General features: G+C 70.6%; 51 protein-coding genes, 1 rRNA gene and 2 pseudogenes (1 of these 54 running past the window's edge). 35 read left to right on the forward strand and 19 right to left on the reverse strand.

What is annotated here, in order from left to right; translation table 11 throughout:
• Window positions 1–160 precede the first annotated feature (160 nt).
• From rrf to ACFC1X_RS08075, 9 genes are all read left to right on the forward strand, one after another.
• Window positions 161–277: ribosomal RNA gene (gene rrf, locus ACFC1X_RS08035) — 5S ribosomal RNA — on the forward strand.
• A 63-nt stretch (window positions 278–340) separates the two neighbouring features.
• A complete protein-coding gene (locus tag ACFC1X_RS08040; protein ID WP_376349816.1) occupies window positions 341–988 on the forward strand; it encodes an HAD family hydrolase in 648 nt (215 codons plus the stop codon).
• A 78-nt stretch (window positions 989–1,066) separates the two neighbouring features.
• A complete protein-coding gene (locus ACFC1X_RS08045) occupies window positions 1,067–2,302 on the forward strand; it encodes an MFS transporter (RefSeq protein ID WP_376349818.1) in 1,236 nt (411 codons plus the stop codon).
• Entirely contained in the window at window positions 2,253–3,425 is a 1,173-nt protein-coding gene (locus ACFC1X_RS08050) for an acetoin utilization protein AcuC (RefSeq protein ID WP_376349820.1), read from the forward strand. The genes ACFC1X_RS08045 and ACFC1X_RS08050 overlap by 50 nt, the downstream gene beginning before the upstream one ends.
• Window positions 3,426–3,642: 217 nt before the next feature.
• A complete protein-coding gene (locus ACFC1X_RS08055; RefSeq protein WP_376349822.1) occupies window positions 3,643–4,458 on the forward strand; it encodes a phosphatase in 816 nt (271 codons plus the stop codon).
• 129 nt (window positions 4,459–4,587) lie between these two features.
• Window positions 4,588–4,800, forward strand: a complete 213-nt coding sequence (locus ACFC1X_RS08060) for a helix-turn-helix domain-containing protein (protein ID WP_004984898.1) — start codon at window positions 4,588–4,590, stop codon at window positions 4,798–4,800.
• Between the two features lie 108 nt (window positions 4,801–4,908).
• Window positions 4,909–5,007, forward strand: a complete 99-nt coding sequence (locus ACFC1X_RS08065) for a 30S ribosomal protein bS22 (protein ID WP_003948845.1) — start codon at window positions 4,909–4,911, stop codon at window positions 5,005–5,007.
• A gap of 221 nt (window positions 5,008–5,228) precedes the next feature.
• Window positions 5,229–6,290, forward strand: a complete 1,062-nt coding sequence (locus ACFC1X_RS08070) for an NAD-dependent epimerase/dehydratase family protein (protein WP_376349824.1) — start codon at window positions 5,229–5,231, stop codon at window positions 6,288–6,290.
• Between the two features lie 14 nt (window positions 6,291–6,304).
• Entirely contained in the window at window positions 6,305–7,369 is a 1,065-nt protein-coding gene (locus ACFC1X_RS08075; protein ID WP_376349825.1) for a lysophospholipid acyltransferase family protein, read from the forward strand.
• A 45-nt stretch (window positions 7,370–7,414) separates the two neighbouring features.
• On the opposite strand, the gene ACFC1X_RS08080 is transcribed toward ACFC1X_RS08075, so the two are convergent.
• The 3 genes from ACFC1X_RS08080 to ACFC1X_RS08090 form a co-directional block, all read right to left on the reverse strand.
• A complete protein-coding gene (locus ACFC1X_RS08080; protein WP_376349827.1) occupies window positions 7,415–8,662 on the reverse strand; it encodes a DUF5667 domain-containing protein in 1,248 nt (415 codons plus the stop codon).
• A gap of 226 nt (window positions 8,663–8,888) precedes the next feature.
• Complete coding sequence (locus ACFC1X_RS08085; protein WP_376349828.1) at window positions 8,889–9,692, reverse strand: ECF subfamily RNA polymerase sigma factor, BldN family; 804 nt, start codon at window positions 9,690–9,692, stop codon at window positions 8,889–8,891.
• Window positions 9,693–10,004: 312 nt separating this feature from the next.
• Window positions 10,005–10,934, reverse strand: coding sequence for an HAD family hydrolase (locus ACFC1X_RS08090; protein WP_376349829.1), 930 nt, complete (start codon window positions 10,932–10,934; stop codon window positions 10,005–10,007).
• Between the two features lie 96 nt (window positions 10,935–11,030).
• Between ACFC1X_RS08090 and ACFC1X_RS08095 the strand changes: the two genes are divergently transcribed.
• From ACFC1X_RS08095 to ACFC1X_RS08140, 10 genes are all read left to right on the forward strand, one after another.
• On the forward strand, window positions 11,031–11,381 hold the full coding sequence (locus tag ACFC1X_RS08095; protein WP_361353525.1) for a glutaredoxin family protein: 351 nt from the start codon (window positions 11,031–11,033) through the stop codon (window positions 11,379–11,381).
• A gap of 274 nt (window positions 11,382–11,655) precedes the next feature.
• Entirely contained in the window at window positions 11,656–12,420 is a 765-nt protein-coding gene (locus ACFC1X_RS08100; RefSeq protein ID WP_376349831.1) for a redox-sensing transcriptional repressor Rex, read from the forward strand.
• Window positions 12,417–14,129, forward strand: a complete 1,713-nt coding sequence (locus ACFC1X_RS08105; protein ID WP_376349832.1) for a glutamyl-tRNA reductase — start codon at window positions 12,417–12,419, stop codon at window positions 14,127–14,129. Before ACFC1X_RS08100 ends, ACFC1X_RS08105 begins: the two co-directional genes overlap by 4 nt.
• On the forward strand, window positions 14,126–15,085 hold the full coding sequence (gene hemC, locus ACFC1X_RS08110; protein WP_161329798.1) for a hydroxymethylbilane synthase: 960 nt from the start codon (window positions 14,126–14,128) through the stop codon (window positions 15,083–15,085). The genes ACFC1X_RS08105 and hemC overlap by 4 nt, the downstream gene beginning before the upstream one ends.
• Window positions 15,082–16,779: a uroporphyrinogen-III synthase gene (locus ACFC1X_RS08115; RefSeq protein ID WP_376349835.1), complete on the forward strand. Its 1,698-nt coding sequence runs from the start codon at window positions 15,082–15,084 to the stop codon at window positions 16,777–16,779. Before hemC ends, ACFC1X_RS08115 begins: the two co-directional genes overlap by 4 nt.
• A gap of 432 nt (window positions 16,780–17,211) precedes the next feature.
• A complete protein-coding gene (locus ACFC1X_RS08120; RefSeq protein WP_376349836.1) occupies window positions 17,212–17,889 on the forward strand; it encodes a hypothetical protein in 678 nt (225 codons plus the stop codon).
• Window positions 17,890–17,950: 61 nt separating this feature from the next.
• The gene (locus tag ACFC1X_RS08125) at window positions 17,951–20,083 is read left to right on the forward strand and encodes an N-6 DNA methylase (protein WP_376349838.1); all 2,133 of its coding nucleotides are present in this window, start codon (window positions 17,951–17,953) and stop codon (window positions 20,081–20,083) included.
• A gap of 94 nt (window positions 20,084–20,177) precedes the next feature.
• A complete protein-coding gene (locus ACFC1X_RS08130; protein ID WP_376349840.1) occupies window positions 20,178–21,791 on the forward strand; it encodes a type I restriction-modification system subunit M in 1,614 nt (537 codons plus the stop codon).
• The gene (locus tag ACFC1X_RS08135) at window positions 21,791–23,056 is read left to right on the forward strand and encodes a restriction endonuclease subunit S (RefSeq protein WP_376349842.1); all 1,266 of its coding nucleotides are present in this window, start codon (window positions 21,791–21,793) and stop codon (window positions 23,054–23,056) included. The genes ACFC1X_RS08130 and ACFC1X_RS08135 overlap by 1 nt, the downstream gene beginning before the upstream one ends.
• Window positions 23,053–26,286, forward strand: a complete 3,234-nt coding sequence (locus ACFC1X_RS08140) for a type I restriction endonuclease subunit R (RefSeq protein ID WP_376349843.1) — start codon at window positions 23,053–23,055, stop codon at window positions 26,284–26,286. The genes ACFC1X_RS08135 and ACFC1X_RS08140 overlap by 4 nt, the downstream gene beginning before the upstream one ends.
• Before the next feature lie 56 nt (window positions 26,287–26,342).
• Here ACFC1X_RS08140 and ACFC1X_RS08145 read toward each other — a convergent pair whose 3' ends face one another.
• Window positions 26,343–26,552: a DUF397 domain-containing protein gene (locus ACFC1X_RS08145; RefSeq protein WP_376349845.1), complete on the reverse strand. Its 210-nt coding sequence runs from the start codon at window positions 26,550–26,552 to the stop codon at window positions 26,343–26,345.
• Window positions 26,549–27,382: a helix-turn-helix transcriptional regulator gene (locus tag ACFC1X_RS08150; RefSeq protein WP_376349846.1), complete on the reverse strand. Its 834-nt coding sequence runs from the start codon at window positions 27,380–27,382 to the stop codon at window positions 26,549–26,551. The genes ACFC1X_RS08145 and ACFC1X_RS08150 overlap by 4 nt, the downstream gene beginning before the upstream one ends.
• 162 nt (window positions 27,383–27,544) lie before the next feature.
• Here ACFC1X_RS08150 and ACFC1X_RS08155 point away from each other — a divergent pair, with 162 nt between their 5' ends.
• The 3 genes from ACFC1X_RS08155 (at window position 27,545) to ACFC1X_RS08165 (ending at window position 30,029) form a co-directional block, all read left to right on the forward strand.
• The gene (locus ACFC1X_RS08155) at window positions 27,545–27,964 is read left to right on the forward strand and encodes an ATP-binding protein (RefSeq protein ID WP_376349847.1); all 420 of its coding nucleotides are present in this window, start codon (window positions 27,545–27,547) and stop codon (window positions 27,962–27,964) included.
• A 34-nt stretch (window positions 27,965–27,998) separates the two neighbouring features.
• Window positions 27,999–28,691 carry a methyltransferase domain-containing protein gene (locus tag ACFC1X_RS08160; protein WP_376349849.1) on the forward strand — a complete coding sequence of 231 codons (693 nt, stop codon included), beginning with the start codon at window positions 27,999–28,001 and terminating at the stop codon, window positions 28,689–28,691.
• 333 nt (window positions 28,692–29,024) lie between these two features.
• Window positions 29,025–30,029 carry a helix-turn-helix domain-containing protein gene (locus ACFC1X_RS08165; RefSeq protein WP_376349850.1) on the forward strand — a complete coding sequence of 335 codons (1,005 nt, stop codon included), beginning with the start codon at window positions 29,025–29,027 and terminating at the stop codon, window positions 30,027–30,029.
• Window positions 30,030–30,148: 119 nt separating this feature from the next.
• Here ACFC1X_RS08165 and ACFC1X_RS08170 read toward each other — a convergent pair whose 3' ends face one another.
• Both ACFC1X_RS08170 and ACFC1X_RS08175 read right to left on the reverse strand, forming a co-directional pair.
• On the reverse strand, window positions 30,149–30,574 hold the full coding sequence (locus tag ACFC1X_RS08170; protein WP_376349851.1) for a hypothetical protein: 426 nt from the start codon (window positions 30,572–30,574) through the stop codon (window positions 30,149–30,151).
• A gap of 78 nt (window positions 30,575–30,652) precedes the next feature.
• On the reverse strand, window positions 30,653–31,327 hold the full coding sequence (locus ACFC1X_RS08175; RefSeq protein ID WP_376349853.1) for a TetR/AcrR family transcriptional regulator: 675 nt from the start codon (window positions 31,325–31,327) through the stop codon (window positions 30,653–30,655).
• Window positions 31,328–31,442: 115 nt separating this feature from the next.
• On the opposite strand from ACFC1X_RS08175, the gene ACFC1X_RS08180 reads away from it, so the two are divergent.
• Window positions 31,443–32,435 (forward strand): NAD(P)-dependent alcohol dehydrogenase, encoded by a 993-nt coding sequence (locus tag ACFC1X_RS08180; RefSeq protein WP_376349855.1) that lies wholly within the window; start codon window positions 31,443–31,445, stop codon window positions 32,433–32,435.
• A gap of 225 nt (window positions 32,436–32,660) precedes the next feature.
• Window positions 32,661–33,512: a nitroreductase/quinone reductase family protein gene (locus ACFC1X_RS08185; protein ID WP_376349856.1), complete on the forward strand. Its 852-nt coding sequence runs from the start codon at window positions 32,661–32,663 to the stop codon at window positions 33,510–33,512.
• Here the strand turns inward: ACFC1X_RS08185 and ACFC1X_RS08190 are convergent.
• Both ACFC1X_RS08190 and ACFC1X_RS08195 read right to left on the reverse strand, forming a co-directional pair.
• The gene (locus ACFC1X_RS08190; RefSeq protein WP_376349858.1) at window positions 33,509–33,919 is read right to left on the reverse strand and encodes an SRPBCC family protein; all 411 of its coding nucleotides are present in this window, start codon (window positions 33,917–33,919) and stop codon (window positions 33,509–33,511) included. The genes ACFC1X_RS08185 and ACFC1X_RS08190 overlap by 4 nt on opposite strands.
• 81 nt (window positions 33,920–34,000) lie before the next feature.
• Window positions 34,001–34,458 (reverse strand): annotated as a pseudogene (locus ACFC1X_RS08195) (MarR family winged helix-turn-helix transcriptional regulator).
• 110 nt (window positions 34,459–34,568) lie between these two features.
• On the opposite strand from ACFC1X_RS08195, the gene hemB reads away from it, so the two are divergent.
• Window positions 34,569–35,561, forward strand: coding sequence for a porphobilinogen synthase (hemB, locus tag ACFC1X_RS08200; protein WP_376349860.1), 993 nt, complete (start codon window positions 34,569–34,571; stop codon window positions 35,559–35,561).
• 49 nt (window positions 35,562–35,610) lie between these two features.
• Here hemB and ACFC1X_RS08205 read toward each other — a convergent pair whose 3' ends face one another.
• Window positions 35,611–36,294, reverse strand: a complete 684-nt coding sequence (locus ACFC1X_RS08205; protein ID WP_376349862.1) for a DUF4232 domain-containing protein — start codon at window positions 36,292–36,294, stop codon at window positions 35,611–35,613.
• Window positions 36,295–36,504: 210 nt separating this feature from the next.
• On the opposite strand from ACFC1X_RS08205, the gene ACFC1X_RS08210 reads away from it, so the two are divergent.
• The 4 genes and pseudogenes from ACFC1X_RS08210 (at window position 36,505) to ACFC1X_RS08225 (ending at window position 41,256) form a co-directional block, all read left to right on the forward strand.
• Complete coding sequence (locus tag ACFC1X_RS08210; protein ID WP_376349863.1) at window positions 36,505–37,818, forward strand: helix-turn-helix domain-containing protein; 1,314 nt, start codon at window positions 36,505–36,507, stop codon at window positions 37,816–37,818.
• Between the two features lie 208 nt (window positions 37,819–38,026).
• Window positions 38,027–39,223, forward strand: a pseudogene (locus ACFC1X_RS08215) (PLP-dependent aminotransferase family protein); the annotation flags it as partial.
• A 92-nt stretch (window positions 39,224–39,315) separates the two neighbouring features.
• Window positions 39,316–40,155, forward strand: a complete 840-nt coding sequence (locus tag ACFC1X_RS08220; protein ID WP_376349865.1) for an arylamine N-acetyltransferase — start codon at window positions 39,316–39,318, stop codon at window positions 40,153–40,155.
• A 135-nt stretch (window positions 40,156–40,290) separates the two neighbouring features.
• Window positions 40,291–41,256 (forward strand): hypothetical protein, encoded by a 966-nt coding sequence (locus ACFC1X_RS08225; RefSeq protein ID WP_376349866.1) that lies wholly within the window; start codon window positions 40,291–40,293, stop codon window positions 41,254–41,256.
• Window positions 41,257–41,263: 7 nt separating this feature from the next.
• On the opposite strand, the gene argS is transcribed toward ACFC1X_RS08225, so the two are convergent.
• Window positions 41,264–43,018, reverse strand: a complete 1,755-nt coding sequence (gene argS, locus ACFC1X_RS08230; RefSeq protein ID WP_376349868.1) for an arginine--tRNA ligase — start codon at window positions 43,016–43,018, stop codon at window positions 41,264–41,266.
• Window positions 43,019–43,267: 249 nt separating this feature from the next.
• Here argS and lysS point away from each other — a divergent pair, with 249 nt between their 5' ends.
• On the forward strand, window positions 43,268–45,010 hold the full coding sequence (lysS, locus tag ACFC1X_RS08235; protein ID WP_376349869.1) for a lysine--tRNA ligase: 1,743 nt from the start codon (window positions 43,268–43,270) through the stop codon (window positions 45,008–45,010).
• Window positions 45,011–45,044: 34 nt separating this feature from the next.
• On the opposite strand, the gene ACFC1X_RS08240 is transcribed toward lysS, so the two are convergent.
• The 4 genes from ACFC1X_RS08240 to ACFC1X_RS08255 form a co-directional block, all read right to left on the reverse strand.
• Window positions 45,045–45,428, reverse strand: coding sequence for a hypothetical protein (locus ACFC1X_RS08240; RefSeq protein WP_376349871.1), 384 nt, complete (start codon window positions 45,426–45,428; stop codon window positions 45,045–45,047).
• A gap of 41 nt (window positions 45,429–45,469) precedes the next feature.
• Window positions 45,470–46,783: a DUF2637 domain-containing protein gene (locus tag ACFC1X_RS08245; RefSeq protein ID WP_376349872.1), complete on the reverse strand. Its 1,314-nt coding sequence runs from the start codon at window positions 46,781–46,783 to the stop codon at window positions 45,470–45,472.
• A 103-nt stretch (window positions 46,784–46,886) separates the two neighbouring features.
• On the reverse strand, window positions 46,887–47,762 hold the full coding sequence (locus ACFC1X_RS08250; protein WP_376349874.1) for a DUF3558 family protein: 876 nt from the start codon (window positions 47,760–47,762) through the stop codon (window positions 46,887–46,889).
• A gap of 117 nt (window positions 47,763–47,879) precedes the next feature.
• Entirely contained in the window at window positions 47,880–48,746 is an 867-nt protein-coding gene (locus ACFC1X_RS08255; RefSeq protein WP_376349875.1) for a DUF3558 domain-containing protein, read from the reverse strand.
• A gap of 224 nt (window positions 48,747–48,970) precedes the next feature.
• Here ACFC1X_RS08255 and ACFC1X_RS08260 point away from each other — a divergent pair, with 224 nt between their 5' ends.
• Window positions 48,971–50,164, forward strand: coding sequence for an RtcB family protein (locus ACFC1X_RS08260; RefSeq protein WP_376349877.1), 1,194 nt, complete (start codon window positions 48,971–48,973; stop codon window positions 50,162–50,164).
• Window positions 50,165–50,210: 46 nt separating this feature from the next.
• On the opposite strand, the gene ACFC1X_RS08265 is transcribed toward ACFC1X_RS08260, so the two are convergent.
• The 4 genes from ACFC1X_RS08265 to ACFC1X_RS08280 form a co-directional block, all read right to left on the reverse strand.
• Entirely contained in the window at window positions 50,211–51,038 is an 828-nt protein-coding gene (locus ACFC1X_RS08265; RefSeq protein ID WP_376349879.1) for an LAGLIDADG family homing endonuclease, read from the reverse strand.
• Window positions 51,039–51,195: 157 nt separating this feature from the next.
• Window positions 51,196–51,975 (reverse strand): SDR family NAD(P)-dependent oxidoreductase, encoded by a 780-nt coding sequence (locus ACFC1X_RS08270; RefSeq protein ID WP_376349881.1) that lies wholly within the window; start codon window positions 51,973–51,975, stop codon window positions 51,196–51,198.
• Between the two features lie 43 nt (window positions 51,976–52,018).
• Window positions 52,019–52,357: a YnfA family protein gene (locus ACFC1X_RS08275; protein WP_376349883.1), complete on the reverse strand. Its 339-nt coding sequence runs from the start codon at window positions 52,355–52,357 to the stop codon at window positions 52,019–52,021.
• A 5-nt stretch (window positions 52,358–52,362) separates the two neighbouring features.
• Window positions 52,363–53,217 carry a DUF6597 domain-containing transcriptional factor gene (locus tag ACFC1X_RS08280; protein ID WP_376349885.1) on the reverse strand — a complete coding sequence of 285 codons (855 nt, stop codon included), beginning with the start codon at window positions 53,215–53,217 and terminating at the stop codon, window positions 52,363–52,365.
• Window positions 53,218–53,296: 79 nt separating this feature from the next.
• Between ACFC1X_RS08280 and ACFC1X_RS08285 the strand changes: the two genes are divergently transcribed.
• The 4 genes from ACFC1X_RS08285 to ACFC1X_RS08300 form a co-directional block, all read left to right on the forward strand.
• A complete protein-coding gene (locus ACFC1X_RS08285; RefSeq protein WP_376349887.1) occupies window positions 53,297–53,887 on the forward strand; it encodes a TIGR03086 family metal-binding protein in 591 nt (196 codons plus the stop codon).
• Between the two features lie 105 nt (window positions 53,888–53,992).
• Window positions 53,993–55,120 carry an LLM class flavin-dependent oxidoreductase gene (locus ACFC1X_RS08290; RefSeq protein ID WP_376349889.1) on the forward strand — a complete coding sequence of 376 codons (1,128 nt, stop codon included), beginning with the start codon at window positions 53,993–53,995 and terminating at the stop codon, window positions 55,118–55,120.
• On the forward strand, window positions 55,117–55,728 hold the full coding sequence (locus ACFC1X_RS08295; RefSeq protein WP_376349891.1) for an FMN reductase: 612 nt from the start codon (window positions 55,117–55,119) through the stop codon (window positions 55,726–55,728). The genes ACFC1X_RS08290 and ACFC1X_RS08295 overlap by 4 nt, the downstream gene beginning before the upstream one ends.
• Window positions 55,729–55,789: 61 nt before the next feature.
• Window positions 55,790–56,369: the 5' portion of a response regulator transcription factor gene (locus ACFC1X_RS08300; RefSeq protein ID WP_376349892.1), read on the forward strand. It continues 194 nt past the right edge of the window; only the first 580 of its 774 coding nucleotides appear in the window; the start codon lies at window positions 55,790–55,792; its stop codon lies beyond the right edge, outside the window.

A 56,369-nucleotide genomic window follows, 5' to 3' on the forward strand; every position in this document is an offset into this window, starting at 1 on the left:
GTTGATAGGCCGGATCTGGAAGCACCGCAAGGTGTGGAGGTGACCGGTACTAATAGGCCGAGGGCTTGTCCTCAGTTGCTCGCGTCCACTGTGTTGGTTCTGAAACCACGAACAACCCGCTCCCGGTCACAGGGGCGGCTGGTTGTCTGTTTCATAGTGTTTCGGTGGTCATAGCGTAGGGGAAACGCCCGGTTACATTCCGAACCCGGAAGCTAAGCCTTACAGCGCCGATGGTACTGCAGGGGGGACCCTGTGGGAGAGTAGGACGCCGCCGAACAATCATTGTATGAAAGCCCCGCACGGGGAACGGTGCGGGGCTTTCTGCGTTTAGGGTCTTTCCATGCGCTACGACCTGGTTATCTTCGACAACGACGGCGTCCTCGTCGACAGTGAGCCGATCTCCAATCGGCTGCTGGCCGGCTATCTGACGGAGCTGGGCCACCCGACGTCGTACGACGACTCCATTCGGGACTACATGGGCTCCGCGATGCACCGGATCCATGAACTCATCTTGGAGCGGACGGGTCGGCGGCTGCCCGGGGACTTCGACGACGTGTTCCACGGGCGGGTCTTCGCCGCCTTCGAGCAGGAGCTGGAGCCCGTGCCCGGGGCCGTCGGAGTGCTGGAGAAGCTTGCCGCGGACGGGGTGGCGTACTGCGTGGCCTCGTCCGGGAGCCATGAGCGGATTCGGGTCGGGCACCGGAAGACCGGGCTGGACCGGTGGTTCGACGACGAGCGGATCTTCAGTTCGCAGGACGTGGGGCGGGGGAAGCCGGCGCCGGATCTGTTCCTGCACGCGGCGGAGCGGATGGGGGTGGCGCCGGAGCGGTGTGTCGTGATCGAGGACAGTCCACTGGGCGTACGCGCCGCCGTCGCCGCCGGGATGGACGTGTACGGGTTCACCGCGATGACCCCGGCCTCGAAGCTGACCGGAGCCGGGCGGCTGTTCGGCGACATGGGGGAGCTGGCCGACCTGCTGGCGGGCTGACATCTTCCGTGAAGCTGAGGGGAATTCATCTTTGGCTGGATCTACCCACGGGTAGGCCGGGGCCCTACGCTCGCCGCCATGACTGATGTGCTGCGGCGCGGTAGGGCTTCGCTCGCGTTCGGTTTCTTCGCCCAGGGCGTCGCCTTCGCCCTGCTGGTGACCCGGATTCCGGCCATTCAGGACCGGTACGGCGTCTCCGACGCGCTGCTGCCGGTGTTCCTCGCCGCGGTGCCGATCCTGGCCGGCGCCGGGAGTGTGGCGACCGAGCGTCTGGTGCGCCGGGTGCGGCCGAGCCGGGTGCTCCGCTGGTCCCAGCCGGTGGTGCTGCTGTCCCTGCTCGGCGTCGGGGCGGGGGACCGGATGGTGGTGCTGGCCGTGGCGCTGGGCGTCTTCGGGCTGGCCGTGGGAGCGCTGGACGCGTCGATGAACATGCTCGGGGTCAGTCTGCAACGGGCGTACGCGCGCAGCATCATGCTCGGGTTCCACGCGGCGTACAGCCTCGGCGGGATTCTCGGGGCCTCGCTGGCGTGGGTGGGGGCGCACTGGGATCTGGCGCTGTGGGTGTCGTATCTGCCGGTCGTCGTCCTGCTGTTGCCGGCCGCGCTGGTGGGGAGCCGGTGGTACGTCGACGGGGATCGGAGTGGAGCGGCGCGGGCGGCTGGGCCGGGCGGGGGCGGTGCGGGGATCGGCTTCAAGCTGCTGCTGCCGCTGTGTCTGGTGATGACGTTCGCGTACATCGGGGACTCGACCGTCTCCAACTGGAGTGCGAAGTACCTCCAGGACGTGCTGGGGAGTTCGGAGCAGCTCGCGACCGTGCCGTACAACGTGTACATGGTGACCACGCTGGTCGGGCGGGCGGTCGGGGACTTCGGGGTGCGGCGGTTCGGGGCCGTGGCGGTGGTGCGGAGCGGGTCGGTCGTCGCGGCGGTGGGGTTCGCGGTGGTGGCGGGGGCGCCGGGGGCCTGGGTGGGGATGCTCGGGTTCACGCTGCTGGGGCTGGGGTTGTGTGTGCTGGTGCCGCAGACGTTCGCCGCGGCGGGGCGGCTCGCCACCGAGAAGTACGGTCCCGGGGCGTCGGACGCGGCGGTGGCGCGGCTCAACGTGTTCAACTACGTCGGCTTCCTGATCGGTTCGCCGTTGGTGGGAGCGCTCGGGGACGCCTGGAGCTACCGCGGGGCGATGCTCGTACCGATGGTGTTGGTGCTGGTGACGGTCGTGTACGCCCGGTCGTTCGAGACTCAACCGGACCGATACGGTGGCGGGCATGAGCGGCCGCGCACAGCTGATGTGGGACGAGGCAGTAACGGGCTATGACTTCGGGCCGGAGCATCCGATGGATCCGGTCCGGCTGGCCCTGACGCGAAGTCTGGTCGGTGCCCTCGGGCTCGACCGGGAGGTGGAGGTCGTCGCGGCGCGGTCGGCCGGCGAGTCAACGCTGCGGCTCGTGCACCGGCAGGACTACATCGACGCGGTGAAGGCGGCGTCGGTGGATCCGGGCGCGGCGGACATGTCGTACGGGCTGGGGACCATCGACGACCCCGCCTTCGCTGGGATGCACGAGGTGTCGGCGCTGATCGCCGGGCAGTCGGTGGGTGCGGCGGAGTCGGTCTGGCGCGGCCAGGTGCTGCACGCGGTGAACTTCGCGGGCGGGCTGCACCACGCGATGCCGGGCGCGGCCTCCGGGTTCTGCGTCTACAACGACGCGGCGCTGGCGATCGCGCGGCTGCTGGAGCTGGGGGCCGAGCGGGTCGCGTACGTCGATGTGGACGTGCACCACGGGGACGGGGTGCAGGCGGCGTTCTGGGAGGACCCGCGCGTTCTGACGGTGTCGCTGCACGAGCATCCGCGGACGCTGTTCCCGCAGACCGGGTGGCCCGAGGAGACGGGCGCGGAGTGCGCCGAGGGGTCGGCGGTGAACATCGCCCTGCCGGCGGGGACGGGGGACGCGGGGTGGGTGCGGGCGTTCCACGCGGTGGTGCCGGAGGTGCTCGCGGACTTCCGGCCGCAGGTGCTGGTGACGCAGCACGGGGCGGACACGCACTTCGAGGATCCGCTGGCGCATCTCGCGGTGTCGCTGGACGCGCAGCGGGCGGTGCAGGTGGCGTGCCACGAGCTGGCGCACGAGTACGCCGGGGGGCGGTGGGTGGCCCTGGGTGGGGGCGGGTACGCCGTGGTGGATGTGGTGCCTCGGTCGTGGGCGCATCTGGTGGGGATCGCGGCGGGGCGGCCGGTGGAGCCGGAGACGGTGATTCCGGAGGGGTGGCGGCAGGAGGTGTTCGCGCGGACGCGGCAGTTGGGGCCGGTGCGGATGACTGATGGGCGGTGGCCGGTGGGGTGGGCGTCGTGGGAGGAGGGGTACGACCCCGGGGATCGGTTGGATCAGGCGGTGGTGGCAGCTCGGCGGGCGGTGTTTCCGTTGCGGGGGTTGTTGGCGTGACGGGGGTTGGTACGGGGGTTCGTTGATCGGTGGGCCTGCGTCGGTGTGGGCCGGGGGTGGGTGTCGCGGGCCGGCGCTGGCCGGGTGCCGCTGCGCCCACCCGTGCCGCCCCAGCGGCACGATTGCCCGCAGCTAGGAGGCTGTGGGGTTACGCCGACCGTGCGTAGTTTCGGGGTTCCTCGGTTCCCGGCGCGGCGGACCCGGCAGCATCGGGTGGGTGGTGACGCGTGGGGCTCTTCGGGCTCATTTGGTGGAGGTGCGGCTTGCCGGGGTGGTGGCGACTGCTCGGGAGGTGAGTCTGCGGAGTTACCGGCTGTTCGCCGCGCGGGATCCCCGGGTGCTGATCGGGATCGACCCGGTGGGGGACTGGGGGCACCGGGAACTGGTCGCCTTGATGGCGGAGAGGTGTGGGGTCTCGGCCGATCCGCGGGATACTTCGGGCCAGGACGTGATCGACCCCGAGCGGACCCTCGCGGCGCTGGACGCCTTCGCGGGCAGGCTCGCCGCCGTCGCTCAGCGTCGTGGCCCGGTCCTCCTCGGCACCGGGCATCCGCATCGACTGCTCGGTTTCTACGCCGCCTTGGCCGAGGCGTTGTCGGCGGCGGGATGTACTGTCCTCACCCCGGCGCAGGGTCGCTGTGTCGACATAACGACCCGGTTCGGTCTACGCACGTACCGCCTCGACTACGTCCGGGGCGTCGCCCTGCTGCGAGCGGACGGCGGCGGTCGCGCCTGTGGTGAGCCGGGCGCACACACCCACTCGCCGCTCCCGGTTCGTACCGCGCTGGCCGCCGCGGCCGAGGCGGGCGGGCCGCTGCCCGAGTTGGTGATCGGCGATCACGGGTGGGTCTGCGGAGCAGGTCAGCTGGGGTTCGAGGCCATCGGGCCGGCCGATACGGACGATCCCGCGCTCTTCGTCGGGGAGGCCGAGGGGTTCGTGTCCGTCGTCGTTCCACTTGATGACGCTGTGCGCTCCGAGTACTACAGACCGCTCACCCGCTACGTACTCAAACGGGCGTGTCTGTCACGGTAGGGAAGCGATGGGTGCACCTCTTCCCCATTCGCATCACCCGCCCCTACATTGGGGAGTGAGCACGCAGCGACGAAGAGTCACCGGAAGGGGAAGCCGGTGGCCGTCGAGTGCGGAAGGTTCAGGTGTGTCATGGCTGCAGCTGGCGAAAGGCCTCTGAACGAGGTTCAGTTCCTTACCGTGGCGGAAGTCGCCTCGGTGATGCGCGTGTCCAAGATGACCGTGTACCGGTTGGTGCACAGCGGTCATCTGCCCGCGATCCGGGTGGGACGGTCGTTCCGCGTCCCGGAGCAAGCGGTTCACGAGTACCTCCGCGAGAGCTACGTGGGGGTGGAAACGGCCTGACGGCCTCGATTACGACCTCAGCGCTCGGGCGGGTAGGCTGGCCCCTCGTAGGTCGTGTGGGCCCATGGCGCTCACCAACCGAGTGATGAGAAGTGAGCGAGGGTAGTCGTGGGCTCTGTTATCAAGAAGCGGCGCAAGCGGATGGCCAAGAAGAAGCACCGCAAGCTGCTCAAGCGCACGCGCGTTCAGCGTCGCAACAAGAAGTAAGCGACGCTGCGCCGTCAGCGTGTCCTGTGGCCCCCCACCGCCTCCGGTGGGGGGCCACAGTCGTATTCCGGTATCCCGGGTACCCGGCGCGGGACGGGACCGCGATTTCTCGTCACCTGCTGCATCCGGCGGTCATCACAGCGCAACACCGACCGGCTAAGTTGGCCGGCGGGCGGGGAACGCGGCAGGGTACGCAGTAGGGCGGAAGGAAGGCGCTGATCTTGGGCAAGGTCGTGCTCGTGACCGGAGTGGCCCGGCAACTCGGGGGCCGGTTCGTCCGGCGTATCCAGCGTGATCCCGACGTGGACCGGGTCGTGGGCGTGGACGCCGTCCCGCCGGAGCACCATCTGGGCGGCGCGGACTTCGTGCAGGCCGACATCCGGCAGTCGGCGATCGGCCGGGTGCTGGCCGAGACGGGTGCCGACACGGTCGTGCACATGGACGTCACGGGCACGCCGCTGGTCAGCGGCAGCCGTACGTCGGTCAAGGAGACCAACGTCATCGGCACGATGCAGCTGCTCGGTGCCTGCCAGAAGTCGCCGACCGTGCAGCGCCTGGTGGTGAAGTCCAGTACCAACGTCTACGGGTCCGCGCCGCGCGACCCGGCCGTCTGCACCGAGACCACCGCGCCCAAGTCCCTGCCCAGCGGCGGCTTCGCCAAGGACGCGGTCGAGGTCGAGGGGTATGTGCGGGGCTTCGCGCGCCGTCGGCCGGACGTGTCGGTGACCGTGCTGCGGTTCGCCAACATCCTCGGCCCGGACGCGGGTACGCCGCTCGCCTCGTACCTCGGGCTGCCGGTGCTGCCGACGGTGTTCGGGTACGACCCCCGGCTGCAGTTCGTGCACGAGGACGACGTGATCGAGGTGCTGCGGATCTCCTCGCACGAGCCGCGGCGGTCCACGCTGAACAGCGGGACCTTCAACATCGCCGGCGACGGCGTGCTGCTGCTGTCCCAGTGCTCGCGGCGGCTGGGGCGCCCCACGGTGCCGCTGCTGCTGCCGGCGGTCACCTGGGCGGGCACGCTCGTGCGTACGCTGGGGATGACGGACTTCTCCCCCGAGCAGATCCGGCTGCTCACCCACGGGCGGGTGGTGGACACCACGCAGATGCGCGAGACGCTGGGTTTTCGGCCGAAGTACACGACGGCCGGAGCGTTCGCGGACTTCGCGCGCAGCCGCGGTGCCGGGCTGCTGCCGCCGGAGGCCCTCGCGGGGGCCGTCGACCGGATCGCGGAGTTGTCCCGCCGGGACAACGGCCACCTTCCGACGCAGAGCGCCAACTGAGGAGCGCATCAACAATGGCGGACGCCAAGGTCATTCCGTTCGACGACGACCGGTCGCGGGGGAGCGGTGCGGGAGGTGCGAGCGGCGGTAACGCGGTACCGCGTCCGGCGCGGCGCCGCGGTGCGGGAAGCCGGCGCAAGGGTACGGCGGAGCCGGCGCCGGTGCGGGAGGTGCGGCCGCTGCCGGTGCGGGGCGCCGCGGAGGACGACGTCCCCGTGGAGCGGGAGCAGGACGCGGACGGCGGCCTGGAGCAGCGGATCGCGGGTGGGCTGGCCTTCCTGCGTCGCCGTCTCACCGGGGAGTACGAGGTCGACGACTTCGGGTACGACGCCGAACTGACCGACCAGGTGCTGATGTCGCTGCTGCGGCCGGTGTACGAGAAATACTTCCGGGTCGAGGTGAAGGGCGTCGAGAACATCCCGGCCGAGGGCGGTGCGCTGATCGTCGCGAACCACTCCGGGACGTTGCCGCTGGACGGGCTGATGATGCAGGTCGCCGTGCACGACCACCATCCGGCGGACCGGCATCTGCGGCTGCTGGCGGCGGACCTGGTGTTCGTGCTGCCGGTGGTCAACGAGCTGGCGCGCAAGCTGGGGCACACGCTGGCCTGCGCGGAGGACGCCGAACGGCTGCTGGCTCAGGGCGAGCTGGTCGGGGTGATGCCGGAGGGCTTCAAGGGCATCGGCAAGCCGTTCGGCGAGCGCTACAAGCTGCAGCGGTTCGGGCGGGGCGGTTTCGTCTCCACGGCCCTGCGGCAGGGGGCGCCGATCATTCCGTGCTCGATCGTCGGGGCGGAGGAGATCTACCCGATGATCGGCAACTCCAAGACCCTGGCGCGGCTGCTGGGCTTCCCGTACTTCCCGCTCACGCCGACGTTCCCGTGGCTGGGCCCGTTGGGCGCGGTCCCCCTGCCGACGAAGTGGACGATCCAGTTCGGCGAACCGATCCCGACGGACGGGTACGCGCCGGAGGCGGCGGAGGATCCGATGCTGATGTTCAACCTGACGGACCAGGTGAGGGAACAGATCCAGCACACGCTCTACAAGCTGCTGGTGCAGCGGCGGTCGGTGTTCTTCTGAGCGGCGGTGGGGTGCCCCCTGTTTCCAGGGAGCACCCCACGCGTGTCAGTCCGCGTCCTCCGCCTCGATGCCCAGGCCGGGCAGGAGGCCCGGGAGGAGGGGCGGGAGGGTGACGTCCGGCTCGGTGGGCGGCGTGTTGTCGCCCGTCGACGGGGAGGCGGGGCCGGAGTCCTCCTTGGGCGGGTCGAGCAGGCCGCCGGTGCCGCCGCCGAGGAGCCCGTCGTCCTCGCGGCCGGAGTCGGACGACTCGCTGGGACCGCGGCTGTCGGTGCGGCCGCGGTCGGACGTGCCGGAGTCGCCGGTGCCGGGGGCCGACGAGCGGTCGGTGCCGGGCGTGTCCGTGGTCGCCGGTCCTGAGCCGCCCGGACGGCCGCCGGTGCCGCGGTCCTCGTCCTGGGAGGGCGGCCGGGGCAGCATGGACTGCAGCGGGGCCACGTCGTCGTCTATGGCGTCGAACACCGACGACACCTGCTCACTGACGTCCCCCAGCTGCACGGGCAGCCGCTCGCGCAGCGCTCCCCAGGTCTCCCGATGGGAACGGGAGAAGGAGGAGAGGGCCTGCATGGGGGCCAATGAGTCGGGGTCGTGGGCGTAGGCCGCGCTGAGCAGGCGGTGTCCCTCGGCGGCGTCGTGCTGCATGCCGGAGAGGGCGCGGCGGATCTCGCCGAGCGACTCGTGGTCGAGGGGGCCGCTGCGGCCGCGCTCCATCAGCCGTCGGGCCTCGCCGAGCCGGGTCGAGGCCCGGTCCAGGTAGGCGCGGCCGCGCTCGTCGTTCCCATCGGCCAGGCCGAGGCGGAAGTCCTCTATGCCGCGCTTGAGGCCGTACAGCGAGTCGCCGGGCAGGGCGTCCGAACTGGCGGCGGCGACTCCGCCGAAGGCTCCCGCGGCCACGCTCACGCTCAGTCCGCCCGCGGTGAGGCTCTTGGCCAGCCGCGAACGGGGCCGGAACCTGCTCAGCGGGGCCGCCCGGTGGCTGCCGCGCGCCCGGCGTTGCTCCGGGACCGACGTGTCCCCCGCCCCACCGCCCGCGGTGCCCTCCTGCAGCATGGCCTCGAACGCGGCCACCAGCTGGGCCCGCTGGACGACCTTGACCTCGGGATCCAGCTGCGGCCGGGGCAGCGTCTCCAGACCCTGCGCGAGGGTCACCAGGTGACCCTGCTCGGTCGGATCCGCGGTGGCCCCGGCGGTCGCCGGTCCTCCGGACTGCTCGGCGGCCGTCCCGGGATCGGACTGCTCCTCCAGAGCCTGGGCGAAGGCGTTCGCCCGCCGGTGTGCCGATACGTTCGCGATCACTGGCGGCACCTCCTCTCGTCATGACGGTCGACTCCCCAGGGGGTCCTGAGGGTTGCACGCCCCGATCGGAACCATCCGATCGGGTGATCGGAGTCGGCCGGGGAGTGACCACAGGGAGCCTGCATCCCGCACAACGAGCGGCGCGGCACTTGGGTTACGGACGGTGGATGATCGGACCGCTGTCCCAACCGACTTTCACCGATGGTGATTTGAAAAACGCGGAGGGTCAGCGGGCGTCTTCCGGGAGCAGCCGCGCGAGGGTGCGCACGGCGCGGTACTGGAGCGTCTTGATGGCGCCCTCGTTCTTGCCCATGACGCGGGCGGTCTCGGCGACCGAGAGGCCCTGCAGGAAGCGCAGCGTGACGCACTCCTGCTGCTGCGGGTTGAGCCGTCGTACCGCCTCCAGCAGGGCGGCGTTGGAGAGCGACTCGAGGACGGAGTCCTCGGGGGACCGCTCGACCTCGTTGGCGTCGAGCATCTCGCCGGTGGTGACCTCCAGCCGGAAGCGGCTGGACTTGAAGTGGTCGGCGACCAGGTTGCGGGCGATGGTCACCAGCCAGGCGCCGAAGTCACGGCCCTGCCAGGTGAAGGTGCCGATGCGCCGCAGGGCCCGCAGAAAGGTCTCGCTGGTGAGGTCCTCGGCGGTCGCCTTGCCGCCCACGCGGTAGTAGATGTAGCGGTAGACGGTGTCGCTGTACTGGTCGTAGAGCCGGCCGAAGGCGTCGGCCTCACCGGCCTGGGCCCGTTCGACCAGGTCCATCATGCGGGCGCTGTCGCTGTCCGCGGCGGGGCGGCGGTGGGTGGTGGCGGCGGTCCCGGACGAGGACGACCGCGCGCGTCTGCCGACGGCGGCGCTCCCTTCGGCCAGTGCGTAGCACGGACCGGCGGGCGCGGCGGCGGCGGCGAGGGCGGAGACGGCGGGGACGGCATACGCGGTGGGGACGAAGCCGCGCAACAGGTCTTGGGCTGATTTGACCGTTGCGCGCAGCGTAGCCAGGCCCGAGGCGTCAACCCCGACGTGTGGGTACACGGGACTCCCAGAGGCAGAGCTTCCATCACGTGCAGTTCGGAACCTGTCACCCGTCGTAGCGAAGGTGGGGTACCGGAATGCGTCTGAGGAGAATAACGCTTCGTGCAGGCACTGCTACGCCCAGTTGCTCAAATCATCGATTACGTCGCTTCTGTGCCCGATTGACGCTCGATCGGATGCGGCAGAGTGATCAGTAAATGACCGAAACGGTTCGGGTTCCTTGTTGCTACAGAGCGTGTTGTGGCCGATGTGAGGAAGTGTGAGGAACCGGGACTGGAGACGGCGTCCCGCGGGTACGTCACATGGCTTGGGTCAACGGCGGCGGCGGTGCAGCGCGATGGCCGCCGCGGTGCCGCCCGCCACCGCGCCGACGCCCGCGGCCGCGGGGATGCCGACCTTGGCCGCCTTGCGGCCGGTGCGGTAGTCGCGCAGGCGCCACTCCAGCTCCCGGGCGTGCTTGCGCAGCTTGGAGTCGGGGTTGATCGCGTACGGGTGTCCGACCAGCGACAGCATCGGGATGTCGTTGTGCGAGTCGCTGTAGGCGGCGCAGCGGGACAGGTCCAGGCACTCCGCCGCGGCCAGCGCCCGTACCGCCTCGGCCTTCGCCGGGCCGTGCAGGGGCTCGCCGACCAGCTTGCCGGTGTAGACGCCGCCGATGGACTCAGCCACCGTGCCGAGCGCGCCGGTCAGGCCGAGGCGGCGGGCGATCACCTGGGCGATCTCCACCGGGGCCGCCGTGACCAGCCAGACCTTCTGTCCGGCGTCGAGGTGGGCCTGGGCGAGGGCGCGGGTGCCGGGCCAGATCCGCTCGGCCATGTACTCGTCGTAGATCTCCTCGCCGATCGACTTCAGCTCGGAGACGCGGTGGCCCTTGACGATCGACAGCGCGGAGTCGCGGGCGTCCTGCATGTGCTCCGGGTCCTCGAGCCCGGCCAGCCGGAAGTACGCCTGCTGCCAGGCGAACCGGGCGAGGTCGCGGGTCTCGAAGAACTTCCGCTTGTACAGGCCCCGGCCGAAGTGGAAGATCGCGGCGCCCTGCATCACGGTGTTGTCGAGGTCGAAGAAGGCCGCCGCCCGGTCGTCGCCGTGGACCGGGAACTCCGGTTCCGCGCCGGAGTCGGGCGCGGTCTCCGGTGCGGACCGCGCGGACTTGCGGGCTGCCTCCGCCGAAGCCTCGCCTGCCAACACACTCCGCGCCGTGGCGGAGCGCCTACGGGGAGAGAGCCATCCGAGAGCGGCCATGCCCGTGAGCATAGCCAGTTTGTTCGGAGGCTTCGGAGTCGAGAGGTTCGCACGCTGTGAACTCTGGACGACCGGGTCGTTAAAGGGCGCGGGAGAATGGCCGGCATGAGTCCCCTCTTCCGCCGAAAGCCCGCGCAGGCCCCGCAGCCCCCGCAGACCCCGGGGGCCCCGCACTCCGCCCAGTCCCCTGAGCATTCCGAGAACCATCTCGTCACCCTCATCCGCAAACCCGGCTGTCATCTGTGTGATGACGCACAGCTCGTCGTGGAGAAGGTCTGCGCCGACCTGGGTGTCCCCTGGGAGGGGAAGGACATCACCCAGGACCGCCAACTCCACGACCAGTACTGGGAGCAGATCCCGGTCGTCCTGGTCGACGGCAGGCAGCACACCTTCTGGCGTGTGAACGAGGAACGGCTGCGCAAGGCACTGACCGACCAGTCCAAGTAGTCCGTATGGTCGCTTAGGATCGATGGTGACCAGGTCTCGGGGGCGTTGATCGTGAGGAGCGTGTACGGCTTTGCCCCCGATGAGTGAGGAACGAGGGTGCGTGTGCGCCGGTTCCCGTCCCGTGCGCCGGGGGCGCGTGACCCCGGTCACGTTGGCCGGGCAAATCGGACACCATCTTTGTGCACGCGTTCACAAAGACATAGCCTGCATTCGACGGGGCGGTCATGTAGGGACGTATGACCGCCTACAGCCCCGCTCTACCCGCAGGAGCACCGTGGCAACTGGCCGAACACACCGACCGGCGACCCGCAGCCGAGGGATTCCCGAGGCCACCGTCGCCAGGCTTCCGCTGTACCTCCGCGCCCTCACCGCGCTCTCCGAGCGTTCGGTGCCCACGGTCTCCTCCGAGGAGCTGGCGGCCGCGGCCGGGGTCAACTCCGCGAAGCTCCGCAAGGACTTCTCCTACCTCGGCTCCTACGGGACCCGGGGCGTCGGGTACGACGTCGAGTATCTCGTCTACCAGATCTCCCGTGAACTCGGCCTCACCCAGGACTGGCCGGTTGTGATCGTCGGAATCGGTAACCTCGGTGCCGCCCTCGCCAACTACGGCGGGTTCGCCTCCCGCGGATTCCGGGTCGCCGCGCTCATCGACGCCGATCCGGGGATGGCCGGAAAGCCCGTGGCCGGCATCCCGGTGCAGCACACGGACGAGCTGGAGAAGATCATCGACGACGACGGTGTGTCGATCGGCGTGATCGCGACCCCCGCCGGCGCCGCCCAGCAGGTCTGCGACCGGCTCGTGGCCGCCGGTGTCACCTCCATCCTGAACTTCGCGCCGACCGTGCTGAACGTCCCCGAGGGCGTCGACGTGCGCAAGGTCGACCTCTCCATCGAGCTGCAGATCCTCGCCTTCCACGAGCAGCGGAAGGCCGGCGAGGAGGCCGCGGCCGACGGCGTCGCACCGCCCTCCGTCGCCCGCAAGCAGCGCCCCACCGACCAGGGACCCGACGGGGACGTACCCGCCGTGATGCCGGCATGAGTCTCCTCGTCGTCGGGCTGAGCCACCGCAGCGCCCCCGTGAGCGTCCTGGAGCGGGCGTCGCTCGGTGAGGACGCGCAGCTCAAGCTGTTGCAGGACACGGTCGCCGCAGAGCCGGCCGCCGAGGCCGCGGTGCTGGCCACCTGCAACCGCATCGAGCTGTACGCCGACGTGGACAAGTTCCACGCCGGTGTCGCCGAGCTGTCCACGCTGCTCGCCCAGCACAGCGGGGTCGGCCTGGAGGAGCTCACTCCCCATCTCTACGTGCACTACGAGGACCGCGCCGTCCACCACCTGTTCTCGGTGGCCTGCGGGCTCGACTCGATGGTGGTCGGCGAGGGGCAGATCCTCGGCCAGATAAAGGACTCCCTGGCCCGCGCCCAGGACCTGCACACCGCCGGCCGGCTCCTGAACGACCTGTTCCAGCAGGCCCTCAGGGTCGGCAAGCGCGCCCACTCCGAGACCGGCATCGACCGCGCCGGGCAGTCCCTGGTCACCTTCGGCCTGGAGCAGCTGTCCGCGGGGGCCGACCCCCAGACCTGGGCGCAGGGCAAGAAGGCCCTGGTCATCGGCGCCGGCTCGATGTCGTCGCTGGCCGCCGCGACGCTGGCCCGGGCCGGGGTCGCCGAGATCGTGGTCGCCAACCGCACCTTCGAGCGTGCCGAGCGCCTCGCACAGATCCTCTCCGAGGGCGACGACACGGACGTGCTGGCCCGCGCGGTACCGATGGACTCGGTGCCGTTCGAGCTGACACGTGCCGACGTGGCCGTCTCCTGCACCGGCGCGACCGGTCTCGTCCTCACGGCCGACTCCGTCGCCGCGACGGTGGAGGGCCGTACCGGCGCCCCCGCCGCCGAGGCCGGCCCCACCCCCGTACGCGACGAGCCGCAGGGCGCCGAAGCGCCGCTGCCGTCGGCGGGCGCCGGTGGCGACGAGAACTGTCCGCTCGACCTGTCCGCCGTGCCGACCGGCTTCTCCGTCATGGGGGAGGCCGCCGTGGCGGGCATGGACGCGGCGACGCTGGAGCAGCACGGGGCCTGGGCCGCGGGCGGTGCCGCGGTGGACCGCTCGCGCGAGTCCGGGCGGCCGGGGCCGGAGGCGGACGCCGAGCTGATCGGCGCGCTCGCCGCGACCGCCGCGAGCGTCGGCCGGATCCCCGAGCGCCGCCGGCCCGAGCCGGTCGCCGAGGTGCCGCGCCCGCAGCCCGTGCTCTTCCTCCTCGACCTCGCCATGCCGCGCGACATCGACGCCGCCGTGCACCGGCTGGCCGGGGTGCGCCTGGTCGACATCGAGTCCCTCGCCGACGCCTCCGCCGACGCACCGATGGCCGCCGACGTCGACATGGTCCGCCGCATCGTCGCCGACGAGGTCGCGGCCTTCGGCGCCGCCCAGCGCGCCGCGCACATCACGCCCACCGTGGTCGCGCTGCGCAGCATGGCCGCCGAGGTGGTGGCCGGTGAGATCGCCCGCCTCGAAGGGCGGCTGCCCGGCCTCGACGGCAAGCACCGCGCCGAGATCACCCAGACCGTCAAGCGTGTGGTCGACAAGCTGCTGCACGCGCCGACGGTACGGGTCAAGCAGCTCGCGGCCGAGCCCGGCGGCGCCGGGTACGCGGACGCGCTGCGCACCCTGTTCGACCTCGACCAGGAGACGGTGGCCTCCGTCTCCCGCGCCGAGAACAGCACTGAGAAGAACCGAGGGCCGGCATGACTGAGAAGGCACTGAGGCTGGGGACGAGGCGGAGCAAGCTCGCCATGGCCCAGTCCGGGCAGGTGGCGGACGCCGTGAGCCAGGTGACCGGTCGGCCCGTTGAGCTGGTCGAGATCACCACGTACGGGGACGTCTCGCGGGAACAGCTGGCGCAGATCGGCGGCACGGGCGTGTTCGTCGCGGCGCTGCGCGACGCGCTGCTGCGGGGCGAGGTGGACTTCGCGGTTCACTCGCTTAAGGACCTCCCCACCGCGCAGCACGAGGGCCTGGTGGTGGCCGCCGTACCGGAGCGCGAGGACCCGCGGGACGTGGTCGTCGCCCGGGACGCGCGCAAGCTGACCGACCTCCCGCGCGGGGCGCGCATAGGCACCGGCGCACCGCGCCGCATGGCCCAGCTCAACGCGTACGCCCGTACCCACGGGATGGAGATCGAGACGGTCCCGATCCGGGGCAACGTCGACACCCGCATCGGATACGTCCGCAGCGGTGAGCTGGACGCCGTCGTGCTGGCCGCCGCCGGACTGAACCGGGTGGGCCGCAGCGACGAGGTGACCGACTTCCTGTCGGTCGACACGGTTCTGCCCGCCCCCGGCCAGGGGGCACTGGCGATCGAGTGCGCGGCGGACAACGCCTCGCTGATCGCCGCGCTCGGCGAACTCGACGACCCGTTCACGCGGGTCGCCGTAACGGCCGAGCGGTCACTGCTCGCCGCCCTGGAGGCCGGCTGCAGCGCCCCTGTGGGCGCCTTGGCCGACCTTCTGGCCGACGGGCAGACTGTCAAGGAAATGCGCCTGCGCGGCGTCGTCGGCACGACCGACGGCTCGACGCTGGTGCAGCTGTCCACCACCGGTCCCGTGCCCGAGACGCACGAGGCGGCGCTGGCATTCGGTCGCGAACTCGCCACCGAGATGCTCGCCCAGGGCGCGGCCGGTCTGATGGGGGAGCGAGCACATTGAGCCCCACCGCCTTTCCCGCCGGTCCGGAGCACGGGCACGTCACCTTCCTCGGTGCCGGACCCGGAGATCCGGGACTGCTGACTCTGCGCGCCGTGGAGGCGCTGGCGCACGCGGACGTCCTCGTCGCCGAGCACGAGGTGCTCGACGTCGTACGTACGCACGCGCGGCAGGGCGTGTCCGAAGTGCACACGGATGCCGAACCGTCGGATCCGGGCACAGGAGCGCCCCAACTGAAGGTAGTTGACGGAGCGTCAACGACCTCGGGCGTCCCCGCTGTGCGGGATGCCGCACATCTTGTCATGGAGGCCGCGCGGGGCGGCAGGCGGGTCGTGCGTGCGGTGACCGGGGACCCCGGGCTCGACGCGTACGCCGCCGAGGAGATGCTGGCGTGCGCCGCGGCCGGGGTGCCCTTCGAGGTGGTCCCCGGTATCGCGAACGCCGTCGGTGTGCCCGCGTACGCCGGTGTGCCGCTGCGTGACGCCGAGGGCGCCGACGTGCGGTTCGTGGACGCCCGTACGGCCTCCGGCCGCTGCTGGACCGAGGTCGGTGCCTCGGACGGCACGGTCGTGGTCTCGACGACGCTGGACTCGGTGGCCGCGGCCGCCGGCGAGCTGGTGTCGGCGGGCCGCAAGCCGGACACGCCGCTGACGGTGACGATCGCCGGTACGACGACCAGGCAGCGCACCTGGACCGCGACGCTGGGCACGGTCGCGCAGACGCTGAAGCAGGCGAAGGTGCTGCCGTCCCCGGACGGTGGCCGCCCGGTGATAGCCGTGGTCGGCGAGCGTTCCGCCGCCGCCCGGCGCGACCAGTTGTCGTGGTTCGAGTCCAAGCCGCTGTTCGGCTGGAAGGTCCTCGTGCCGCGGACGAAGGAGCAGGCGGCGTCGCTCTCCGACCAGCTGACGTCCTACGGCGCCGTGCCGCACGAGGTCCCGACCATCGCGGTGGAGCCGCCGCGCACCCCGCAGCAGATGGAGCGGGCGGTCAAGGGCCTGGTCACGGGCCGCTACGAGTGGATCGCGTTCACCTCGGTCAACGCGGTGAAGGCGGTCCGGGAGAAGTTCGAGGAGTACGGGCTCGACGCCCGTGCCTTCGCCGGGATCAAGGTCGCCGCGGTGGGCGAGCAGACGGCCAACGCCCTGATCGCCTTCGGCGTGAAGCCGGACCTGGTGCCGAGCGGCGAGCAGTCGGCGGCCGGTCTCCTGGAGGACTGGCCCCCCTACGACCCGGTCTTCGACCCCATCGACCGCGTCTTCCTCCCCCGCGCCGACATCGCCACGGAGACCCTGGTCGCCGGGCTGATCGAGCTGGGCTGGGAGGTCGACGACGTCACGGCCTACCGCACGGTGCGCGCCTCGCCGCCGCCGGCCACCACCCGGGAGGCGATCAAGGGCGGCGGCTTCGACGCGGTGCTCTTCACGTCGTCGTCCACGGTCCGCAACCTGGTCGGCATCGCGGGCAAGCCGCACAACGTCACGGTGATCGCGTGTATCGGCCCGGCGACGGCCAAGACGGCCGAGGAGCACGGCCTGCGGGTCGACGTCATGGCTCCGGAGCCGTCGGTGCTGAAGCTGGCGGAGGCCCTGGCCGACTTCGGCGCCCGGCGCCGCGCGGCGGCCGTGGAGGCCGGCGACCCGGTGACCCGGCCGAGCGAACGGCGGCCGGGGGCGCGCAGACGGCGGTCTTCAACGTAGCGGTCGTCGAAGCCCAGGGCCACATGGACACAACCGAACAAGCGAGTAGCCCCGCCATCCACAGAGATGGCGGGGCTGTTTGTTCTCCGGCGGAGGGCGGCACTTTTCAAGCCTTAAAAATCACCAGGTAACTTCTGAGAAGCGGGCTTCTCAAAGGTTTGTAGCTCGAAAGCGTTGACCATGAGGCTTGACGCCTACTACTGTGTTTAGTGGTGCCGCAGTCATGGTGATGTCGGCTCAAACCGCTCTGCGTCCAGAAGCAGTTGTGCCCTCGAGTCCGCCTGATACCGGCGGGCGGACTCGAGGGTCACAACCAAGCACTGCCAAGGGCTGTATGCGAAGCAGTGACAGTTATCCAAGGCTTACTCGACAGACCCTAGCACGGGCGGGTCACGGGGGAAAGGGCGTGTGATGACGCTGAGTGCGCGAGGGGTGAATGAAGACGACCGGTTAATCGAGGTCATCTCTCCGGAACGGTTCCAGCCGTTCTTGCACCGGTGCGGCGGTGATCGCACCCGGGCCCTGCGGCTCTACGCCTGGGACTCGGAGGCGGCCAGGGCGCTGCAGAGCCCCCTGCGCGACCTCGAGGTGAGCCTGCGCAACCGGCTCCACCGTCAGCTCGCGGGGCGTCACGGAAGGGAGGACTGGTGGGACCTTCCGAGGGCCCGGCCCAACTACAAGGGGCAGGACATGCTGGACCGGGCTCGGGAGACTCTGGAGGACAGGCTTCCGTACCGTCCGTTCGGACCGTGCGACATCGTGGCGCAGCTGTCGTTCGGTTTCTGGGTCAGCCTCCTGGGACGCGGAGGTGGCGACAACTACGAGATGAAGTACTGGTACCCGTCGCTCCGCCACCTTTTCCGTGAGCATCGCGGCGGGCGGCCCGACCTATACAAGAAGCTCCAGTTCATGCTCACGCTGCGGAACCGGATCGCCCACCACGAGTGCATCTTCCAGCGGCACCTGGAGGAGGACCTGAAGACCGCGCTGACGCTGCTGCGGTACGTCTCGCCGGAGATGGCCGACCGCCACGAGAAGTACGGGCAGGCCCCGGAGGTACTGGCGCGCAGGAGTGCGGTGCTGTCGGGCAAGGAGCCCATGCGGTTGTGAGGCCGTGGGTGCCCGTGGCGAAAGCCGCTACGGACGGGAAGGGAATCGGATGGGAGCGGGAATGACCACGCGCACGCGGGAAGAGGCGGACGCGGCGTCGCTGGTCTCGCTGGGCGAGATCAAGGAGCTCGCCGAGGTCGGCCGGCCCACGGTCAGCAACTGGCGGCGCAGGTTCGCCAGGGGAGCCGTCCAGTCGGGCGGTGTCAGGCGCCCTCCCTTCCCCGATCCGGTGGGAGGCAGCGACAGCAGGCCTCTTTTCGACGCCGAGGAGGTGGCGTCCTGGCTGGACCTACGCCCGATCCCGGACGCCGAGCCCGGGGAAGACGGAACGCTCCCCACCTACGGTGACCGGTTCCGGCGAGGTCTGCGGCTGCGTGGACTGGTGGCCCTGCGGCACGAACTGGGCTCGGCGGAGCGAGTCGTCGTTGACGCACTGGCTGTGTGTGCCGCGGCAAGCGAGGGAACCGACCGGTACCCCGAGGCATTGCCCATTGGCCTGCTGGAGGACGCGGAAGCCGCCGATTCCCGCGTCGTGGGCGTCGTCCGGAACCTCGTCGGGGAACTCGGCTCGCCCGGTGCCGCCGCCGACACGGTGCTGAGCCTGGCCGAACGCCTGGAGTCGGACCTCGTCACGGACGCGACTCCCGCCGCCGTCGCGGAACTGATCAGCGCCCTTGCCGGTCCGGTGGACACCCCGGGGTCCGGCCCGGACCGTCCGACTCTGATCGATCTGTGCGCCGGCATCGGAGAGCTGCTGTTCGCCGTGGGCGACGTCCGCGAACGCGAACACACCGTCGCGGTGGAGCCCGACGCCTTACGTCGCAAGATCATCTTTTATCGGCTCCTCGCTCACCGCCGCAACGCCGTGGACGTCTGCGCGAGCCTCGGGGAACTGGACGAACTCCGGTCCGGAGGCGTTTCGTCCGCCGATCTCGTCATCGCCGACCCGCCGTACGCCGCAGGGGAACAGGAGGGCGCAGAGACGGGACCGCTCAGCTGGGCCCTCGAAGCAGTGCGTCGCCTGAAGCCCGGCGGACGGGGCCTGGTCGTCGTCCCGACCTGGACCCTGAGCCGGCCGCGTGGCGCGACGCCCACCCCGAACGCACGGATGCGGGAGGAGTTGCTGCGCCGGGACGCGGTCGCGGCGATCGTCCAGTTGCCGCGCCGTATCCACCGGTTTCGCACAGGTGCGGAGCATGCGCTGCTCGTGCTGCGCGACGGGGCGCCGTCCGAGGACCGGGGCCGGGTGCTGCTGGTCGACGCCGACCGGATCGCCCGCCGCGTCGGGGACACCTGGCCCGCGTACGTCGCGAAGGTGCTGGAGGACGGAAGGTCACCGGTGGCCGAGGAAGCCGAGGTCTTTCCCGCGCCGGGGGCCGGCCGCACGGGAGGCGTGCTTCTCGACGGCCGGTCGGTCCTGCCCGCGCACCGGCTCGGCACGAAGGAGAAGGGCCTCGACCACTTCTCCGCCACCCTGGACGCCCGCCGCGAGGCCGCGACGGCTCTGCCTCGGCTCAGGGAATGGATCGGCGATCTCGGCGTCGCCAGGCGGGCCCCCGGCAGCGAGGTGGCTCACCGCAGGGTCGGCGACCACCTGCGGGCAGGCCAGCTCAGGCTCCTGACCGGGCACCGGATCCGCGAGTCGGACACAGGGGACGCCGGGTTGATGGTCGTCGGTCGTGAGGAGATGCTCGGCGCCCTGCCGCTCGGGCAGCGGCGGATCGCTCTGGAGGACCTGGCGGCGTACCCTCAGGCGCTGACCACGGAGCGCGGTGACGTCTTCCTGCTCACCGAGCACGGGGTGCGTACGCGGGTGGACGACGCGGGCGGATGCGTCCTGCTCGCACCCGTTCAGGGGCTGCGCATCCCGGCGTACCGCAAGTACCTCGCCGGGGAGGTGCGGCCCCGGGAGGTGTGGATGCGCCCGCACCCGCTGGCTCAGCTGCTTGCCGCCCCGCGCAACCAGCACCGCGGCAGTGGCTCGCTGGTCCGCAGGGTGAGCGTGCGGGACATGGACCTGCCCGAGCTGTCACCCGAGGAGGTCGCCGAGCTGGAGGCAGTCCTGGCCGAGACGGACCGGCAGCGCGCCGACGTACGGCGGCAACTCGCGGCACTGGACAACCTGGCCCAGCGGCTGGCGGCCGGGGTCGCCGACGGGGACCTGGCGCTGCGCCGCAGACCCGGCAGCGGCTGACGCACGGCTGGGTGAGCCGACGACAAGCACCAGAGCGCCGTCCACCACGGCGTACGACGAAGAACACCACGATCAGGAAAGAAGTGAGGCATCCGTGCCGCCACGTAAGAAGAAGACGGCTGAACCCCAGGACATGAAGAAGGTGCTCTGGGCGTCGGCGGACAAGCTCCGCGGCAGCCTGGACGCCGCCGGGTACAAGCACTTCGTTCTGGGCCTGGTCTTCCTCAAGTACGTCTCCGCCGCCATGGCCGAGAAGCGGGCCCAGCTGGAGGCCGAGCTGCGCGAGGAGGGCGGCTGGAGCGAGGAGGACATCCTCGCCACCCTGGAGGAGCGCCGCGAGTACACCGGCTCCGGCATCTTCTACGTTCCGCCGGCCGCCCGCTGGGAGAGCGTGCTGGAGCGGGCGAAGGGCACGGTGGAGGGCGACAGCGTCGGCGAGACCATCGACGCGGCGATGCGCGCCATCGAGAAGTTCAACCCCGTGCTGAACCGGACCCTGCCGAAGATCTACAACAGCGGTCAGGTCGACGAGGAGCGTCTCGCCGGCCTGGTGAAACTGCTGGACCGGCTGGTCTTCCAGGAACAGCTGGGCGACGACGGCAGGCGCAAGGGCGCGCGGGACCTCATGGGCGAGGTCTACGAGTACTTCCTCGCCGAGTTCGCCCTGAAGGAGGGCCGCAAGGGTGGTGAGTACTTCACCCCCGACAGTGTGGTGAAGCTCCTGGTCGAGGTCCTGGAACCGGAGCAGGGCGAGCGGGTCTACGACCCGGCGTGCGGTTCGGGCGGCATGTTCGTCCAGGCGGAGAGGTTCATCGAGACGCACGGCGGCAACCCGCTGAACGTCGCCGTCTATGGCCAGGAACTCAACCAGACCACGTGGCAGTTGGCCCACATGAACCTCGCGATCCACGGCGTCGAGGCCAAGCTGGGCGACGAGCCGGCCGACACGTTCCGCAACGACCAGCACCCGGAGCTGAAGGCGGACGTGGTCATGGCCAACCCGCCCTTCAACATCTCCGACTGGGGCGGCGAACTGCTCGGCATGGACAAGCGGTGGGTGTACGGCACCCCGCCGGTCGGCAACGCGAACTACGCCTGGCTCCAGCACATGATCAGCAAGCTGGCCCCGGGCGGGCGGGCCGGTGTCGTCCTGGCCAACGGCTCGATGAGCAGCAAGCAGTCGGGCGAGGGCGACATCCGCCGCGCGATCGTCGAGGCCGACCTCGTGGCCTGCATGATCGCCCTACCGGGACAGTTGTTCCGGTCCACGCAGATCCCGGCGTGCCTGTGGTTCCTGGCGGAGGGCAAGGGGCGGCACTCGGGGTGGGCGCCGGGGCGGAAGGGGGAGGTGCTGTTTATCGACGCGCGCGAGTTCGGTGAGATGGAGAACCGCACGCTGAGGAAGCTGACGGAGGAGGAGATCGTCCACCGGATCGGCGACACGGTGCGCGCTTGGCGGGGCGTGGAGGGGGCCGGTCCCTACGAGGACGTGCCGGGCTTCTGCGTGAGCGCTTCGCTGGATGCTGTCACCGAGCACGACTTCGCGCTGACGCCGGGGCGGTACGTGGGCGTCGCGGAGGCGGAGGCGGACCCGGACGCGGAGCCGGTGGAGGAGAAGATCGCGCGGCTGACGGCCCTGCTTCGGGAGCAGTTCGCGGAGTCGGAGCGGTTGGCGAAGGTTGTGGATGAGCAGTTGGGGAGGGTGTGATGAGTGATTGGAAGACGTACACGATCGCTGAGCTTGCCGCGCCCGGTAAAAATTCACTCGCAACTGGGCCGTTCGGATCTGCCATCTCTTCTCGGTACTTCCTTGATACTGGAGTACCTGTGATCCGCGGTGCCAATCTCAGTTTGGACGTTGGTACTCGGCTGAGTGATGGCGAAGTTGTATTCATCAGTGCTGAGAAGGCCAATGCATTTCAGCGCAGTATGGTCGCCGGCGGAGACCTTGTATTTACCTGCTGGGGTAGCATCGGCCAAGTTGGTCTGATTAGCAATAGGGCGCGATATGACCGATACATCGTGTCTAACAAACAGATGAAGCTCTCCCTGGACAAGGGATTGGCCGACCCGCTCTTTATGTACTACGCGATGTCGTCACCAGCCATGGTCTCGCGGGTGCAAGGGGCAGCGATCGGCAGCTCGGTTCCGGGTTTCAATCTCACGCAGCTCCGAGCCATCACCTTGAGCTTGCCGCCCCTCTGCGAGCAGCAGGCCATCGCCGAAGTGCTCGGCGCCCTGGACGACAAGATCGCGCTCAATGAGCAGGCCTGTGCTGCCTCTCTTGAGCTGGCAGACTGCTACTCGCAGGTTGCAAACCAGGGTAGCAACGAGGGAACGGTTGTGACGGTTGCGCAGCTTGCAGCAGGAGGTCAACTAGAGTTCGGTGACGGCTATCGCACGAAGCGTGCTGAGCACGGGCAGCCTGGACTCCCCATCCTGCGAGTGGCCGAAATTGCGGACGGTGAAATTCACCCTGCTTTCTCGGACTATGTGAGTGACGAATATCGCCCTGCCATGGGGAAGAAGACATCAAGGTCGGGAGATGTCGTGCTGACCACCAAAGGCACTGTCGGTCGAGTCGCGCTGATCTCTGCTGATCATCCTGAGTTCGTGTACAGTCCCCAGGTCTGCTATTTCCGTCCCGGAGCTGTTTCCCGGCTGTCGAGTGTCTATCTGTTCCACTGGATGCGTGGCCCGGAATTCTGGCGTCAGGCGGCAGGCATGAAGGGGCAGACCGATATGGCTGACTACCTGAGCCTCGGAGACATCAAATCCTTGCGGATCACGCTTCTTTCGGAGGCCGCACTCGCCGAGTTCACCAGCAAGTGCGCTCCACTGCACGCGCAGGCTGCTGCGGTGAGGAATGAGAACCGCACCCTTGCCGACCTCCGCGACACTCTTCTCCCCCAGCTACTCTCCGGCAAGCTCCGCGTGAAGGACGCCGTTCGTACCGTTGAGGAGGTCGTATGACCGCAGGTGCCGAGTCGTCGCTCGGTGAGCCGCCGATAGACCGGCTCACCGAGAAGGAGTTGGAGGCGCACACGCTCGAGCTGCTCGCCGAGTACGGGTGGCAGCACGTTCCGGGGCCGGAGCTCGGTCCCGCCTACGGGGTGCGTGCGGACTGGGACGATCTGGTCCTCCGTCCGCGCCTGCTCAAGGCGATCCGCAACCGGTACCCGCGTCTGCCCGACCACGTCGCCGACGACGCCGCCAACGAGCTGCTGCGCTGGCACACCCGGAACGACCTCCGTGAGAACCACCGGTTCTACGAACGCCTGACCGGCGGCGTCCGCGTCCCCTACGACGACGCCGCCACCGGCGAGACGCGGCACGCCACCATCCGCCCCGTCGACTTCAGCGACCCGCACGGCAACGACCTCGTGGCCGCCTCCCAGGTACGGGTGCGCAGCACGAAGAACCGGACCTTCGTCTTCGACATCGTCCTGTACGTCAACGGCCTCCCCCTTGCCGTCATCGAGCTGAAGAAGGCCGACAGCAACGACAGCGCCCGTACCGCCTACGACCAGGTCCAGGGCTACCGGCGCGAGTTGAAAGAGACCGGCACCTTCCACACACTCCTCGTCACTCTCGTCTCCGACGGCATCACCGCCCGCATGGGCACGCCGTTCACGCCCTGGCAGCACATGGCCCCCTGGCACGCCGACGAGCACGACGTCATGCTCCGCAAGGACGAGCGCCAGGACGGCCGTGCCCTGGAGCGGATGATCTACGGCGTGTTCGAGCCCACCCGACTTCTGGACCTGATCGCGAACTTCCTGTCCTACTCCGCCCCGGAATCCGGCGCCGTCGACGCGGTCAAGCTCGCCAAGGCCCACCAGTACGTCGCCGTCAACGCAGCCGTACGGGCCACTGAATCCGCCGTGGCCACCGACGGCCGCGCCGGAGTCGTCTGGCACACGCAGGGCGCCGGCAAGAGCGAGGAGATGCTGTTCTACGTCGTCAAGGCGACCCGGAGTCCCGAGCTGGCCAAACCGACGTTCGTCCTCCTCACCGACCGCATCGACCTGGACACCCAGCTCCGCAGGACCTTCACCACGAGCCGCACGCTGGAGAAGGTCGTCGGCGAACCGCCGGAGAAGGCGGACGATGCCGACCAGCTGCGGCAACTCCTCACACGGCAGGCCGGTGGGGTCATCTTCACCACTCTCCAGAAGTTCCGTCTCACCCCGGAGGAGCGCGCAGCCGGGGTCCGGCATCCGCTCATCTCCCCCCGCCGTGACGTCATCGTCGTCGTCGACGAGGCCCACCGCAGTCACTACGACTTCATCGACGGCTACGCCCGCAACCTGCGCGACGCCCTGCCGAACGCCACCTTCATCGCGTTCACCGGTACCCCCATCGAGAACCGCGTCGGCAGCACCCGGGGCGTCTTCGGCGAGGACATCCACACCTACGACCTCACCCAGGCCGTCGACGACGGGGCGACCGTCCCCGTCTTCTACGAGCCGCACCTGATCCGGGTACATCTGCCCGCCGACGTCGACCTCGACGACCTCGACGCCCGCGCCGAGGGGTTGATAGAGGGGCTGTCGGAGGAGGAGAAGGCCAGGGCCCGTCAGCAGTTCGGGGAGTACGAGAACCTGATCGGCGCTCCGAAGCGGATCGGGGAACTCGCAGGGAAGCTGTTCGCGCACTGGGACGCCCGCAGCAGCGAGATGGTCAAACTCACCGGGCACCGGGGCAAGGGGTTGATCGTCTGCGCGTCCCGGGTCATCGCGGCGCGGCTCTTCGAGGAGATCATCCGCCGCCGACCCGACTGGGCGGGCGAGCGTGACCCGAAGACCCAGTTGCTGACGGACGACACGGGTCGGATCAGGGTTGTCTTCACCGGCAATCCCGCCAAGGACGGCGAGGAGGTCGCCGACTACGTCCGCACCCCCACTCAGCTCAAGAAGATCCAGGAGCGGGTGACCAAGGAAGAGGACCCACTGGAACTGGTCATCGTCCAGTCCCTGTGGCTGACCGGCTTCGACGCTCCGCCGTTGCACACCCTCTACCTCGACAAGCGCATGCGCGGCGCGGCGCTCATGCAGGCCATCGCGCGCGTCAACCGAACCTGGCCCGGCAAGCCGTCCGGCCTGGTCGTCGATTTCCAGGGCGTGATCCGCGAGATCAAGGAAGCCCTGGCCGAGTACTCCGAGCAGGACCAGAAACACCCGATGCTGGGCGCGGACCTCGACGAGGCCGTCAAGCTCGTACGCGAGAGCCACCAGCACATCGACGCGCTCCTCGCCGACTGCGCCTGGCGGAGCATCCGCGACGCGGGCGTGCCCTCCGCCTACCGGGAGGCCCTGACTGAGGCGCTTGAGTTCCTGATCGCGCCGGAACCGCGGCTGGAACCCGGCAAGGCCACCCGCAGGCAGCGGTTCATGCACCACGCCAACCTGCTGCGTCAGGCCTTCTCCCTCTGCCCGACCGACCGGCGCGTGCAGGACCTGCTCCCCGACATCCGCTTCTTCGAGGCCGTACGCACCTCGCGCGAGAAGTACACCGTTGACGAGAAGGAGGAACAGGGACTCGCCACGGCCGCCGACCTGCGGCTGGTGATCGCCCAGTTCAACGAGTCCGTCGTCGCCGCCGACGGCGTGGTGGACATCTACGACGCGGCCGGGCTGACCAAGCCCGACCTCTCCCACCTGGACGACCGGGTGCTGCGGGACCTCCAGAGCAGCCGGCACCCCAACCTCGCCATCGCGGCACTTCGGCGCGCGCTGATGAAGGAGATCAAGGACGCTCACCCGAACAACATCACCCGTCAGCGCACCTTCACGGAGAAGATGCAGCGCGCCATGAACCGGTACACCAACGGCCTGCTCACGGCCGCCGAGTTCATGAAGTTCCTGGTGGAGCTGGCACGCGAGGTGTCGGCCGACCGGGGGAGGGCGAAAAAGCTCGGCCTGTCCGAGGACGAACTCGCCTTCTACGACGCCCTCGCCGCCGACCCTTCCGTGGTGGAGGAGATGGAAGACAGCGTCCTCGCCAAGATCGCACACGAGCTGTACGAGCAGATCCGGAAGGACGTCACGGTCGACTGGAAGGTGAAGGAGCAGGCCCGGGACCGGATCATGGCCCGCGTGCTGCGTCTGCTGCGCAAGCACGGCTACCCGCCGGGCAAGCAGCGGGACGCGATCGACCGGGTGCTGAAGCAGGCCGAGGAGATGGCGGAGGGTTTGGCCTGATGCCGCGTGACGGGCCCGCACCGAGGCTTCGGTGCGGGCCCGCGGGGGCCAGTCCGTCAGCGGTCGGCGGCGTGCGGCAGGAAGGCTGCCCAGGCGGGGGGAGTGAGGGCGAGGTGGGGGCCTGCCGGGTTCTTGGAGTCGCGGACGAGGACGTGGCTCTCGTCCGGGGTGGCCACCTCGACGCAGTCGGGGCCCTCGTCCGTGCTGTAGCTGCTTCTTATCCACGCGAACGTGGGCTCGGCACTGAAGTAGGGCTTGAGGGTCATGTCTCTCCAAGCACAGTTTCGATGAGGGCCGTTGACTCCCGTGTGCTGAGAGCCTGTGCCCGGATGTTCCCATAACGCATTTCGAGGAGCTGCACTTCCTTCGGGTCCGCGATGACTCGGCTGATGTGCTGCACTTCGACGTGTCCGACCGTCGTGCCGTCCTTCAGCCTGAGCAATCTGAACGACCCGGCGAGCCCCGGGTTCTCCTCGTGCCCCAGTAGAAGGACTTGGAGGTCGACGTTGGGGTACTTGGCGGCCTCCAGCAATCGCTCCAACTGTCCGCGCATGGCCGCTTGGCCCCCCATGGGGCGGCGGAGTGTCGACTCGCACTGAACGAAGGTGAAGAGGGGACGCGCTGCCCCCTCGCCGACGATCTCCTGACGGGCCACTCTGGCCGACAGCCGTTGTTCGAGTTCGTCTGCGGTGAAGGGCGGTCGACGTGCGCTGAATACCGCTCGGGCGTACGCCTGCGTCTGCAACAAACCGTGAACGACCGAGTTGTTGTACGCCCCCAGCTCAACCGCCTCGCCCTCCAGCCTCTTCAGATCCCGTACCTTCTTCGGGTACCGGACCTCCGCCACGTCCTGCTTGAGCACCGCGATCTTCCCGCCCGCGCCCAACACCTCATCCGCACGGTCCAGATACTCCGGCCGAGGAATCCGTCGCCCCCGTTCCACCGAGGAGACGAGTTCTTCCCCGTACCCGATGGCCACCCCGAACTCCGCCTGGGTGAGGCCGGCGGACTCGCGCCACAGCTTCAGTTGTCGTAGGACGGTCCGCATCACCGCCCCGGCCTCTTCGTCGTCCAGCCCCGTTTCCCACTCGGTCATGCCGCCGCCCTCCCGCCACGAGCCCTTCCGCGGACCAACCTCCGGCCTCCGCGACCGGTCACCCCGGGCAGCCCGGACGGAACCGGGCGCCCCACGGACAGACACCGACCGCACGGGCCGCCTGTCTTCACAGCGTATGCACGCATGAACACGCTGGGTGACATGAATCAGGGAATCTCCACCCAGCGCGTTCCGCTGCACCAGTTCTCGGTACCTCTGTCGGCTACGCGCCGTGGCGCGCGACTTGTCCGGCTGCTCGCGACCGAGAAACTGCTCGCGTGGGAGCTGCCGTTGGACCCGGCCCGGCTGATCGTGGCCGAACTCGCGACGAACGCCGCCTTGCACGGGCGCGTCCCCGGCCGGAGCTTCCGGCTCGCGCTCTCCGTCATCCCGCCGGGCACCCTCCGCATCGAGCTGACCGACACCCGCGGTGACCGGCTGCCGGTCAACCCTCGGGCTACCGCGGACGCGGAGTCGGGATACGGACTGCTCCTCGTCGAGGAGCTGGCGGACCGCTGGGGTGTGCGGTGCGGGCCGGTGCCGTCCAAGACTGTATGGGCCGAGCTGGACGTTGCACCCTGACAAAGCGGCCCATGGTCCCCGCACGACAGCCAGGATGGCGCGGGTGACCCCCAACGCAGACCTCTGGCATCACTACGGCCGCACCCGCCATGCCACGGACCAGACCGTGCCCGACGACTTCCATTGGAATTGGCAGCAGGTCGGCGGGCCAAGCCCGGGTGTCCTGGGAGATCTGACCGGGCGGTACGTCGGCGATCTGGGCGCCGGGGCTGCACGGCACGCCGCCCACCTGGCCGTTCATCACCAGCCCGCACAGGTTGACGCGGTCGATGCATCGATCGCCCAGTACGACATGGCCACAGATCTGTACGGTCATCTTGCGCCCCGGCTGCGCATCGTCCGGTCCGACGTGGTGTGTCATCTGAAGGCGCGATGTGAGACGTACGACGTGCTGTACAGCGTCTTCGGGGCCGTGGACTTCACCGAGCCTCGCGAACTGCTGCCGACTGCGTTCGCCGCGCTGCGGCCCGGTGGGCGGCTGATCTTTTCCACCCTGGGGCACTACCTCAACGGCGTGCCTGCGCAGCCCGATGTGCGGCACGCTGACATCACGGCGAGAACGCCGGATGGGGAAGCGGCCACGATGCGTCGCTGGGTGCTTCAGGAGCAGGTGTGGACGAAGCTGCTCGACGAGGCGGGATTCTCACGGATCAGCGTCGAGGTGATGCCCGGCGGTCGTGGTCCGCGCTCGGCCGACAGCCTGCTGGTGAGTGCCTACCACTCGTAAGTGCCTGTTCGATGGCCCGCCCGGGGTCGGTTCCCGGCGGGCGTGACAGTGGAGCCCGGGAAGGCGGGACTCGGTGGGGCGGGTGCCGGGGATTCGGGCGGTAAAAGACCTAAGAACCCTGGGAAATTACCTACCCAACCAACCAAACCCGGCCTCGATCACACTGGTGGGTGAAAAGCGGCCGAATGGGTGGCGCAGGGGTCGGTGCTGCGTGCAATCTCTGCTTGAGGCGGGTTCATGCCTCTGGAATATCCCACGCACATGCATCGGCCCCCGCCGGGACGGCAATCCCAGGGCGAGGGCCTGACCAACAAGGAAGAAAGACCCTTCCCCATGGCTGAGCAGAAGACTAACGCTGCCGCGCGCCCGAGTCAGGGCGTTCGCCGGTCCACCTCCCACTCCGGTGTCACCCACGTACGCACGTACCAGTCGGGCCAGTACGTCATCATCGGTAATCACCTCGCCCAGCACCGTCAGCTGTCGCTGACCGCGATCGGGCTGGCCACGCACATCCTGTCGTTGCCGGAGGGTGCGCTCGTCGACATCCGGTCGCTTGCCGAGCGCTTCCCGGAAGGGCGTGAGCGAATCGGTTCCGGGTTGCGGGAGTTGGAGGAGCACGGCTATCTGGAGCGGGTGCGTGAGCGTTCGGAGGCGGGGCGTCTGGTCACGCGTACGTACGCTCACCACACGCCCGAGCGGGCGGTCTCGCCCGTCGTGCGTCGACGCGTTGTGGCGGTGGTACGGGAGGGCGGGGATGCGGCTCCCCGCTCGTCAGAGGGAGGGCACGAACCCTCACCGGAGGGTGACCAAGCCCAGGAGTCGACTCCGACGCCGATTCGGTGCGGTGAGCCCGTGGATGCACGGGTGCGGCCCGCCGTGGCCCCGGAGATGCCCAGAAGCGCGGCGGCGGCCGTTCCTTCCGTGTCGCGGAGGTCCCGGCACCACGACAAGGCAGTCGCTCTCCTGACCGGACTGCGCCGTACCGACGACCGCCTCACCCTCTCGTCCCGAGACGTGAACACCCTGACTCCGAGCGTCGTCCGTTGGTTCGAGCGGGGGGCTACGGCCGATGTCGTCCACCGTGTTCTGACCTTCGATCTTCCTCGGGACATGAGGCGCGCGGCCGGAGTGCTCGCCTATCGGCTCGGCGAACTGCTTCCTCCGCCCCTTCCGACGGTCCCGACACCATTACAGCGCCCGGCCGCCGCCGCGAGCCGGCCCGACCCCTTTCAGACCTGCGACGGGTGTGAACGGGCATTCCGGTCCGCGCAGCCCGGTCGTTGCCGCGACTGCCGGTCCGACCGGACCGCGGGCGTCAACGCGCTTCTGGCAGCCTGATCCGGTCGAGCGAACGGCGGCCGGGGCGCGTAGGCGGCGGTCCTCCACGTGAGGTGAGGCGGGGCCTCCCTGGAGGGGCCCCGCCTCACCGTTCGGCCGGGGTGGTGCGTCCGGTGTTCCTACCAGGCGGTGGCGCCGCAGTCCTCCGCGCCGGTGGTGTAGTTCCACAGGCAGACGCGGGAGCCCGCGTTGTTGCCGTTCCAGTGGTAGCCGGTCGAGTTCTTGGAGTTCAGGATCCAGTACGCGTGGGACACGGCCGTCCAGCCGTAGCCGCCCGATCCGACGCGCCGGCGCTGGAGAACGAAGAGACACTTGTTGTTGTTCCACGACTGCCCGACCGCCTGGACGTACCCGTCGGACCGCTTGTTGAGCCACCCCTTGCACTGGCCGGCCACCGCGTCCTTGCCCGGGATGTAGCCCTGGACGGAGACGTCGGACCGGCCGGTCTGCGCGGGGGCGGCCTGTGCGGTGCCGCCGGTGAGGAGCGTGGCCGCGGCGGCCGCGGCGATGCCGATGGCCGCGGAACGGGTGCGGAGTCGAGTCATGTTTCCCCCTTGGTCTCGTGCCTCGTCCCGGATGGCCGAGGTACGCGCCGATGCTGCCAAGGAGTGCCCGTGAACACGTCAATCGAGGAGCTGACTTCCCCTGCAACGAGCGGGGTAGTCCCAGGGCGGTAGCGGGGCGGCCGGCGCCGGCGGGAGTGGGCCGGGGCGGGACGGCGGGTGGGCCTGGAACGCCTGGAAGAGGTAGGCGAGGAGGCGGCGGGCGCCGGGGAGGGCCACTTCGGGGGGCTGACCGGCCAGGCCGTTCACCGCCATGAGGAGCAGGGGGATGTCGGCCGGGTCGAAGTCCTCGCGGAGCTGTCCGGCCGCGCGGGCGCGCTCGATCAGGTGGGACAGGCGTTCCTCGGCGCAGGCGCGTTCCTCGGCGTGGTCCAGGGACTCGGGGAACCCCGCCATGAACACGGTGTCGAAGCCGCGGTCGGTGACCAGCGTGGTGCACACCTGCTCCAGGAGGGTGTACAGGCCGTGGCCCGGGTTGGGGTCGGCCAGGGCCTCCTCGAAGGCCGCCGCGCACACGGAGAGCTGTTCCGTGAAGGCGGCCGAGACCAGCGCGGAGCGGGTGGGGAAGCGGCGGTAGAGGGTGGCCACGCCGACCCCCGCCCGGCGGGCGACCGCGCTCATGGGGGCGTCGACTCCCTGGGCCGCGAACACCTCGCGCGCGGCCTCCAGGACACGCTCGCGGTTGTGGCGGGCGTCCGCGCGCAGGGACCGTTTGTGAGAGGTCTGATCAGGCATGGTTTCTCACTTCCGGGCAAGTGGACGGTGTCGTCCACTTACGTGCTTAGCGTGAGCGTAACAGCGGACGCGGGCCCTGCCTCCGCGCTCCCCGAACGCGACCCGGGACGAGATCATGAGCGAGATCACCAGCGAGATCACCAGCGAGATCACGAGCGAGATGAACGCGGTTCTCTTTGACCGCTATGGCCCTCCGGAGGTGCTCCACGTCGGCCGGCGGCCCGTGCCGGCCATCGCCCCCGACGAGGTGCTTGTGCGGGTGCGCGCCGCCGGGGTCAACGGCGGTGACCTGCTCGACCGGACCGGCAAGGTGCGCCTGGTGACCGGCCGGACCTTTCCCAAGACGTGCGGCATCGACTTCGCGGGGGAGGTCGCCGAGGTCGGGGCCTCGGTCCGCGGGGTGCGGGTGGGGGAGCGGGTGTGGGGGCTGCTGGGACGCAGCACCGGCGCCATGGCCCAGTACGTCGCCGTCAGCCCCCGGCGGATCGCGTCCGCGCCGGACGCTCTCACCCCGCAGGAGGCCGTCTCGCTGCTCGCGGGCGCGACCACCGCGGTGACCGCGCTGCGCGACAAGGCCGCTCTCCAGCCCGGTGAGCGGCTGCTGGTGCGCGGCGGGAGCGGGGGCGTGGGCAGCGTCGCCGTGCAGGTCGGCAAGGTCCTCGGGGCGCACGTCACCGCGCTCGCGGGCGGGAAGAACCTCAACTTCGTACGCGGCCTGGGCGCCGACGACGCGCTGGACCACCGGACGACCGCCCTGTCCGCGCTCGGGCGGTTCGACGTCGTCCTCGACACCGTCGGGACCCGGCAGTCCCTGGTCCGCCGCCTGCTCGCGCCGGGCGGGCGCATGGTCGCCGTCACCATCGACTTCGACCGGCCGCTCGCGGGGATCGCCGGCGTCCTCGCGTCCGCCGTGCACGGCAGGGGCCGTATCCGCGCCTTCAGCGGCAATCCCGACAGCGCGCTACTGGCCGAGGTCACCCGCCTCGTGGACCACGGCGACCTCGTGCCCGTCGTGGACACCGTCCACCCGCTCGACCGCGTCGCCGACGCCCACCGGGCCCTGGAGGCCGGCGGGGTGCGCGGCAAGCACGTCGTCCGGGTCGCGTAGGGCAACCGGCTCCGCCCTGAAGTGCGTTGACAGGCGGCGGGCGGGTGCGTGTAATGAGGGTGGTGCCGCGTGGCGCCGGTCAAAGAGCAGTGGGCCGGCCGGCGATCGGGCGAGCGCCCTTCACCCAAAGGGTCCGTGATGCGTTCCTACTCCGCGCCCTGACACGACGTAGCCCCTGAGCACGTCGTCGTCCCTCTCGCACTTTCCCGGAGACCCGAGAACCGTATGCCCACGTCTTCCCAGCAGTCCGTCACGCACGAGGACGGGAACCTGCTCCTGCTCACCACCACCGGCGCCCGGACGGGGCGCCCGCGCACCACAACGCTCGGCTACGTCCGCCACGGCGGCGCCCTCCTGGTCGTCGCCTCCAACCTCGGTTCACCACGCCATCCCGGCTGGTACCACAACCTGCTCGCCCATCCCGTCGTCGGCGTGGAGATCGGCGCCCGCTCCTTCGAGGCGCTCGCGGTCCCCGCCGAGGGGCCCCGGCGCGAGGAACTGTTCGCGCACGTCGTACGGGCGGCGCCCGGTTACGGCGACTACCAGGCCCGGACCACCCGCGCGCTGCCGGTGGTCGTGCTGGAGCGGGCCGAGCCCGAGGGGTGGGAGGCGCCGGAAGAGGTCCGTACCCTCGCCGACAAGCTTCTGGAGGTGCACACCTGGCTGCGGGGGCAGTTGCGGCAGGTGGGGGCCGAGGTCGAGGCGCACTTCGCGTCCCCGGGGGCGGTCGGTACGCCGCCTGGGCTCGGGCTCCAGATCAGGCAGCGCTGCCTCGCGTTCTGCCAGGCGCTGGAGTTCCATCACGTGAGCGAGGACGGGCACCTGTTCCCGGGGATCGCCCACCACCACCCCCACCTGGCGGACGTCTTCGACCGCCTCGCCGACGAGCACCGTACGGTCGCCCGCGTCCAGGGCGAGCTGGCGGCCCTGCTGGCCGACATCGCCGTCGCCGACCCCCGGCGCTTCCGGGCCGAGCTGGCGGAGATGTCCGCACAGCTGAACGCCCACCTCGACTACGAGGAGGAGGTGCTGCTCCCGCTGCTGGCCGAGGTGCCGTGGCCGCCCGTCGCGCCCTAGACGGACTCCAGCACTTCCTTGAGGCGGGCCAGGTCGGCGGCGACCGTGGAGGCGTCGCGCTCGAAGTCGGCGTCGCTGGTCCCCGGTTGCCGGCGGACGGTGAAGACCACCTCGCTGCCGGTGCCGTCGGCGATCACGCGGACCGGGTTGTGGACGGTCTCCCCGGAGGGCAGCGTGACGTGGTGGTCGAGCACCCCCAGCTCGTTTTGGGGGACGAAGGCGACCTCGACCCGCCCCATGGGGGAGGACTCCGCGACCCACCGGTCCCCGGCCCGCTCCATGGACCCGCCCAGACCGTGGGCCCACGCGGGCAGGTTGGCCGGGTCCGAGGCGTAGGCGTAGACCTCGTCGACGGTGCGGTCGATGTGGATGCCGAGGTGGCGCGATTGCCTGCCGGTGTCGTTCATGGCAGCGACGGTAGTGGGCCGCCGCCCCCTTCCTCTTGAACGAATCGGACAGGGGCTGGCGGCAGGGCCTGGTGGCAGGGCCTAGTGGTGCCAGGCCCGGCCGCCCGTGTTGTGGATGAAGCGCTGGAGCACCTTCACGGTGGTCAGGTACTCCTCGTCGGAGATCCCGGCGTGGCGCTCCGTCCACAGGTCGCGCTGGAGGGCGGCCGCCTTCTCGTGGAAGGCGCTGCCCTCTGGCGTGAGGGTCAGATGGCCGTCGGGGGACTGGGTGATCCAGCCCGGGTGACGGTCGCGTCGATCTCCGACTCCATCACCTCCGGGCCCGCGTCGAGGTAGTTCCGCAGGAGGCGGGAGATCTCGTCGCGGGTCTTCGGGGCGTCGGCGCCGGCGACCTGGGCGAGGACCCACCACTGGGGCTGGGTCGTGCCGATCTCGGCGAGGGCCGCGCGGGTGCGGGTGACGACCGCCTTGTAGGCGGCCCAGCTCCAGTAGCCGATGGGCTGGTGGATCAGTTCGGCGTCGCTGTGCGAGTAGTCCATGGCGCCGACCGTAGAAGCTCAAGTTTGGTTGAGGTCAAGGGGCCAAGGGTCCTCCCGGCCCGACTCCTCGTCGGCAAAGGCATGGCTGGGGCGGGCGTAGCGTAGGAGCCATGACGACGTACGGATCCTTTCCCGGCACCCGGCCCCGGCGGCTGCGGACCACCCCCGTGATGCGTCGGATGGTCGCCGAGACCCGGCTCCACCCCGCCGACTTCATCCTCCCCGCCTTCGTGCGCGAGGGCGTGCGGGAGCCGGTGCCGATCGGGGCGATGCCCGGGGTCGTCCAGCACACCCGGGACACCCTCAAGAAGGCCGCCGCCGAGGCGGTCGAGGCCGGGATCTCCGGGATCATGCTGTTCGGCGTGCCGGAGGAGGAGAAGAAGGACGCCGTCGGGACGACGGGGACGGACCCGGACGGGATCCTCCAGGTCGCGCTGCGCGACGTGCGGGCCGAGGTCGGGGACGACCTGCTCGTCATGTCCGACCTCTGCCTCGACGAGTTCACCGACCACGGGCACTGCGGTGTGCTCGACGCCGAGGGGCGGGTCGACAACGACGCCACCCTGGAGCGGTACGCCGAGATGGCCCAGGTCCAGGCCGACGCGGGCGCCCATGTGGTCGGCCCCAGCGGGATGATGGACGGCCAGATCGGCGTCGTCCGGGACGCGCTGGACCAGATCGGGCGGGAGGACGTCGCCGTCCTCGCGTACACCGTGAAGTACGCCTCCGCCTTCTACGGGCCCTTCCGCGAGGCCGTCGGGTCCTCGCTGAAGGGGGACCGCAAGACCTACCAGCAGGACGCCGCCAACGCGCGGGACGCGATGCGCGAGCTGGCCCTCGACCTGGAGGAGGGCGCCGACATGGTGATGGTCAAGCCGGCCGGCCCCTACCTCGACATCCTCGCCAAGGTCGCCGAGGTCTCGGACGTGCCCGTCGCCGCCTACCAGATCTCCGGCGAGTACTCGATGATCGAGGCCGCCGCGGAGAAGGGCTGGATCGACCGCGACCGGGCCATCCTGGAGTCGCTCACCGGGATCAAGCGGGCGGGCGCCCGCAACATCCTGACCTACTGGGCGACCGAGGTCGCTCGCACACTGCGCTGACCGACCGGTGCCGGCCCTGCACGCACGGGGTGCGGGTGCGCGTACCCCTTCAGTACTCGAGCGCGTTCGCGGCGCTGGTCTGCCAGTACGTGACCGTCAGGGCGCTGTCGACGAACACGCCGTCCGAGGGCAGCGTGACCCGGGCGATGGAGCCGTCCTCGAAGGGGATGGTCAGGGTCTGCGTGTCGTAGCCGCCCTCGCCGCTGCCGTCGCCGGACGACAGCCGCACGCCCGCGTAGCCGGACTCGCCGGGGGCCAGTGTCGTCAGCGACTGCGGCTTGCTGGACTCCGCGACGGGCGGCACCGACTGGGCCTCGCCGAACCGGGCCGCCGGGTACTCGGGCAGCGCGCAGGTCTTCGAGCCGGTGTTGGTCGCGGTCAGCAGCAGGTGGTTGATCGGGCGGGGCGCGTTCGCCGCGGTGATCCGCACGTCGGAGGCGGAGCACTTGCCGGGCACGCCCGGGTCGGACTGGGCTTCGCCCGCGCCGGCGGCGGAACCGGCGCCGGTTCCGCCGCCGTTCCCGGAGTTCGACGACTGGCCGGCGTCTGCCTTCGCGTCGCCCGAGCCGCCCTTGGCGGACGGCTGGTTGTCGTTCCCGGCCACGGAGGTGTTGGCGGCCGGGGCCGGGGCGCCCGAGTCGACGCCGTCGCCCTCACAGGCCGTCAGGGAGAGTGCGGCCAGCGCCACCGTGGTGGCGGCGAACAGGCGGGTGCGAGTGGTGCGTGCGGACATGGAGGTCCCCCTGTGAATCTGGTTACTGAGGTGAGCCGCTCGACCGTTCGCCGGGAGCGGCTGCTTGGATGACCACAGCTTGCGGTCGGGCCCGTCCCGGCCGCCAGCGACCGCGGGGCATACGGGACGGTGGGACGCCCGGAACGCTCTGACCTGCGGGAACAACGTCCCTCTGGGACGCGGCACGGGGATGCGAGAGAGGGTGGAACGGTGGCGGGGGACGACTTCGCGGAACTGCTGCGGGAGTTGAAGGAGCGGTCCGGGCTCAGCTACGGGGCACTGGGCAAGCGGCTGCACATGAGCGGCTCGACCCTGCACCGGTACGTCAGCGGAGAGGTGGTGCCGGTCGAGTTCGCCTCCGTCGAACGCCTCGCCCGCGTGTGCCGGGCGACGCCCGAGGAACTGCTCGAACTCCACCGCCGCTGGATCCGCGCGGACGCGCTGCGCGGCGTGAAGAAGGAGGAGAGCGGGGAGGTCGGGGAGGTCGCGGAGACCGAGGGGACGGAGGCGGCCGAGAGGGCCGGGGAGGCCGGGGGCGCCGAAGAGACCGGGGGCGCCGAGGAGTCCGGCGCATCCGGCGAATCCGGGGAGCCCGGGGAATCCGTCGGGAACGCGGAGGAGCCCCCGTCCCGCCGCCGGGTCCCGCGCGCCGCGCTCTACGCCGCGTCCGGCGTCGTGGCCGTCAGCGCCGCCGTCGCGCTCGTGGCGAACCTCGTGCCGGGCACGGACGACGGTACGGGGCACGGTCGGGCCGGGGCCGTCGCGCGGAGCTCCGCGCCGGTGTCCGGGACCGCCAGCGGATCCGCCTCCCCGAGCGGCTCCGCGTCCCCGTCCAACTTCCCCTCGGACTCCCCGACCGCTTCCCCCTCCGCGTCCCCCTCGCGTCCGGGTGCCGCGTCGCCGAGCCGGGAGGCACCCGCCGCCGGCCCCGCGCTGACCGTGTCGACCACCCCGTACTACTGGGACGTGCCCTGCGACCACGCCTTCCTGGTCGACCGCAGCCCGAAGAACGTGCCGAAGCCGCCCCCGCAGCAGGACGCCGTCGGCTGGGCCACCCCCCTCAACGCGGTCTCCGCGAACCGGCAGATGACCGTCCTCACCGTGCAGGGCACCGGCCCGGAGACGGTGGTCCTGGAGGACCTGCACGTCCGTGTGGTGGACACCGGGCCCGCGCTGGACTGGAACCAGTACGTGATGGGCAACGGCTGCGGCGGCCAGGTGGACGTCACCGCCTTCGACGTCTCCCTCGACCTGGGCACCCCGCTGGCCACGCCGATCGGGGGGCAGCGGGACTTCCCGTACAGCGTCAGCGAGTCCGACCCCGAGGTCTTCAAAGTCAACGCGCACACCAGCGGCCAGAACGTCAGCTGGTACCTGGAGTTGGAGTGGTCCAGCGGCGGCCGGCACGGCACGACGCGCGTCGACAACCACGGCAAGCCGTTCCGCACCAGCGCCTCCCGGGACAGCTCCTACTACGCGTATCCCCTCGGCAGCGACGCCTGGGAGTTCGTGGAGGGCGAGTGACGCCAGGTTGTCGGTCACCACTGGCCCGCGCCGGTGCCTGTCCGTTGCCGGGTGCGGGTCCGCCGTGGTTGCTCGCGCAGTTCCCCGCGCCCCTGGGTGGGCTGCCCAGCCGTATGGCCAAAGGGCCCGCGCCGACCGGGGGCTCGTACGTGTGTCCGCATCACGGAAAGGCGCTTGTAGGCGGCACGTACTTCTCTAAGCTGCCGCCATGACGCTGACCGAGACCGCCGCCCCCCTGCCCCCGCTCGCCGCGCGGGCCCGGTCGATCGGCGGTTCGCCCGTACGGGACATCCTCGCCGTCACCGCCCGCCCCGAGGTGATCAACTTCGCGGGCGGGCTGCCGGCGCCCGAGCTGTTCGACGCGGAGGGCATCGCCGCCGCGTACCGGGACGTCCTCGCGGAGACTCCCGCGCGGGCCCTGCAGTACTCCACCACCGAGGGCGAGCCCTCCCTGCGGGCCGCGCTCGCCGCCCGTACGTCGGTGCGCGGACTGGCCACCGACGCCCAGGACATCCTCGTCACCACCGGCTCGCAGCAGGCCCTGTCGCTCCTCGCCACCGCCCTGCTCGAACCCGGCGACACCGTCCTTGTCGAGAGCCCCTGCTATCTGGCCGCGCTCCAGGCATTCGGCTTCGCGGGCGCCCGGGTCGTCGCCGTCCCCGGTGACGAGGACGGGATCGATCCCGGGGCGCTGGAGGAGCTGGTGGTGCGCGAGCGCCCCAAGCTGCTCTACACGGTCCCCACCTTCCAGAACCCCACCGGGCGCACCATGCCCGCCGCCCGGCGGGCCGCCGTCGCCGAGGTCGCCGGGCGGTGCGGCCTGTGGATCGTCGAGGACGACCCGTACGGGGAGCTGCGCTTCGAGGGCGAGCGGGTGCCGTGGATCGCCTCCCGCGACGGGGCCCGGGACCGGACCGTGCTGCTCGGCTCCTTCTCCAAGGTCATGGCACCCGGCCTGCGGCTGGGCTGGCTGCGGGCGCCCGCCGACCTGCTCCGGGCCTGCGCGGTCGCCAAACAGGCCGCCGACCTGCACACGCCGACCGTCAACCAGCTCGCCGCGGCCCGGTACCTGGCCGACCGCGACCTGGACGCGCACGTCGCGCACGTCGCCGCCGCCTACGGTGCCCGCCGGGACGCCATGCTCGCGGGCCTCGCGGACGCGCTCCCGGCGGGGTCGGTGTGGACCCGTCCCGAGGGCGGCATGTTCCTGTGGGCCCGGCTGCCCGAGGGGTACGACACCACCGCCCTGCTGCCCGAGGTGGTCCGGCACGACGTGGCGTACGTGCCCGGCGCCCCCTTCCACGCGGGCACCCCCGACCGTGCCACCCTGCGGCTGTGCTTCGTCACGCAGACGCCGGACGAGATCGCGGAGGGGCTGCGGAGGCTGGGGGCGGGCTGCGGGGCGCCGGGGCTGCGGGGGCTTGAGGGGGGCGTAGGCCCAGGTCCTAGGACCAAGAGCCGAGGCCGCGGCGCCGTACCCGAACGTACGGTCAGGCCATGGCTGACAGCGCACCGACGACGACACCGTTCGACCTCGACGCGTACCTCGCCCGGATCGGCTGGGCGGGGGAGCGGCGGGCCGACGCCGCCACGCTCCGCGGGGTGCACCTCGCCCACGCCCGGGCCATCCCCTTCGAGAACCTCGACGCCTTCGGGGGCAAGGCCCCTTCCCTCCAGCTCGACGACCTGATGGCCAAGCTGGTGCACGGCGGCCGGCGTGGCGGCTACTGCTACGAGCACAACACCCTGTTCGCGGCGGCCCTGGACGCGCTCGGCTTCGGGGTGACCCTGCTCAACGCACGGGTCGTCCTCGGCGCCGAGCGTTTCGAGGACCGCCCGCGCACGCACATGGCCCTGCTGGTCGAGATCCCCGGCGACCCGCAGGCGTACCTGGCCGACGTCGGCTTCGGCGCGGTCAGCTCCCTGCTGGAACCGGTGCCGCTGACGCCGGACACCGAGTTCCACGACGCCGGACGCCTGCACCGGCTTGTGCACGCGCCGCACCGGGGGCCACTGGAGATGTGGGTGCTGGAGGCGCACGGGGCAGGGGGCTGGGTGGCGCAGTACGCCTTCACCGTCGAGCCCTTCGAGCAGCCCGACTTCGAGGTCATCAACTGGCACGTCGCCACGAACCCCCGCTCCCCGTTCGTCCGCGGCCCCTACATCCAGTGCCTCACCCCGGACGCCCACCTGCTCCTCGAATCGGGCCGCGTCACCACGACCCGCGCCGACGGCACGGTCGCCGAACACAAACCGGCCGACGAGACGGAGGCCCGGCGCGTGCTGGCGGAGGACTTCGGCATCGACGCGCCGGAAGGTCTGCGGCTGCTCGGCTGACCCCCTGTCGGGTACGGATGGGGAATGTGCGCTTCCAGTGGTTTGTGTGAGGTAACGATGGATAGCCAACTGGTCGTTGTGCGACACCAGTTCGGGCGCTGACTCGGCGCCCGTCTCACGAAGGGGGAGGCATCCGTGCGTACCCGCACCGGATGGCGACGCGCCCTGCTCGGCGCGCTCGCGAGCCTGACCGCGACCATCGGCCTGACGGCCGGCCTGTCCGCGCCCGCCGCGGCTGCCGCCGGCACACCGGAGGCCGTCACGAAGTACAGCCACAACAGCGAGGCCGGTGACTACATCGGGCAGGGCGTCAAGGCCGCCTACACGCCCGGGACGGCGACCATCACGGCCGGCGGGGACGCGGAGTACGTGCGCTTCCGGGTCTGGGTGGAGAGCGCGGATGACGTCACCTGGTGGGACGTCGAACTCGCCGCGCCCAAGGGGGAGAAGCTGCGGCCGGGCGTCTACCGGAACGCGGAGCGGGCCTCGTTCCGCACCGGCCGCTCACCGGGGCTCGACGTGTCGGGTGACGGGCGGGGCTGCAACGAGGTGTGGGGCCAGTTCTCGGTCAACCAGATCGAGACGGACGACACGGGTGCCATCTCCGTCCTGGACGCGAGCTACGTCCAGCGGTGCGACAGCGCCACGGCGCCCGCGCTGAAGGGCCAGGTCAAGTTCCGTGCCCTCCCGCTGTCCTACTCGTACTCCAGCGACCCCGGCGACTGGATAGCCAGGGGCGCGAGCGGTACGCACACGGGTGCCACCAGCATCTTCGGGCTGCGCCCGTGGGCCGGCGGCGAGGGGCTCCAGTACAACGTGGAGGGCAAGCGCGAGTACTACTCGGCGCTCATGACGCCGCCCACCGGCACCCGGTTCGAGGCCGGACGCACCTACCCCGTCGCCAACACCGCCGGCGAGGGCGTGGCGGGGCTCTCCGTCTCGGGCAACGGGCGCGCCTGCAACACCGTCACCGGCAGCCTGACGATCACCGGCCTGGCACGCGACGAGGCCGGTGCCGTCGAGGCGTTCGCCGCCACCTTCGTCCAGCACTGTGAAGGTGGCGACGCCGCGCTGCGCGGAACGATCCGCTACTACGCCTGACCCGTCGTCAGAGACGCTCGGGCGTCCGGATCCCCAGCAGGGCCATGCCCTGGTGCAGGGTGCGGGCCGTGACGTCGCACAGGAAGAGGCGGTTCTCGACCTGCTGCGGCGTCTCGGCCTTCAGGACCGGGCACTTGTCGTAGAACGACGTGAACAGCGACGCCACCTGGTACAGGTACGCCGTCAGCTTGTGCGGGGCGTACTCCGCGGCCGCCTCGAAGACCGTGTCGCCGAACGCGTCCAGGTGCAGGCCCAGCGCCCGCTCCGCCGCGTGCAGGTCCAGCTCCGGGTGGGCGGCGGGGCGGACCTCGCCGGCCTTGCGGAGGATGGACCGGATACGGGCGTAGGCGTACTGGAGGTACACGCTGGTGTCGCCGTTGAGCGAGACCATCTGGTCCAGGTCGAACTTGTAGTCGCGGCTCGGCGACGTGGACAGGTCCGCGTACTTCACGGCGCCGATGCCGACCTGCGCGGCCCGCTCCTGGATCTCGTCCTCGGTGAGGTCCCGCGCCTTCTCCCGTACGACCTCCGCGGCGCGCTGCACCGCCTCGTCCAGCAGGTCCTCCAGGCGCACGGTCTCGCCCGCACGCGTCTTGAAGGGCTTGCCGTCCGCGCCGAGCACCGTGCCGTAGCCCATGTTGTGCGCGGTGACGTCGTCGTTCAGCCAGCCGGCCCGGCGGGCGGTCTCGAAGACCATCTTGAAGTGGAGCGACTGGCGTACGTCGACGACGTACAGCAGCGTGGTCGCGTGCAGGTCGACGACGCGGTTGCGGATCGCGGTGAGGTCGGAGGCCGCGTAGCCGAAGCCGCCGTCGGCCTTCTGCACGATCAGCGGGACCGGCTGGTCGTCCTTGCCGCGGATCTCGTCGAAGAACACGACGAGCGCGCCCTCGGAGCGCACCGCGACGCCCGTCTCCTCCAGGATGCGGGCGGTCTCGGGCATGCCCTCGTTGTACGCGGACTCGCCGACGATCTCCTCGTCGCGGATCTCCATGTCGAGCTTCTCGAAGACCGAGTAGAAGTAGACCTTCGACTCGTCCACGAACTGCTGCCACAGTTCGAGCGTCTCCTTGTCGCCGGACTGCAGGGCGACGACCCGCTTGCGGGCCCGCTCCTTGAACTCCTCGTCCGCGTCGAAGACGGCACGCGACGCCTTGTACACCCGGTTCAGGTTCGACATGGCCTGCTCGCCGTCGACGTCCTCGGCCGGGGCCAGCTCGCCGGGGTGCTCGAACAGGTACTGGATGAGCATGCCGAACTGGGTGCCCCAGTCGCCGATGTGGTGCCGGCCGACCGTCTTCTCGCCGGTGAAGTCGAGCATGCCGCGCAGGGCGTCGCCGATGACCGCGGAGCGCAGGTGGCCGACGTGCATCTCCTTCGCCACGTTCGGCTGGGCGTAGTCGACGACCGTGACGCCGGCGTCCTTCTTCAGCGGCACACCGAGGCGCTCGCCGTCCGCGTACCGCGCGGCCAGGTTCTCGGTGATCGACCGGTCGCCGACGGTGATGTTCAGGAAGCCGGGGCCGGAGACCTCGACGTCCTTGATCAGGTCGCCGGTGGTGATGTGCGCGACGACCTCGGTGGCCAGCTCCCGGGGGTTCGCCTTGGCCTTCTTGGCCAGCGCGAGGATGCCGTTGGCCTGGTAGTCCGCCCGGTCGCTACGTCGCAGCAGCGGGTCCGCGGGTGCCTCCGGCCGGGTGGCGGACAGGGCGGACGTGAGTTGCTGGTTGACGAGATCGGTGAGCGACGTGACCGAGGCCATGGAGGTGGGTGCCTGTTCTCCTCGTGGGTTCAGCTGGACACGGTCAGTATCCCACGGGTTGCCAAGCCGATTTTTGGCCGCGGGCCGGTGGGGGCTGGTCGCGCCCACGCGGCGGAGCCGCACTTGGGCACAGCCCCGCGCCCCTTTGGGGCGCGGATGTGAAGGCGGTTTTCGCGGATGCGGCCGGGCTGGGAGAATAGAGGGGTCAGCCGTGCGACCGTACCGGCTGCCCGAGTCAGAAAGAAGGACGTGCCGATCGTGGCTCAGAGCACAGAGACCACCGACTGGGTCTCCCGTTTCGCGGACGAGGTCATCGCCGAGTCGGAGCGCCGTGCCCCGGGCAAACCTGTGGTCGTCGCGTCCGGGCTCTCCCCGTCGGGACCCATCCACCTGGGCAACCTCCGCGAGGTCATGACCCCGCACCTGGTCGGCGACGAGGTGCGCCGCCGGGGGCACGAGGTCCGGCACCTGATCTCCTGGGACGACTACGACCGCTACCGCAAGGTCCCCGCCGGCCTCGCGGGCGTCGACGAGTCCTGGGCCGAGCACATCGGCAAGCCGCTCACCTCCGTCCCCGCCCCGAAGGGCTCCCCGTACCCGAACTGGGCCGAGCACTTCAAGGCCGCGATGGTCGAGTCGCTCGCCGAGATGGGCGTGGAGTTCGACGGGATCAGCCAGACCGCGCAGTACACCTCCGGTGTCTACCGCGAGCAGATCCTGCACGCCCTGAGGCACCGGCGGGACATCGACGCGATCCTCGCCCAGTACCGGACCAAGCCGAAGACCGCGGGCAAGAAGTCGCAGAAGCCCGTCGACGAGGCCGAGCTGGAGGCCGCCGAGGGCTCCGGCGCCGCCGCCGAGGACGACGGCAGCCAGGGCTCCGCCGGGTACTTCCCGTACAAGCCGTACTGCGGCAACTGCGAGAAGGACCTGACCACGGTCACGGCGTACGACGACGACTCGACCGAGCTGACGTACGCCTGCACCGCGTGCGGCTTCTCCGAGACGGTCCGGCTCAGCGAGTTCAACCGCGGCAAGCTGGTCTGGAAGGTCGACTGGCCGATGCGCTGGGCGTACGAGGGTGTCGTCTTCGAGCCCAGCGGCGTCGACCACTCCTCGCCCGGGTCGTCGTTCCAGGTGGGCGGGCAGATCGTCGGGATCTTCGGCGGCGAGCAGCCCATCGGGCCGATGTACGCGTTCGTCGGCATCAGCGGCATGGCGAAGATGTCGTCGTCGAAGGGCGGGGTGCCCACCCCGGCCGACGCGCTCAAGATCATGGAGCCGCAGCTGCTGCGCTGGCTGTACGCCCGCCGCCGCCCGAACCAGTCCTTCAAGATCGCCTTCGACCAGGAGATCCAGCGGCTCTACGACGAGTGGGACCGCCTCGACGCCAAGGTCGCCGACGGCAGCGTGCTGCCCGCCGACGCCGCCGCGCACGCACGTGCCGTGGGCACGGCCACCGGTGAGCTGCCGAGGACGCCCAGGCCGCTGCCGTACCGCACGCTCGCCTCGGTGGCCGACATCACCGCCGGGCACGAGGACCAGGCGCTGCGCATCCTCAGCGAGCTGGACCCGGCCGACCCCCTGGCGACTCTGGCGGAGGCCCGGCCGCGCTACGACAAGGCCGAGGCGTGGATCAACACCCACGTCCCCGCCGACCAGCGCACCATCGTGCGCGAGGAGCCCGACGCCGAGCTGCTGAAGTCGCTCGACGAGCCGAGCCGGCAGTCGCTGCGGCTGCTGCTCGACGGGCTGGCCGGGCAGTGGTCCCTGGACGGGCTCACCCACCTCGTGTACGGCGTGCCCAAGGTCCAGGCCGGATTTTCCGCGGACGCCACGCCCAAGGAGCTGCCGCCGGAGATCAAGTCCGCCCAGCGGACGTTCTTCGCGCTGCTGTACCACCTGCTCGTGGGCCGCGACACCGGCCCGCGGCTGCCCACGCTGCTCCTCGCGGTGGGGCAGGAGCGGGTGCGGACCCTGCTCGGGGAGTAGCAGCCGCCTCCGTCGGCGGGGCAGCGGTCAGTGGTCAGCGGGTCAGGGCGAAGCCCGCGAACAGGACGCCGACCACGCTGACGGCGAGGAAGGCGAGGTGGCGGCGCGGGGGCGTGAGGTGGTCCGTCGCCTCGCCCCGGCGCCACCGCTCCAGCACCTCACGGAACAGCTTGCGCTGGGGAAGCATGCCGAGGGTCAGGCCGATGTGGGCGCAGGCGTACATGACGAGCGCCTCGCTCAGGCCGAAGCCGTTCAGGCGGCAGACGACCACCAGGAGGACGCCCCCGGTCACCATGGTCACCGGGTAGGCGATGCGGAACTTCCGGAACGGGATCCAGCTGCCCAGCAGCCAGCTGGACAGCGCGGTGGCGGCCACGGCGAGCAGCGCCAGCCCGACGACGGGTACGGACGTGAGCATGAGGTCTGTTCCTCCTGTGAGTACCAACGCGCGGCGGCGCGCTACGCGATGTGCTCGTCCTCGAGTTCCGCCGTGTGGCGTTCCTGGAAACGCATGACCATCCGCTTGGCGTCCGCGTCCAGCACGGAAACCCCGTACGTCGCCTCGATGTTGTAGCCGAACTCCCGCGGCGTCGGGTAACCGCTGCCGCTGATCGACTGCTTGAAGACCTGGTAGTACGCGTCCTCGTCCGGCTCCGCCTGCGGGGTGCCGCCGCCCTCGCCCAGCTCACGGGTGCGGTGCGGCCCCACCGGTATGGGGAAACTGCCGGTGTCCTCCGGAGAGGGCTCCTGGACGGGCGGCGGCTCCTCGAACTGCTGCCGGTACTCGTCCGCCTGCTGCTGCTCCGCGTACCACTGCGCGTACTGGTCGTCCGGGTCGTACGCGGGGTCGTAGCCACCGCGGTACTCGACGGACTGCGGATCCCGGGCGTGCAGCCACTGGTTCTGGTCCGGCCCGGGCTCCGGCTCCTCCCACACCGGCTCCGGCTCCGGCTCCCGGCCGCCCGTCAGCTCGGGACGCTGCTCCGCGGCCGGCTCGGCCTTGCGCAGCGAAGGCGGCGAAGGCTGGGCCCCGGGGCCCTCGGCGGCCTCCTCGGGCCGCGGCGCCGGCGGCAGCAGGGCCGGTTCGATGCCCGCCGCCGCCAGACCCGCCGGAGCGGTCTGCGCGAGCGGGACGCCGTAGCGGGCCAGGCGCAGCGGCATCAGGGACTCGACGGGCGCCTTGCGGCGCCAGGAGCGGCCGAACCGGGAGCGCAGCCGGGCCTGGTAGACCAGCCGCTCCTGCTCCAGCTTGATGACCTGCTCGTAGGAGCGCAGCTCCCACAGCTTCATCCGGCGCCACAGCAGGAACGTCGGCACCGGGGAGAGCATCCACCGGGTGAGGCGGACACCCTCCATGTGCTTGTCGGCGGTGATGTCGGCGATCCGGCCGATCGCGTGCCGGGCGGCCTCGACGGACACCACGAACAGGATCGGGATCACGCCGTGCATGCCGACACCCAGCGGGTCCGGCCAGGCCGCCGCGCCGTTGAACGCGATCGTCGCCGCCGTCAGCAGCCACGCCGTCTGGCGCAGCAGCGGGAAGGGGATGCGGATCCAGGTCAGCAGCAGATCGAGGGCGAGCAGCACGCAGATGCCCGCGTCGATGCCGATCGGGAAGACGTAGCTGAAGTTCCCGAAGCCCTTCTTCAAAGCCAGTTCCCGCACCGCCGCGTAGGAACCCGCGAAGCCGATCCCGGCGATGATGACGGCACCGAAGACGACCATGCCGATGAGAACGCGATGCGTCCGGGTCAGCTGTAGTGGCGCGGCCACCCGTACTCCCCTCCCAGTGCCTGTTGTTGCGCGCAACAGAGTGGCACATGTGTACGGGGAACGGGTGGCCGGTGGTCGATACGGCCCGTCAGTCCGACTTCGGCTAGGACTTCGACGACGACTTCGACGACGGCTTCGACGCCGCCGAGGAGGGCTTCTTCGACGCCGGCTTCGAGGGCGACGCCGAGCCGCTCGACCCGCTGCCGTTGGCCTTCGTCACCGCGGCCACCGCCTCCTTGGCCGCCTTCTGCGCGTCCTTCACCAGGTCGTCCGCGTCCGGCGTCTTCTCGCCGGCCAGACCCGCGCCGTTGTAGTCGACGGTGACGACGACGTTCTCGACGCGCGTCACGACCGTCTGCTGCTTGAAGGTGCCTTCCTTCTTCTTCAGGTCGTAGCGCACGACCGAGGCCTCGTCGCCCGTGCCGCTGACCGGTGTGGTCTTGAGGCTCTTGGCACCCTCGGCGCTCTGCGCGTCCTTGAGCTGCTTCGTGTAGTAGTCGTGCGCCAGCTCGTCGCCCGCGCCGCGCGTCGCGTCCGACTCGAAGCGCAGCATCGACACGCTCAGCCAGCGGAACTGGGAGCCCTTCACACCGTTGTCGTCGAGGCTGTCCCACGAGCAACTGACGCGAGTGGCGGTGTCGTTGGAGGCGCCCTCCTTGCCGGAGTCGCCCTTCGGGACCAGGTCCTCCAGCGACTTCTTCGACAGCACCGAGCACGGCTCCGGAAGCTTCGCGTACGCCGCCGCCCGCACCGTCGGGGACGGGCTCGCGGACTTGGACGCGGCGGACTTCTCGGCGGCGGCCTTGTCCTTCCCGTCGCCGGAGCCGGAGTCCGAGGAGCAGCCGGCCACCACCAGCACGGCGGGGACGGCGGCCGCGCAGACGACGACGCGGGTCAGCCGCGACGCTTTCCGCTCTCGCTGCTCTCGCTTGTCTCGCTGGTCACGCTGGGCTCGTAGCTGCATGGTTCCTTCACTCATGACGCTCGTGGTTCCTGCGGTCGGAACGGGTCCGAGGAGCCACCGTACGCGGTGAAGAAATCGTGCGGACCCGCTTCGGGTGCACCGCGCGCGCACGCGCCGGGGCCCGGACGGGGCTCAACCGCTGAGCGAATCCGCCAGCTGGGAGGCCAGTTTCCGGGCCATGTCCTGCATTTCCTCGCTGTCCGGCACGGCTCCGAGCGTCGCCGACTGCTCCGCGTACTCGATGGTCACCATGACGTTCGACGTGCGGAACGCCACAGTCACGGTGCGCTGTTTCGCGGTGGAACCGGAGTCGCTCAGCTCGTCGTCGACGTACCCCTCGTCGCCCAGGTCGTCGAGGAGCCGGGGCTGCAGATCGGTGGGCGTCGCACTGGCGGAGGGGCTCGACGAGGCGTCGCCGGACGGCGCGGAGCCCGAGGGCGAGCCGGACGACGGGGCGCCGGACGGGGACCCCGACCCAGACCCGGACTCGGGCGAGGAAGGGGAAGAGGACGCGGACGAAGACGAAGACGATGACTCGGAGACGACCGGCTCGGGCAGGTCGGCGGCCTCCACCTGCTTGGCGAAGAGCTGTTCGGCCTGGCTGTCGTCGCTCACGGAGTTGTCGTACGACACCACCCGCTCGAAGTCGACGGAGAGGTGGTTGGTGGCCTCCGCCGACTCGACCTTCCAGCGGCAGCCGACCTTGCGGTCGGTGTCGTACGCGAGCGTCGGCTCCCCCTTGTACGCCTTCTCGCGCTGCGCCTCGTCCGGGATCTCCTCGATGCCGGGCAGCAGCGAGTCGAGCGTCTTGTCGCCGACCGCGCCGCACGGCTCGGGCAGGGTCCGGTACTTGCCCGGCTCGGCGGCCTCGGTGGTGACGCCGGGCTGCCCCGGGTTGGAGTCGTCCGACGTGGCGCCGTCGCCGGAGCCGCCGGTGCAGCCGGCCAGCAACACCGCCAGGCAGGCGGCGACGCCGGGTACGTAGGCCTTCCGCTGCACGGTGCGGCTCCTCTCGCCGGGGTGGCTGTGGTTCGGGACGCTCGGATCGCTTCGGGACTCCAGTGTCCCCGCTGGTTAATCGCTTGCCGCAGGGGGGCGCCCCCTGGAGACAATGTGTATCGCACGCGCTGCCGTGAACGCCGGTCAGTTGTCCCTTTGGCTGCCATTGGCTCCGGTTTTTGCGCTTCTATACTTCTGTTTGTTTCCGGGGGAATGAGGACGATATGTCGTACGTGGAGATGCCGGGCGCGAAGGTGCCGATCCGGATGTGGACCGACCCGGCGACGGTCGAGGAGGGCGCGCTGCAGCAGCTGCGCAACGTCTCGACCCTGCCGTGGATCAAGGGCCTCGCGGTCATGCCGGACGTGCACTACGGCAAGGGCGCGACGGTCGGCTCCGTGATCGCGATGCGGGGCGCGGTGTGCCCGGCTGCGGTGGGCGTCGACATCGGCTGCGGAATGTCGGCGGTGAAGACGTCCCTGACGGCGAACGACCTGCCCGGCGACCTGTCCCGCCTCCGCTCGAAGATCGAGCAGGCGATTCCGGTGGGGCGGGGGATGCATGACAGTCCCGTCGAGCCGGGGCGCTTTCATGGGCTGGCGACCAGCGGGTGGGACGACTTCTGGGGGCGGTTCGACGGGGTCGCGGAGGCGGTTCGGTTCCGTAGGGGGCGGGCGGCTGCTCAGATGGGAACCCTTGGGCAGGGCAACCATTTTGTGGAGTTTTGCATAGATACATCCGATTCGGTGTGGCTCATGCTGCACTCCGGTTCCCGCAACATCGGCAAGGAACTGGCCGAGCACCACATCGGCGTCGCCCAGAAGCTCCCGCACAACCAGGGCCTGATCGACCGCGACCTCGCGGTGTTCGTCGCGGACACCCCGCAGATGGCGGCGTACCGCAACGACCTGTTCTGGGCGCAGGAGTACGCGAAGTACAACCGCACCCTGATGATGGCGCTCTTCAAGGACGTGGTCCGCAAGGAGTTCAAGAAGGCCAAGCCGGTCTTCGAGCCGGAGATCTCCTGCCACCACAACTACGTGGCGGAGGAGCGGTACGACGGCATGGACCTGCTGGTGACCCGCAAGGGCGCGATCCGCGCGGGTTCCGGGGACTACGGGATCATCCCCGGTTCCATGGGCACGGGTTCGTACATCGTGAGGGGCCTCGGGAACGACAAGTCCTTCAACTCCGCCTCCCACGGCGCGGGCCGGCGCATGAGCCGGAACGCGGCCAAGCGGCGCTTCTCCACCAGGGACCTGGAGGAGCAGACGCGGGGCGTGGAGTGCCGTAAGGACTCGGGCGTGGTGGACGAGATCCCGGGCGCCTACAAGCCGATCGACCAGGTCATCGACCAGCAGCGCGACCTCGTGGAGGTCGTGGCCAAGCTGAAGCAGGTTGTCTGCGTGAAGGGCTGACGCGAGGCCCCCCGCTCGCGCGGGGGCCTCGTTCACGCGGGCCCTGTCAGCTGGGCATGGTGACTTGGCCGGAGCGAAGGCGCCACATGCGCAGGTTGCAGCTCTGCGGTGTCCTGCCGAGCACCCCGGCGGCCGCCGTTGGGCTGTTGAGCTTCAACAGGATGCGGTCCTCGGTCTCGTTCCAGCGGCGCGCTGTGTGGGCGGGCCTCATGCCGGCCGGACGCACCCACGTGGCCAGCGAGTCGGCAGCCGTGTGCTTGCGCGCCAACGACAGGCAGCCGGGGTAGTACAGGTCGGCTGCCAGGCGTTGAGCCGCCTCCATGGCGTACAGGACGTTGTAAACGTTGTCCCGAGCGTTGCGCTTGATGGTGCGCTGGACTCCGCTCACCTTCCGGGCGTAGTCGCACAGGTAGTGGCCGATGGCTGTGCTGGCCGTGGTGAGGGAGACGAAGGGGAATCCCTTGCTGGTGTAACCCACCGATCCGTCGGCGTCGATCACGCCCCGGAGGTAGTCACGACGGGAGAAATCGCCGCGTGGCGGCGCGATCGTCGTGGACTTGCGCCCGTACGGGAGGCCGAGGTCGTTGAGGAGTGTTCTGGCCGCGAGGGAGCACAACGTCCAGGTGACCGAGGTGTGGGTCGCGGCGAAGTTCGTGGACCTGGTGCGCTCCGAAATGGTGCTGTTGTACGGCGTGAGCGCGCGGAACTGGCGCAGAAGGTCGATGTCGCGGGCGGCGAGTTCGACACTCAACTTGCCTTTCTGGCCGACGCCTTGCTGTAGATGCCCGTCCGCTTGCAAGAACCCGAACATGTACGCGTACTCGGGGACTGTGAGGTCCATGAACTGATGGCCGTTAGGCTCGCGTTCAGCCACAGGGAAGCTCCACTTCCTTGCTGGTCAGGCTCTCGGTCGGGACCGGCATCCCGGCCGAGAGCCGTCACGTTTGATGTTGTGACGCGAGCCTAGATACTCAGTTCAACCGCCGTTCGAGTGACCGGAGTTCTTCACTCCTGTGAGTTACGCCTGGGTGTCAGCTCTCCCGGTGCACCTTCGTGTTGGAGGCCTGGGCGCGGGGGCGGACCACCAGGAGGTCGATGTTGACGTGGGCGGGGCGGGTGATCGCCCAGGTGATGGTGTCGGCGACGTCGTCGGCGGTCAGGGGGGCGGCGACGCCCTGGTAGACCTTGGCCGCCTTGTCCTGGTCGCCGGCGAAGCGGGTCAGGGCGAACTCGTCGGTCTTGACCATGCCGGGCGCGATCTCGACGACCCGGACCGGGCGGCCGACGATCTCCAGGCGCAGTGTCTCGGCGAGGACGTGTTCGGCGTGCTTGGCGGCGACGTAGCCCGCGCCGCCCTCGTAGGTGGCGAACCCGGCGGTCGAGGAGACGACGACCACCGTGCCGTCGCCGCTCGCCTCCAGCTTGGGGAGCAGGGCCTGGGTGAGGTTGAGGGTGCCGAGGACGTTCGTCTCGTACATCCGGCGCCAGTCCTCCGGGTCGCCGGTGGCCACCGGGTCGGCGCCGAGCGCGCCGCCGGCGTTGTTGACCAGGACGCCGATCGTCTTGAAGGCGGTGGCGAACTCGTCGACCGCCTCGCGGTCGGTGACGTCCAGGGGGTAGGCCGTCGCCTTGTGGCCGGCCGCCTCGATCTCCTCCGCCAGCGCCTCGATGCGGTCCTTGCGGCGGGCGGTGAGGACGACCCGGTAACCCGCCGCGGCGAGCTGCCGGGCCGTGGCGGCGCCGATGCCGCTGCTCGCACCGGTGACGACGGCGATGCGGGAGGCGGCGGACGGGGCGGCTGCGGTGGCCATGGGCTGCTCCTTGATCGGTGCTGGACGTCGCCGTCCAGGGTAGTCAGCCGCCGTTGCGGGGCGCCCACATGATCACGGCCATCCCGGCCAGGCAGACCAGCGCGCCGGTGATGTCCCAGCGGTCGGGGCGGTAGCCGTCGGCGACCGCGCCCCACAGGATCGACCCGGCCACGAAGATGCCGCCGTACGCGGCGAGGATGCGGCCGAAGTGGGCGTCGGGCTGGAAGGTCGCGACGAAGCCGTACGCGCCGAGCGCGAGGACCCCGCCGGTCGCCCAGAGCCAGCCGCGCTGCTCGCGCACCCCCTGCCAGACCAGCCAGGCGCCGCCGATCTCGAAGAGGGCGGCGACGACGAAGAGGGCGGCCGAGCGGAGAATGACCATGACGGTCAGCTTCGCATGCCGCTGTCCGGGTCTCCGGAGTCGGCCGGCTCCGTCTCCGCCGCGTACGCCGTCGGCGGCACCCCGACCGTCGCCGTGAAGTCGCGCACCAGATGGGCCTGGTCGGCGTAGCCGAGTTCGGCGGCGAGGGCGGCCCAGTCGATGCCGGTGCGGGTGCCGGCGCGTTCCAGGGCCTCGTGGATGCGGTACCGGAGGATGACCCACTTCGGGCTGACGCCGACATGGGTCGAGAAGAGCCGCTGCAGGGCCCGCACCGACAGGCCCTCCGCCCGGGCGACGTCGCCGACGCGGCACACCGTGCGGTCGGAGCGGATGCGGTCGACGAGGTCCACGGCGTGGTCGGCCTGCGGGTCCGGGGCGCAGGGCAGGGCGACCAGGAAGGTGTCGAGGGCGGCTACCCGGTCCCGGTCGTCGGCGGGGCTGACGACGGCGTCGGTCGTGGCGTCCGTCACCTGGGGGAACACCTCCCGGGCGGGCAGGGCGCGCCCCGTCCATCGCGACACCGGCGTCCGGGGGGCGTACGGCCGGAAGCCGCCGGGCCGGAATTTCACCCCGCAGACCCGGCCCCGCCCGGTCAGCTTCCGGGTGTACAGGCCGAGGGCGACGCCGGTGACCTCGGCGTAGGGCGGGCCCTCGTCCTCGTCCCACTGGAAGGTGAGGTTGACGCAGGGGTGCGGTACGACGTGGGAGGCGTAGGGGGCGGGCAGGTCCCAGTCGATGAGCCAGTACCACTCGACGTACCGGCGCAGCGGCTCGGCGGGCGCGTGCCGGCGGAATCGCACGTGGTGGAGCAGTGCGGTCGGGTCGACGATCCCGCGGGTGTCGTGGCGGGGTGCCTCCATGGCCGGATCGTACGTCGCGCTTCCCCGGGTGTCGCGTTTCTTCAAGAAGGGCGGCCCCGGACGTCCCTACGGTCGGGGCATGGACACGAACGGTGTGAAGGCGTACGGCGTCGGTGAGCTGCTGGCCATGGCGCGTGAGCGGGCGGTCCCGGTGGTGCGGGGCGTTTCGGACGCGGCGCTCGCCGCTCCCACGCCCTGCGCCGAGTACGACGTGAAGTCGCTGGTCAATCACCTCTTCCAGGTGATCGAGCAGTTCCAGCGGCTGGCCCGGAAGGAGGCGTCGGACTTCGGTGAGACTCCGGACCGGGTCGCGGGGAGTCCCGAGTGGCGTGAGCGGCTGGTGGACGAGGCGGACCGGTTGGTGGCGGCCTGGTCGGCGCCCGGTGCCGAGGAGGGGAAGACCGGCGGGATGAACATGCCCGCGCGGCTGGTCGGTTCGATGGCGCTGCTCGATCTGACCGTGCACGTGTGGGACCTGGCGCGGGCGACGGGCCAGGAGTACCCGGGTGCCGACGAGGCGGTCGTGGCGGAGCTGGCGGGCGCGGTGGCGGAGCTGGCGCCGACGGCCAGGGAGATGGGCATGTTCGGGGCGCCGGTCGAGCCGGCCGAGGGGGCGTCGGGGTTCGAGCGGCTGCTCGCGCGGACGGGGAGGGATCCGTACTGGCGGTGAGGGATCCGTACTGGCGGTGAGGGCTCCGCACGGGGGAATAGTCCCTGGTCGTTCTCCGTTCTCCGGGTATAGTTGAAGAGTCAACAAACCGGAGGTTGAGCGACCATGCAGTTCGGCATTTTCAGCGTCGGCGACGTCACGCCCGACCCGACCACGGGCCGTACGCCGACCGAGCGTGAGCGGATCAAGGCCATGGTCGCCATCGCGCTGAAGGCCGAGGAGGTCGGGCTCGACGTGTTCGCGACCGGCGAGCACCACAACCCGCCGTTCGTCCCCTCGTCGCCGACGACCATGCTCGGCTACATCGCCGCGCGGACCGAACGGCTGGTCCTGTCCACCTCCACCACGCTCATCACCACCAACGACCCGGTGAAGATCGCCGAGGACTTCGCGATGCTCCAGCACCTGGCCGACGGCCGGGTGGACCTGATGATGGGGCGCGGGAACACCGGGCCCGTCTATCCGTGGTTCGGCAAGGACATCCGGCAGGGCATCAACCTCGCCGTCGAGAACTACGCCCTGCTCCACCGCCTGTGGCGCGAGGACACCGTGGACTGGGAGGGGAAGTTCCGCACGCCGCTCCAGGGCTTCACGTCCACGCCCCGCCCGCTGGACGGCGTCGCGCCCTTCGTCTGGCACGGCTCCATCCGCTCGCCGGAGATCGCCGAGCAGGCCGCGTACTACGGCGACGGCTTCTTCCACAACAACATCTTCTGGCCCGCCGACCACACCAAGCGCATGGTCGAGCTGTACCGGGCCCGCTACGCCCACTACGGGCACGGCACCCCCGAGCAGGCCATTGTCGGCCTCGGCGGGCAGGTGTTCATGCGGAAGAACAGCCAGGACGCGGTGCGGGATTTCCGGCCGTACTTCGACGTGGCGCCCGTGTACGGGCACGGCCCGTCCCTGGAGGAGTTCACCGAGCAGACGCCGCTCACGGTCGGCTCGCCGCAGCAGGTGATCGAGAAGACGCTGGCCTTCCGCGACTACGCCGGCGACTACCAGCGCCAGCTGTTCCTGATGGACCACGCCGGGCTGCCCCTGAAGACCGTCCTGGAGCAGCTCGACCTGCTCGGCGAGGAGGTCGTGCCGGTGCTGCGGAAGGAGTTCGCCAAGGACCGCCCGGCGGACGTGCCGGACGCGCCGACCCACGCGTCCCTGCTGGCCGCCGCCCGCAAGGACGCCCGCAAGGACGCCCTCAAGGACGTCCGCGAGGAAGGAGTACGGGCATGAAGCTCGTCGTCGTCTCGGCGGGACTGAGCGTCCCGTCGTCCACCCGGCTGCTGGCCGACCGGCTGGCCGCCGCCACCGCCGGGCAGACGTCGGCGGAGGTCCAGGTGATCGAATTGCGCGACCTCGCCGTGGAGATCGCGCACACCTTCACCAACGGTTTCCCCGCGCCGCCGCTGGCCGACGCGTTCGCCGCGGTCGCGGAGGCCGATGGCCTGATCGTGGTCACACCGGTGTTCTCGGCGTCGTACAGCGGGCTGTTCAAGTCGTTCTTCGACGCGCTGAGCGTCACCGACGAGGACGCCCTCGCCGGGAAGCCGGTGCTGATCGGCGCGACCGGCGGTACGGCCCGGCACTCGCTGGTCCTTGACCACGCCCTGCGGCCGCTGTTCGCGTACCTGAAGGCCGTCGTGGTCCCCACCGGGGTGTACGCCGCCTCCGAGGACTGGGGCGCCGAAGGGCTCGACGGACGCATTGCGCGGGCCGCGGGCGAGCTGGCGGCGCTGATGACGGGCCTGTCCGCGGCAGCCCGCCCGCAGCCCCGGCGCGACTCCTTCGAGGAGGTCGTGCCCTTCGAGCAGCGCCTCGCCGCGCTGCGGCCCGCCGGGTGAGATCCCGGTGAGCGACCGGGCCGTCGGATCACGCCGCCGGCGGCCTTGGCAGACTGGACGGGTGCCCCGGACTGTTCTGCTCGCCGAAGACGACCGCGCCATCCGGCACGCCCTGGAGCGCGCCCTCACCCTGGAGGGGTACCGGGTCACCGCGGTCGCCGACGGCGTCGAGGCGCTGGCACAGGCCCACCGCGGCCGGCCCGACGTCCTGGTGCTGGACGTGATGATGCCGGGCATCGACGGCCTCCAGGTCTGCCGGGAGCTGCGCGCCGAGGGTGACGCCACCCCGATCCTGATGCTGACCGCGCTGGTGGAGACCGCCGACCGGATCGCGGGCCTGGACGCGGGCGCCGACGACTACGTGGTGAAGCCCTTCGACGTCGAGGAGGTCTTCGCCCGCCTGCGCGCCCTGCTGCGCCGCACGGACCGCACGGACCGCACGGACCGCACGGACGCCACCGAGCGCGCGGAGGCCGACGCGGACGACCGGGCCGCCGGGACCGAGCAGGCCGCCGAGCGGGAAGCGCCGGACTACCGGTACCCGGAGGCCGCCGGCCTGCGCATGGACCCGCGGGCCCGCCGCGCCTGGCGCGACGGACGCGAGCTGGAACTGACCCGCACCGAGTTCGAACTCCTCGAAC

This window comes from Streptomyces sp. NPDC056128 (genome assembly GCF_042263835.1).
In the GTDB taxonomy this organism is placed as follows: Bacteria; Actinomycetota; Actinomycetes; order Streptomycetales; family Streptomycetaceae; genus Streptomyces.

Bases quoted from the DNA above. Each gene is read 5' to 3' on its own strand.
- ACFC1X_RS08040 (WP_376349816.1), top strand. From the start codon at position 341: ATGCGCTACGACCTGGTTATCTTCGACAACGACGGCGTCCTCGTCGAC.
- ACFC1X_RS08045 (WP_376349818.1), top strand. From the start codon at position 1,067: ATGACTGATGTGCTGCGGCGCGGTAGGGCTTCGCTCGCGTTCGGTTTC.
- ACFC1X_RS08050 (WP_376349820.1), top strand. From the start codon at position 2,253: ATGAGCGGCCGCGCACAGCTGATGTGGGACGAGGCAGTAACGGGCTAT.
- ACFC1X_RS08060 (WP_004984898.1), top strand. From the start codon at position 4,588: ATGGCTGCAGCTGGCGAAAGGCCTCTGAACGAGGTTCAGTTCCTTACC.
- ACFC1X_RS08075 (WP_376349825.1), top strand. From the start codon at position 6,305: ATGGCGGACGCCAAGGTCATTCCGTTCGACGACGACCGGTCGCGGGGG.
- ACFC1X_RS08090 (WP_376349829.1), bottom strand. From the start codon at position 10,934: ATGGCCGCTCTCGGATGGCTCTCTCCCCGTAGGCGCTCCGCCACGGCG.
- ACFC1X_RS08095 (WP_361353525.1), top strand. From the start codon at position 11,031: ATGGCCGGCATGAGTCCCCTCTTCCGCCGAAAGCCCGCGCAGGCCCCG.
- ACFC1X_RS08105 (WP_376349832.1), top strand. From the start codon at position 12,417: ATGAGTCTCCTCGTCGTCGGGCTGAGCCACCGCAGCGCCCCCGTGAGC.
- hemC (WP_161329798.1), top strand. From the start codon at position 14,126: ATGACTGAGAAGGCACTGAGGCTGGGGACGAGGCGGAGCAAGCTCGCC.
- ACFC1X_RS08125 (WP_376349838.1), top strand. From the start codon at position 17,951: ATGACCACGCGCACGCGGGAAGAGGCGGACGCGGCGTCGCTGGTCTCG.
- ACFC1X_RS08135 (WP_376349842.1), top strand. From the start codon at position 21,791: ATGAGTGATTGGAAGACGTACACGATCGCTGAGCTTGCCGCGCCCGGT.
- ACFC1X_RS08140 (WP_376349843.1), top strand. From the start codon at position 23,053: ATGACCGCAGGTGCCGAGTCGTCGCTCGGTGAGCCGCCGATAGACCGG.
- ACFC1X_RS08145 (WP_376349845.1), bottom strand. From the start codon at position 26,552: ATGACCCTCAAGCCCTACTTCAGTGCCGAGCCCACGTTCGCGTGGATA.
- ACFC1X_RS08150 (WP_376349846.1), bottom strand. From the start codon at position 27,382: ATGACCGAGTGGGAAACGGGGCTGGACGACGAAGAGGCCGGGGCGGTG.
- ACFC1X_RS08155 (WP_376349847.1), top strand. From the start codon at position 27,545: ATGAATCAGGGAATCTCCACCCAGCGCGTTCCGCTGCACCAGTTCTCG.
- ACFC1X_RS08160 (WP_376349849.1), top strand. From the start codon at position 27,999: ATGGCGCGGGTGACCCCCAACGCAGACCTCTGGCATCACTACGGCCGC.
- ACFC1X_RS08165 (WP_376349850.1), top strand. From the start codon at position 29,025: ATGGCTGAGCAGAAGACTAACGCTGCCGCGCGCCCGAGTCAGGGCGTT.
- ACFC1X_RS08170 (WP_376349851.1), bottom strand. From the start codon at position 30,574: ATGACTCGACTCCGCACCCGTTCCGCGGCCATCGGCATCGCCGCGGCC.
- ACFC1X_RS08175 (WP_376349853.1), bottom strand. From the start codon at position 31,327: ATGCCTGATCAGACCTCTCACAAACGGTCCCTGCGCGCGGACGCCCGC.
- ACFC1X_RS08180 (WP_376349855.1), top strand. From the start codon at position 31,443: ATGAGCGAGATCACCAGCGAGATCACCAGCGAGATCACGAGCGAGATG.
- ACFC1X_RS08185 (WP_376349856.1), top strand. From the start codon at position 32,661: ATGCCCACGTCTTCCCAGCAGTCCGTCACGCACGAGGACGGGAACCTG.
- ACFC1X_RS08190 (WP_376349858.1), bottom strand. From the start codon at position 33,919: ATGAACGACACCGGCAGGCAATCGCGCCACCTCGGCATCCACATCGAC.
- hemB (WP_376349860.1), top strand. From the start codon at position 34,569: ATGACGACGTACGGATCCTTTCCCGGCACCCGGCCCCGGCGGCTGCGG.
- ACFC1X_RS08205 (WP_376349862.1), bottom strand. From the start codon at position 36,294: ATGTCCGCACGCACCACTCGCACCCGCCTGTTCGCCGCCACCACGGTG.
- ACFC1X_RS08220 (WP_376349865.1), top strand. From the start codon at position 39,316: ATGGCTGACAGCGCACCGACGACGACACCGTTCGACCTCGACGCGTAC.
- argS (WP_376349868.1), bottom strand. From the start codon at position 43,018: ATGGCCTCGGTCACGTCGCTCACCGATCTCGTCAACCAGCAACTCACG.
- ACFC1X_RS08240 (WP_376349871.1), bottom strand. From the start codon at position 45,428: ATGCTCACGTCCGTACCCGTCGTCGGGCTGGCGCTGCTCGCCGTGGCC.
- ACFC1X_RS08250 (WP_376349874.1), bottom strand. From the start codon at position 47,762: ATGAGTGAAGGAACCATGCAGCTACGAGCCCAGCGTGACCAGCGAGAC.
- ACFC1X_RS08260 (WP_376349877.1), top strand. From the start codon at position 48,971: ATGTCGTACGTGGAGATGCCGGGCGCGAAGGTGCCGATCCGGATGTGG.
- ACFC1X_RS08270 (WP_376349881.1), bottom strand. From the start codon at position 51,975: ATGGCCACCGCAGCCGCCCCGTCCGCCGCCTCCCGCATCGCCGTCGTC.
- ACFC1X_RS08275 (WP_376349883.1), bottom strand. From the start codon at position 52,357: ATGGTCATTCTCCGCTCGGCCGCCCTCTTCGTCGTCGCCGCCCTCTTC.
- ACFC1X_RS08280 (WP_376349885.1), bottom strand. From the start codon at position 53,217: ATGGAGGCACCCCGCCACGACACCCGCGGGATCGTCGACCCGACCGCA.
- ACFC1X_RS08285 (WP_376349887.1), top strand. From the start codon at position 53,297: ATGGACACGAACGGTGTGAAGGCGTACGGCGTCGGTGAGCTGCTGGCC.
- ACFC1X_RS08290 (WP_376349889.1), top strand. From the start codon at position 53,993: ATGCAGTTCGGCATTTTCAGCGTCGGCGACGTCACGCCCGACCCGACC.
- ACFC1X_RS08295 (WP_376349891.1), top strand. From the start codon at position 55,117: ATGAAGCTCGTCGTCGTCTCGGCGGGACTGAGCGTCCCGTCGTCCACC.